The 55,571-nt window shown below is 68.2% G+C and carries 54 protein-coding genes and 2 pseudogenes (1 of these 56 running past the window's edge); 26 read left to right on the forward strand and 30 right to left on the reverse strand.

What is annotated here, in order from left to right; all coding sequences use genetic code 11:
- The coding region (locus GVN21_RS13680) for a ThiF family adenylyltransferase (RefSeq protein ID WP_240902943.1) at positions 1-150 on the reverse strand (150 nt) is incomplete at its 3' end.
- A 37-nt stretch (positions 151-187) separates the two neighbouring features.
- Between GVN21_RS13680 and hslV the strand changes: the two genes are divergently transcribed.
- The 4 genes from hslV to hslU all read left to right on the forward strand — a co-directional run bounded on the left by hslV (position 188) and on the right by hslU (position 3,507).
- On the forward strand, positions 188-727 hold the full coding sequence (gene hslV, locus GVN21_RS13685) for an ATP-dependent protease subunit HslV (RefSeq protein WP_166575317.1): 540 nt from the start codon (positions 188-190) through the stop codon (positions 725-727).
- A complete protein-coding gene (locus GVN21_RS13690; RefSeq protein WP_166575318.1) occupies positions 724-1,206 on the forward strand; it encodes a GNAT family N-acetyltransferase in 483 nt (160 codons plus the stop codon). The genes hslV and GVN21_RS13690 overlap by 4 nt, the downstream gene beginning before the upstream one ends.
- Positions 1,207-1,246: 40 nt before the next feature.
- Positions 1,247-2,134, forward strand: a complete 888-nt coding sequence (locus tag GVN21_RS13695; protein ID WP_166575319.1) for a DUF4440 domain-containing protein — start codon at positions 1,247-1,249, stop codon at positions 2,132-2,134.
- Positions 2,135-2,202: 68 nt separating this feature from the next.
- Complete coding sequence (hslU, locus tag GVN21_RS13700; RefSeq protein WP_166575320.1) at positions 2,203-3,507, forward strand: ATP-dependent protease ATPase subunit HslU; 1,305 nt, start codon at positions 2,203-2,205, stop codon at positions 3,505-3,507.
- Here hslU and GVN21_RS13705 read toward each other — a convergent pair.
- Both GVN21_RS13705 and GVN21_RS13710 read right to left on the reverse strand, forming a co-directional pair.
- A complete protein-coding gene (locus GVN21_RS13705; RefSeq protein WP_166575321.1) occupies positions 3,504-3,962 on the reverse strand; it encodes a BLUF domain-containing protein in 459 nt (152 codons plus the stop codon). The two genes, hslU and GVN21_RS13705, sit on opposite strands and share 4 nt — an antisense overlap.
- Before the next feature lie 74 nt (positions 3,963-4,036).
- A complete protein-coding gene (locus GVN21_RS13710; protein WP_166575322.1) occupies positions 4,037-4,510 on the reverse strand; it encodes a DUF2244 domain-containing protein in 474 nt (157 codons plus the stop codon).
- 81 nt (positions 4,511-4,591) lie between these two features.
- Here GVN21_RS13710 and recQ point away from each other — a divergent pair.
- Together recQ and GVN21_RS13720 are read left to right on the forward strand one after the other, a co-directional pair.
- Positions 4,592-6,475: pseudogene (gene recQ, locus GVN21_RS13715) on the forward strand (DNA helicase RecQ); the annotation flags it as partial.
- Entirely contained in the window at positions 6,461-6,835 is a 375-nt protein-coding gene (locus tag GVN21_RS13720) for an endonuclease domain-containing protein (protein WP_346764264.1), read from the forward strand. The pseudogene recQ and the gene GVN21_RS13720, both read left to right, overlap by 15 nt.
- Before the next feature lie 219 nt (positions 6,836-7,054).
- Here GVN21_RS13720 and gyrB read toward each other — a convergent pair whose 3' ends face one another.
- The 6 genes from gyrB to GVN21_RS13750 form a co-directional block, all read right to left on the reverse strand.
- Positions 7,055-9,526 carry a DNA topoisomerase (ATP-hydrolyzing) subunit B gene (gyrB, locus tag GVN21_RS13725; RefSeq protein ID WP_166575323.1) on the reverse strand — a complete coding sequence of 824 codons (2,472 nt, stop codon included), beginning with the start codon at positions 9,524-9,526 and terminating at the stop codon, positions 7,055-7,057.
- A complete protein-coding gene (gene recF / locus GVN21_RS13730) occupies positions 9,527-10,675 on the reverse strand; it encodes a DNA replication/repair protein RecF (protein WP_166575324.1) in 1,149 nt (382 codons plus the stop codon).
- A gap of 42 nt (positions 10,676-10,717) precedes the next feature.
- Positions 10,718-11,053, reverse strand: a complete 336-nt coding sequence (locus tag GVN21_RS13735) for a glycoside hydrolase family 43 C-terminal domain-containing protein (RefSeq protein WP_166575325.1) — start codon at positions 11,051-11,053, stop codon at positions 10,718-10,720.
- 143 nt (positions 11,054-11,196) lie between these two features.
- Positions 11,197-12,318 (reverse strand): DNA polymerase III subunit beta, encoded by a 1,122-nt coding sequence (gene dnaN, locus GVN21_RS13740; RefSeq protein ID WP_166575326.1) that lies wholly within the window; start codon positions 12,316-12,318, stop codon positions 11,197-11,199.
- Between the two features lie 117 nt (positions 12,319-12,435).
- Positions 12,436-14,178, reverse strand: a complete 1,743-nt coding sequence (locus GVN21_RS13745) for an AAA family ATPase (RefSeq protein ID WP_166575327.1) — start codon at positions 14,176-14,178, stop codon at positions 12,436-12,438.
- Positions 14,175-14,948, reverse strand: a complete 774-nt coding sequence (locus GVN21_RS13750; protein ID WP_166575328.1) for a hypothetical protein — start codon at positions 14,946-14,948, stop codon at positions 14,175-14,177. Before GVN21_RS13750 ends, GVN21_RS13745 begins: the two co-directional genes overlap by 4 nt.
- A 115-nt stretch (positions 14,949-15,063) precedes the next feature.
- Between GVN21_RS13750 and GVN21_RS13755 the strand changes: the two genes are divergently transcribed.
- Positions 15,064-15,795 (forward strand): hypothetical protein, encoded by a 732-nt coding sequence (locus tag GVN21_RS13755; RefSeq protein WP_166575329.1) that lies wholly within the window; start codon positions 15,064-15,066, stop codon positions 15,793-15,795.
- A 3-nt stretch (positions 15,796-15,798) separates the two neighbouring features.
- Here GVN21_RS13755 and grpE read toward each other — a convergent pair whose 3' ends face one another.
- Complete coding sequence (grpE, locus tag GVN21_RS13760) at positions 15,799-16,428, reverse strand: nucleotide exchange factor GrpE (RefSeq protein ID WP_166575330.1); 630 nt, start codon at positions 16,426-16,428, stop codon at positions 15,799-15,801.
- A 7-nt stretch (positions 16,429-16,435) separates the two neighbouring features.
- Positions 16,436-17,521 (reverse strand): heat-inducible transcriptional repressor HrcA, encoded by a 1,086-nt coding sequence (gene hrcA / locus GVN21_RS13765; RefSeq protein WP_166575331.1) that lies wholly within the window; start codon positions 17,519-17,521, stop codon positions 16,436-16,438.
- 67 nt (positions 17,522-17,588) lie between these two features.
- Between hrcA and rph the strand changes: the two genes are divergently transcribed.
- A complete protein-coding gene (gene rph / locus GVN21_RS13770) occupies positions 17,589-18,305 on the forward strand; it encodes a ribonuclease PH (protein ID WP_166575332.1) in 717 nt (238 codons plus the stop codon).
- 184 nt (positions 18,306-18,489) lie between these two features.
- Here rph and GVN21_RS13775 read toward each other — a convergent pair whose 3' ends face one another.
- Together GVN21_RS13775 and GVN21_RS13780 are read right to left on the reverse strand one after the other, a co-directional pair.
- Positions 18,490-18,738, reverse strand: coding sequence for a helix-turn-helix transcriptional regulator (locus tag GVN21_RS13775; protein ID WP_166575333.1), 249 nt, complete (start codon positions 18,736-18,738; stop codon positions 18,490-18,492).
- Between the two features lie 14 nt (positions 18,739-18,752).
- On the reverse strand, positions 18,753-19,286 hold the full coding sequence (locus tag GVN21_RS13780; protein WP_166575334.1) for a DUF2975 domain-containing protein: 534 nt from the start codon (positions 19,284-19,286) through the stop codon (positions 18,753-18,755).
- Between the two features lie 502 nt (positions 19,287-19,788).
- On the opposite strand from GVN21_RS13780, the gene GVN21_RS13785 reads away from it, so the two are divergent.
- From GVN21_RS13785 to modB, 5 genes and pseudogenes are all read left to right on the forward strand, one after another.
- Complete coding sequence (locus tag GVN21_RS13785) at positions 19,789-20,184, forward strand: c-type cytochrome (protein ID WP_166575335.1); 396 nt, start codon at positions 19,789-19,791, stop codon at positions 20,182-20,184.
- Positions 20,181-20,597: an MliC family protein gene (locus tag GVN21_RS21190; protein ID WP_166575336.1), complete on the forward strand. Its 417-nt coding sequence runs from the start codon at positions 20,181-20,183 to the stop codon at positions 20,595-20,597. The genes GVN21_RS13785 and GVN21_RS21190 overlap by 4 nt, the downstream gene beginning before the upstream one ends.
- Before the next feature lies 1 nt (position 20,598).
- Positions 20,599-21,489 carry a siroheme synthase gene (locus GVN21_RS13795; RefSeq protein ID WP_166575337.1) on the forward strand — a complete coding sequence of 297 codons (891 nt, stop codon included), beginning with the start codon at positions 20,599-20,601 and terminating at the stop codon, positions 21,487-21,489.
- A 71-nt stretch (positions 21,490-21,560) separates the two neighbouring features.
- Positions 21,561-21,632: pseudogene (locus GVN21_RS20925) on the forward strand (hypothetical protein); the annotation flags it as partial.
- Between the two features lie 74 nt (positions 21,633-21,706).
- On the forward strand, positions 21,707-22,396 hold the full coding sequence (gene modB / locus GVN21_RS13800; protein ID WP_166575338.1) for a molybdate ABC transporter permease subunit: 690 nt from the start codon (positions 21,707-21,709) through the stop codon (positions 22,394-22,396).
- A 151-nt stretch (positions 22,397-22,547) separates the two neighbouring features.
- Here the strand turns inward: modB and GVN21_RS13805 are convergent, their stop codons facing one another.
- The 3 genes from GVN21_RS13805 to GVN21_RS13815 form a co-directional block, all read right to left on the reverse strand.
- Positions 22,548-24,209 carry an MFS transporter gene (locus GVN21_RS13805; RefSeq protein WP_240902939.1) on the reverse strand — a complete coding sequence of 554 codons (1,662 nt, stop codon included), beginning with the start codon at positions 24,207-24,209 and terminating at the stop codon, positions 22,548-22,550.
- Between the two features lie 106 nt (positions 24,210-24,315).
- Positions 24,316-26,658 (reverse strand): PAS domain-containing protein, encoded by a 2,343-nt coding sequence (locus GVN21_RS13810; RefSeq protein ID WP_166575339.1) that lies wholly within the window; start codon positions 26,656-26,658, stop codon positions 24,316-24,318.
- A gap of 154 nt (positions 26,659-26,812) precedes the next feature.
- Entirely contained in the window at positions 26,813-29,161 is a 2,349-nt protein-coding gene (locus tag GVN21_RS13815) for a TonB-dependent siderophore receptor (RefSeq protein WP_166575340.1), read from the reverse strand.
- 158 nt (positions 29,162-29,319) lie between these two features.
- Between GVN21_RS13815 and GVN21_RS13820 the strand changes: the two genes are divergently transcribed.
- Positions 29,320-30,516, forward strand: coding sequence for an NAD(P)/FAD-dependent oxidoreductase (locus tag GVN21_RS13820; protein WP_166575341.1), 1,197 nt, complete (start codon positions 29,320-29,322; stop codon positions 30,514-30,516).
- Here GVN21_RS13820 and GVN21_RS13825 read toward each other — a convergent pair.
- Positions 30,513-30,968 (reverse strand): hypothetical protein, encoded by a 456-nt coding sequence (locus tag GVN21_RS13825; protein ID WP_166575342.1) that lies wholly within the window; start codon positions 30,966-30,968, stop codon positions 30,513-30,515. The genes GVN21_RS13820 and GVN21_RS13825 overlap by 4 nt on opposite strands.
- A gap of 106 nt (positions 30,969-31,074) precedes the next feature.
- On the opposite strand from GVN21_RS13825, the gene GVN21_RS13830 reads away from it, so the two are divergent.
- The 4 genes from GVN21_RS13830 to GVN21_RS13845 all read left to right on the forward strand — a co-directional run bounded on the left by GVN21_RS13830 (position 31,075) and on the right by GVN21_RS13845 (position 35,948).
- Positions 31,075-31,533 (forward strand): SAM-dependent methyltransferase, encoded by a 459-nt coding sequence (locus GVN21_RS13830; protein ID WP_166575343.1) that lies wholly within the window; start codon positions 31,075-31,077, stop codon positions 31,531-31,533.
- Entirely contained in the window at positions 31,530-32,672 is a 1,143-nt protein-coding gene (locus GVN21_RS13835; protein ID WP_166575344.1) for a CoA transferase, read from the forward strand. Before GVN21_RS13830 ends, GVN21_RS13835 begins: the two co-directional genes overlap by 4 nt.
- 220 nt (positions 32,673-32,892) lie before the next feature.
- Entirely contained in the window at positions 32,893-33,693 is an 801-nt protein-coding gene (gene fdhD, locus GVN21_RS13840; RefSeq protein ID WP_166575345.1) for a formate dehydrogenase accessory sulfurtransferase FdhD, read from the forward strand.
- A complete protein-coding gene (locus tag GVN21_RS13845; RefSeq protein WP_166575346.1) occupies positions 33,690-35,948 on the forward strand; it encodes an FdhF/YdeP family oxidoreductase in 2,259 nt (752 codons plus the stop codon). Before fdhD ends, GVN21_RS13845 begins: the two co-directional genes overlap by 4 nt.
- Before the next feature lie 141 nt (positions 35,949-36,089).
- On the opposite strand, the gene GVN21_RS13850 is transcribed toward GVN21_RS13845, so the two are convergent.
- Positions 36,090-36,563 (reverse strand): hypothetical protein, encoded by a 474-nt coding sequence (locus tag GVN21_RS13850; protein WP_166575347.1) that lies wholly within the window; start codon positions 36,561-36,563, stop codon positions 36,090-36,092.
- Between the two features lie 56 nt (positions 36,564-36,619).
- Here GVN21_RS13850 and GVN21_RS13855 point away from each other — a divergent pair, with 56 nt between their 5' ends.
- The 5 genes from GVN21_RS13855 to vsr all read left to right on the forward strand — a co-directional run bounded on the left by GVN21_RS13855 (position 36,620) and on the right by vsr (position 40,010).
- Positions 36,620-37,735: a DNA cytosine methyltransferase gene (locus GVN21_RS13855; protein WP_166575348.1), complete on the forward strand. Its 1,116-nt coding sequence runs from the start codon at positions 36,620-36,622 to the stop codon at positions 37,733-37,735.
- An 82-nt stretch (positions 37,736-37,817) separates the two neighbouring features.
- Positions 37,818-38,795, forward strand: coding sequence for a cysteine synthase A (gene cysK / locus GVN21_RS13860; protein ID WP_166575349.1), 978 nt, complete (start codon positions 37,818-37,820; stop codon positions 38,793-38,795).
- Positions 38,795-39,199, forward strand: a complete 405-nt coding sequence (locus GVN21_RS13865; RefSeq protein ID WP_166575350.1) for a hypothetical protein — start codon at positions 38,795-38,797, stop codon at positions 39,197-39,199. Before cysK ends, GVN21_RS13865 begins: the two co-directional genes overlap by 1 nt.
- The gene (locus GVN21_RS13870) at positions 39,196-39,609 is read left to right on the forward strand and encodes a hypothetical protein (protein ID WP_166575351.1); all 414 of its coding nucleotides are present in this window, start codon (positions 39,196-39,198) and stop codon (positions 39,607-39,609) included. The genes GVN21_RS13865 and GVN21_RS13870 overlap by 4 nt, the downstream gene beginning before the upstream one ends.
- Positions 39,606-40,010, forward strand: coding sequence for a DNA mismatch endonuclease Vsr (vsr, locus tag GVN21_RS13875; RefSeq protein WP_166575352.1), 405 nt, complete (start codon positions 39,606-39,608; stop codon positions 40,008-40,010). The genes GVN21_RS13870 and vsr overlap by 4 nt, the downstream gene beginning before the upstream one ends.
- A 57-nt stretch (positions 40,011-40,067) precedes the next feature.
- On the opposite strand, the gene GVN21_RS13880 is transcribed toward vsr, so the two are convergent.
- The 11 genes from GVN21_RS13880 to coaBC all read right to left on the reverse strand — a co-directional run bounded on the left by GVN21_RS13880 (position 40,068) and on the right by coaBC (position 51,087).
- Positions 40,068-41,750: an ATP-binding protein gene (locus GVN21_RS13880; protein WP_346764265.1), complete on the reverse strand. Its 1,683-nt coding sequence runs from the start codon at positions 41,748-41,750 to the stop codon at positions 40,068-40,070.
- A gap of 121 nt (positions 41,751-41,871) precedes the next feature.
- The gene (locus GVN21_RS13885) at positions 41,872-42,384 is read right to left on the reverse strand and encodes an OsmC family protein (RefSeq protein WP_166575354.1); all 513 of its coding nucleotides are present in this window, start codon (positions 42,382-42,384) and stop codon (positions 41,872-41,874) included.
- Positions 42,384-42,767: a VOC family protein gene (locus GVN21_RS13890; protein ID WP_166575355.1), complete on the reverse strand. Its 384-nt coding sequence runs from the start codon at positions 42,765-42,767 to the stop codon at positions 42,384-42,386. Before GVN21_RS13890 ends, GVN21_RS13885 begins: the two co-directional genes overlap by 1 nt.
- Positions 42,768-42,860: 93 nt before the next feature.
- Complete coding sequence (locus tag GVN21_RS13895) at positions 42,861-44,027, reverse strand: acyl-CoA dehydrogenase family protein (protein ID WP_166575356.1); 1,167 nt, start codon at positions 44,025-44,027, stop codon at positions 42,861-42,863.
- A 2-nt stretch (positions 44,028-44,029) separates the two neighbouring features.
- Complete coding sequence (locus tag GVN21_RS13900) at positions 44,030-45,820, reverse strand: acyl-CoA dehydrogenase C-terminal domain-containing protein (RefSeq protein ID WP_166575357.1); 1,791 nt, start codon at positions 45,818-45,820, stop codon at positions 44,030-44,032.
- Between the two features lie 89 nt (positions 45,821-45,909).
- The gene (locus GVN21_RS13905; RefSeq protein ID WP_166575358.1) at positions 45,910-46,392 is read right to left on the reverse strand and encodes a MerR family DNA-binding transcriptional regulator; all 483 of its coding nucleotides are present in this window, start codon (positions 46,390-46,392) and stop codon (positions 45,910-45,912) included.
- A gap of 162 nt (positions 46,393-46,554) precedes the next feature.
- Positions 46,555-47,142, reverse strand: coding sequence for an SH3 domain-containing protein (locus tag GVN21_RS13910; protein WP_240902941.1), 588 nt, complete (start codon positions 47,140-47,142; stop codon positions 46,555-46,557).
- Positions 47,143-47,252: 110 nt separating this feature from the next.
- Positions 47,253-47,873: a hypothetical protein gene (locus GVN21_RS13915; protein WP_166575359.1), complete on the reverse strand. Its 621-nt coding sequence runs from the start codon at positions 47,871-47,873 to the stop codon at positions 47,253-47,255.
- A 78-nt stretch (positions 47,874-47,951) separates the two neighbouring features.
- Positions 47,952-49,199, reverse strand: a complete 1,248-nt coding sequence (locus GVN21_RS13920; RefSeq protein ID WP_166575360.1) for an acetyl-CoA hydrolase/transferase C-terminal domain-containing protein — start codon at positions 49,197-49,199, stop codon at positions 47,952-47,954.
- 239 nt (positions 49,200-49,438) lie between these two features.
- Positions 49,439-49,888 (reverse strand): dUTP diphosphatase, encoded by a 450-nt coding sequence (gene dut / locus GVN21_RS13925; RefSeq protein ID WP_166575361.1) that lies wholly within the window; start codon positions 49,886-49,888, stop codon positions 49,439-49,441.
- Positions 49,885-51,087: a bifunctional phosphopantothenoylcysteine decarboxylase/phosphopantothenate--cysteine ligase CoaBC gene (gene coaBC / locus GVN21_RS13930; protein WP_166575362.1), complete on the reverse strand. Its 1,203-nt coding sequence runs from the start codon at positions 51,085-51,087 to the stop codon at positions 49,885-49,887. Before coaBC ends, dut begins: the two co-directional genes overlap by 4 nt.
- A 163-nt stretch (positions 51,088-51,250) precedes the next feature.
- Between coaBC and GVN21_RS13935 the strand changes: the two genes are divergently transcribed.
- Positions 51,251-52,204, forward strand: a complete 954-nt coding sequence (locus GVN21_RS13935; RefSeq protein WP_166575363.1) for an IS1595 family transposase — start codon at positions 51,251-51,253, stop codon at positions 52,202-52,204.
- A gap of 705 nt (positions 52,205-52,909) precedes the next feature.
- Here GVN21_RS13935 and GVN21_RS13940 read toward each other — a convergent pair.
- Positions 52,910-53,662, reverse strand: a complete 753-nt coding sequence (locus GVN21_RS13940) for a hypothetical protein (protein WP_166575364.1) — start codon at positions 53,660-53,662, stop codon at positions 52,910-52,912.
- 144 nt (positions 53,663-53,806) lie between these two features.
- Here GVN21_RS13940 and GVN21_RS13945 point away from each other — a divergent pair, with 144 nt between their 5' ends.
- Entirely contained in the window at positions 53,807-54,376 is a 570-nt protein-coding gene (locus tag GVN21_RS13945) for a hypothetical protein (protein WP_166575365.1), read from the forward strand.
- Between the two features lie 63 nt (positions 54,377-54,439).
- A protein-coding gene (gene miaB, locus GVN21_RS13950) for a tRNA (N6-isopentenyl adenosine(37)-C2)-methylthiotransferase MiaB (protein WP_166575366.1) crosses the window boundary here: on the forward strand, positions 54,440-55,571 show its 5' portion. 218 nt of this gene lie beyond the right edge of the window; the window shows 1,132 of its 1,350 coding nt (coding positions 1-1,132); the start codon lies at positions 54,440-54,442; its stop codon lies beyond the right edge, outside the window.

Raw genomic sequence — 55,571 nt, forward strand, 5'->3', positions numbered from 1 at the left:
GGTGCTGATCGTCGGGGCCGGCGCGCCCAGCCCCCCGGCCCCGACGATCAGCACCTTCGCGGCCGCCAGCTTCTGCTGCCCCGGCCCGCCGATCTCGCGCAGCACCAGGTGGCGGGCATAGCGATCGACTTCTTCCGGGCTGAACGCCAACCTTGACCTCCTGACATGCCATGGCCACATCGCCCGCATGAGCAATTTCCCCGACTGGCACGGCACCACCATCCTCGCGGTGCGCAAGGACGGCAAGACCGTGATCGCCGGCGACGGACAGGTGTCGATGGGCGCCACCGTGGTCAAGGGCTCGGCGCGCAAGGTCCGCACCCTGGCCGGCGGCAAGGTGATCGCCGGGTTCGCCGGGGCCACGGCCGACGCCTTCACCCTGCTGGAGCGGCTGGAGGCCAAGCTGGAACAGTATCCCGACCAGCTGGCCCGCGCCTGTGTGGACCTGGCGAAGGACTGGCGCACCGACCGCTACCTTCGCCGGCTGGAAGCCATGCTGATCGTGGCCGACAAGACCGCCATCTACACCGTCACCGGGGTGGGCGACGTGCTGGAGCCGGACCTGGGCGTGGCCGCCATCGGCTCCGGCGGCTCCTACGCCCTGGCGGCGGCGCGGGCCCTGATCGACACCGACCAGGACGCTGAAGCCATCGCCCGAAAGGCCATGGCCATCGCCGCCGACATCTGTGTCTACACCAACGGCTCGCTGACCGTCGAAGTGCTGTGACCTATCGTTTCACCGCCCTGACGCCCGCCGACCTGCCGCTGCTGGATCGCTGGCTGAAGGCGCCGCATGTGCGCGAGTGGTGGGAAGACGACGAGGGGCTGGCCGAGGCTGAGGAAGCCTACGCCGACCCCGACACCTGGCAATACATCGTCCACCTGGGCGATCGGCCGATCGGCTACATCCAGGCCTATAATCCCCACGCCTGGCCCGGCCACCACTTTGGCGATCAGCCGCCGGGCGCTCGGGGCGTCGACCAGTACATCGGCGAGGCGGACCTGCTGAACCAGGGCCACGGCCCCGCCTTCATCCGCCAGTTCTGCGACCAGCTGATCGCCGCCGGCGCCCCGGTCGTCTGCACCGACCCCCACCCGGGCAACGCCCGCGCCATCCGCGCCTATGAGAAGGCCGGGTTCGCCACCTATGGCGGGCCGGTGGACACGGACTGGGGTCGCAGCCTGCTGATGGCGCGGCGGGGCTGATCGCCTTAGTCTTGCCGCCGTCACCCCGTGGATAGGCGCCATGATCCGTCCTCTGCTCTCGCTCGGCCTCGTCCTGCTCATCGCTCTTCCCGCCGGAGCGGCCCCCAAGAAGCCCAAGGCGCCGGCGCCCGTCACCCCCGCCCCGGTGATCGCCGCCGAGCGGGCCTTCGCCGCAGACGGGCTGAGCATGGGGATCAAGCAGAGCTTCCTGAAGCACATGGCCGATGACGCGATCGTCTTTCAGCCGGAGCCCGTGAACGCCCGCCAGGCCATCTCCGCCCAGCCCGACACCCCGGGGCCGAAGCTGGAGTGGTGGCCGATCTGGGCCGGCATCTCGGCCGGCGGGGACATGGGCTTTACCACCGGCCCCTATGCGGTGAACGGAACCCGGCGCGGCTTCTACTTCACGGTCTGGAAGAAGCAGGCCGACGGGAGCTGGAAGTGGCTCTACGACGGCGGCCCGGCCAGCAGCGCCAAGGAGGCCCCCGGCCCCGACTCCACCCCCGGCCTGCTTCCCGTCTCCAAGCTGTCGGCCGGGGACCCCGCCACCGCCTTCACCGGGGTCCAGGCCGCCGAGACGGCCCTGAACGAGGCCGCCGCCAGCGACGCCACGGCCGCCTACCAATCGGTGCTGGTCTGCGAGGCGCGGGTGCAGGGCTCGCCCAACGCCCCGGCCCAGGGCTGCGCCGCCTTCAAGGCCGAGCTGGCCACGCGTGGCAAGTTCATCGCCTTCAAGGCGCTGGGCGGCGAGGCCTCCCAGTCCGGGGACCTGGCCTGGACCTATGGCGAGGCCGACTGGGCCCATCTGGGCCAGAAGCGGCGGGGCTTCTATGTGAGGGTCTGGCAGTACCGGGCCGAGGGCTGGAAGCTGGTGTTCGACCAGATCGTCCCGGCTCCGCCCCGGACGCCGCAACTTCGCAAGGGGTGACCGGAGGGGTGACGCGGGGGCTCGCGGCGCCTATGTGCGTGCTTCGTGCTGACTACCAGGACCCTTAAGTGACCGAATTCTCTCCCCGCGAGATCGTTTCCGAACTGGACCGCTTCGTCGTCGGCCATGCCGAGGCCAAGCGGGCCGTGGCCATCGCTCTGCGCAACCGCTGGCGCCGCCGTCGGGCGCCGGAAGCCCTGCGCGACGAGATCACGCCCAAGAACATCCTGATGATCGGCCCCACGGGCGTGGGCAAGACCGAGATCGCCCGCCGCCTGGCCAAGCTCGCCCAGGCGCCCTTCCTGAAGGTCGAGGCCACCAAGTTCACCGAGGTCGGCTATGTCGGCCGCGACGTCGACCAGATCGTCCGCGACCTAGTGGAATCCGCCATCGGCATGGTCCGCGACAAGCGCCGCGCCGCCGTCAAGGCCAAGGCCGAGGCCGCCGCCGAGGAACGCATCCTCGACGCCCTGACCGGCCCCGGCAGCACGGCGGCCCGCGAAAGCTTCCGCAAGAAACTCCGCGCCGGTGAGCTCAACGACAAGGAGGTCGAGCTGCAGCTGGCAGATACCGCCAGCCCCTTCCAGGGCCTGGACATCCCCGGCATGCCGGGCGGCTCGGTCGGGATGCTCAATCTTGGCGACATGTTCGGCAAGGCCATGGGCGGCCGCACCCGCACCCACAAGACGACCGTGGCCGGCGCCTATGCCCCCCTCCTGGCCGAGGAAAGCGACAAACTGCTCGACCAGGAGGCTCTCACCCAGGAGGCGCTGGAGCTGGCCGAGAACCACGGGATCGTCTTCCTCGACGAGATCGACAAGGTGGCCAGCCGGTCGGACCGGGCCGGGGCCGACGTCTCCCGCGAGGGGGTGCAGCGCGACCTGCTGCCACTGATCGAGGGGACCACCGTCTCCACCAAGCATGGGCCGGTGAAGACCGACCACATCCTGTTCATCGCCTCCGGCGCCTTCCATGTCGCCAAGCCGTCGGACCTGCTGCCCGAGCTGCAGGGCCGGCTGCCGATCCGGGTGGAGCTGAAGGCCCTGTCCCGCGACGACTTCCGCCGGATCCTGACCGAGCCGGAGGCCAACCTGATCGTCCAGCAGAAGGCCCTGATCGCCACCGAGGGCGTCGACCTGACCTTCACCGACGAGGCCATCGACGCGATCGCCGACGCCGCCGTGGCGGTGAACGGCAGCGTCGAGAACATCGGCGCCCGCCGCTTGCAGACCGTGCTGGAAAAGGTGGTCGAGGAGATCAGCTTCACCGCCGGCGACACCAGCGCCACGGCCTTCACGGTCGACGAGGCCTACGTGAAGCAGAAGATCGGCGCCCTGGCGGCGGACACCGACCTCAGCCGGTTCATTCTTTAGGCGACGTAGCGAAGCTGGGCGTCGTCCCGCACGGCGCGCAGCCGGGTCAGCAGCCGCGTTGCAGTCTCCAAAGACAGGCGTCCCGGATCGAAAGCGCCCCGTCGGGCGATAGCCTCGGCGACCTTGGCGTCGACCATGCTGAGGGTGCGGGCGCACATGTCCCACTCGCGGAACAGCCGCCCGCTGGCCTGGGCGGCGCCCAGAAGCAGGACGGCCTCATGCCGGTGGTCTGCTTCGATGCGGGCCAGGGTGGCGCTGATCGCCTTGTGCGAGCCCTCCAGAGCCTGGAGGAACCATCCGTCGTGGCAGAACAGCATGCCGGAGATTCCGTCCGTCCGGTTATTGGCGATAGACTTGCGAATGATGCTGTCGATCGTCGGTTCGAACGCCCCAGGCGCCACCTGACTGCGGCTGTAGTAGACGAGGCGGAAGAGGCCGGACGGAACGCTGGACATGGAGGATCCCACACTGCGACTACCCGATTTGAGCATTCGATCGTAAGAATTCCCCTAATGCGCGGCAGCGAAGCTCAATATCGCTCCGCCCTGGCCCGGCGGATCGCCTCGCGCAGCGCGTGGCCCAGGGCCTCCCGCTCGGGCGGAGACAGCGCCTTGCCGACGCTGCGGCGCCGCCGCGACAGCCGCAGCCGGACCCGCACCTCATGCTCGCCGAGCGCTTCCATGTCGACGCTGGTGAAGGCGGTAGGAGAGGTCCAGACAGTGCGAACGACTCCGTCATGCTCCTCGATCACCTCCACCTGCTCGGCGCTGACCCGCAGCCGTTCTCGCCGCTCGGCCGCCCGGAAGCTGGCCTTGAGGGCGAAATAGACCAGCACCACGTCCAGCCCGAGAAACAACGGCGCCGGCCAAGCGCCGATGATGAAGAAGACGATGCTGATCATCGCGGCCGACACCGCCAGCGCGCCCAGCACGACCTTGAATCCCAAGGTTCCGAGCGAGCGGTTAGGGGCGATCACGGCGTCCATGTAGAGGGTGGCGGCCATGGCGCTAACCTAAGCCGAAACCCGCCACTTGCGAGTTGAACAAAAAGCGAACATTGTAACCTGAACCCTCGCCCCAACGCCATGTCGTCGCGCCCCGCCCTTTCCGTGCCCGCCGCCGCTTCGCCATGGCATAAGCGGCCGGTGAACGATTCCCTTCCCCCGCTCGACCAGGCCCGCGAGACCCTTCGCCGGGTGTTCGGCCATGCCGAGTTCCGGGGGCTGCAGGCGCGGGTGATCGAGGAGGTCCTGGCCGGCCGCAACGCCGTGGCCGTCCTGCCGACCGGCGGCGGCAAGAGCGTCTGCTACCAGATCCCGGCCCTGATCCTGCCGGGCCTGGGCCTGGTTGTCTCGCCGCTGATCGCCCTGATGAGCGACCAGGTCGCCTCCCTGCGTCAGGCGGGGGTGGCCGCCGCGCGGCTGGACTCCAACATCGCCGCCTTCGAACGGCAGGAGATATGGGAGGCGATCGACCGGGGCGAGCTGGACCTGCTCTACATCTCACCCGAAGGCCTGTCGTCGAACGGCATGCTCGACCGCCTGGCCCGGCTGAAGCTGGCGGTGATCGCCATCGATGAGGCCCACTGCGTCAGCCAATGGGGGCATGACTTCCGGCCCGACTACCGGATGCTGGGCCGGCTGGCCGAACGCTTCCCGGGCGTGCCGCGCATCGCGGTCACCGCCACCGCCGACGCCCGGACGCGGGAAGACATCCGCACCGAACTGCGGCTTGAGGACGCCGCCGAGTTCGTCGACAGCTTCGCCCGCCCCGAACTGGCGCTGAACGCCGAACGCAAGGTCGGCTCCGGCCACAAGCGCGTCCTGGAACTGGTTGCCCAGCGGCCCGGCAAGTCGGGCGTGGTCTATGTCGGCAGCCGCGACAAGGCCGATGAGTTGGCTGAGAAGCTGCGCGAGGCGGGTGCGCCGGCCATCGCCTATCACGCGGGGCTGGAAAAGGAGCTGCGCAATCGGCGGCTCGAACAGTTCCTCGAGGCCGACGCGGCGGTGATGGTGGCCACCATCGCCTTCGGCATGGGTGTGGACAAGCCGGACGTTCGCTATGTGATCCACGCCGACCCGCCCGGCAGCATCGAGGCCTATTGGCAGGAGATCGGCCGGGCCGGGCGTGACGGCCAGCCGGCCGACGGCATCACCCTCTATTCCAGCGCCGACATGGCCTGGGCCTTCCGGCGCCTCGACGGCCGCGACATGGCCGCCGAGGTCAAGCAGGTGCAGGCCCGCAAGATCCGCCAGCTCTACGCCATGCTGGAAGGCACCGCCTGCCGGGCGGCGGCCGTGCGGCGCTATTTCGGCGAGGAGCGGGTCGAGCGCTGCGGCCAATGCGACCTGTGTCTCGCGCCGCCGGACAGCATCGACGTCAGCCAGTCGGCCTCCAAGGCCCTGGCGGCCACCCACCGGCTGGGCGGCCGGTTCGGACGCGGACGGCTGGTCGATCACCTGCTGGGCAAGACCAAGGATGTCTCCGATTTCGAGGCCGGGCTGTCCACCTGGGGCATCGGCACGGAGCTCAGCCAGCACGCCTGGCGCGACCTGATCGACCAGCTGCTGTTCGAGGGGCTGCTCAAGGAAGACCCCAACGATGGGCGTCCGCTGATCGGGCTGGGCGACATCGACGGGGTGCGGGCGGTGTGGAAGTCCGAGCGGTCGGTGCTGATCCGCAAGGATTCCACGCGGGTGGCGGCGGCCGGGAAGACCCGGACGAGCAAGGGGCGCAAGGATGTGCTGGCGACGCTATCGCGCGATCAGTCGGTCGTCTTCGAGCGACTGCGCACCTGGCGCAAGGAGGAGGCGCAGCGACAGCACGTGCCGCCTTACGTGATCTTCCACGACGCGACGCTGGCGGAGATTGCGGTGCGTAGGCCGAGCACGCTCCCGGCGCTCGCGGCAGTCAGCGGCGTCGGCGAAGGCAAGCTGGAGCGCTATGGTCAGCCGGTGCTCGATGTTGTCGCCGGTCGCGCAGACGCACTGCCCGAAGCGGCGGCCCGCGCCCGGGTCCTTCGCAGGTCCATGAGTTCACCGGAAGCGCTGCTCTGGACCGGGCTGCGGTCGCGCCAGCTGGATGGGCTGAAGTTCGGCCGCCAGCACCCGATGGGAATCTACGTGCTCGACTTCTACTGTCCTGAGGTGAAGTTGGCGGTTGAGGTCGACGGCATCGGCCACAGCCACGGCCAGCGCCCTGAGGCAGACCGCCGTCGGGACGCTTGGTTCGAAGAACAGGGCATCCGGACGCTCCGCATCCCCGCACAGGACGTCTTCGACGACATGTCCGAGGTGCTGCACCAAATCTACGTCGCCGCCCGAGGCTGACGCCGGGCTTGGCGCTCTTCGCTCTCCGCCCCCGAGAGGGGGCGGAGGACGGTTCGGAGCATGAGCGACGGACCAGGAGGCGGGGCAGCGCCGGCGGTCAGTGATTAGCGGTCCACCGGCGGTGGGAACCCCCTCGGTTTGGCTCGCTTGCAGCGCTCGCCAAAGCCACTCCCCCATCTTCGATGGGGGAGAGCGAAGGTCTCAGGCCATCAGCGGAGCCTAAACGTCCACCTCGGCATCCAGCGCGTTCGCCTGGATGAACTCCCGGCGTGGCTCGACTAGGTCGCCCATCAGCCGGCTGAACATGTCGTCCGCATCGTCCGCGTGGTTGATCTTCACCTGCAGCAGGGTGCGGGCCTCGGAGTCCAGGGTGGTCTCCCACAGCTGGTCGGGGTTCATCTCGCCCAGGCCCTTGTAGCGCTGGATGGTCAGGCCGCGGCGGCCGGCGTCCATCACCGCGTTCATCAGGTCACGCGGGCCGCGCACCGTGGTGGTGCGGTCCTTGCGCCGGAAGGTGGCGGGGGCGGCGAAGGTTTCGGCCAGGGCCGCCGCGCGTTCGGCCAGTCGGCGGGCGTCCGCGGCGTGCAGGGTCTGGTCGTCGAGGACGATGGTCTCGGAGACGCCGCGCTTGACCCGCTTGAAGGTAAAGCCGCCGCCCACGGCCGGCTCGCCGGCCCAGGGGCCGTCGCCTTCCTCGGCGTAGAGGTCCAGCCGGGCGGCGGCGGAGGCCACGTCTGGGGTCTCGCCGAACAGGCCGGCCAGCGCCGCCTGTTCGATGGCGAAGGCCGGGGCACGGGCCGACAGGCGCTCGACGTTGGCCTTCGCCTGGCGGGCGGTCTGGACCAGGGCCAGAAGGTCGGCGCCGGTCATCCGCTCGCCGTTCGACAGATCGAGCTCGGCCCCGTCGACGCCCTCGTCGATCAGGAAGACCTCCATCTCCGCATCGTCCTTCAGGTAGCGCGAGGAGCGACCCTTGGCGGCTTTGTAGAGCGGCGGCTGGGCGATGTAGAGGTAGCCGCGCTCGATCACCTGCGGCATCTGCCGATAGAAGAAGGTCAGCAGCAGGGTGCGGATGTGCGCCCCGTCCACGTCGGCGTCGGTCATGATCACGATGCGATGGTAGCGCATCTTCTCGATGTCGAAGTCGTCGCGGCCGATGCCGGCGCCCAAGGCCGTGATCAGGGTGCCGACCTGGTCCGAGCTGAGCATCCGGTCGAACCGGGCCCGCTCGACATTGAGGATCTTGCCGCGCAGGGGCAGCACCGCCTGGTTCTCGCGGTTGCGGGCCTGTTTGGCCGAGCCGCCGGCGCTGTCGCCCTCGACCAGGAACAGTTCGGACTTGGCCGGGTCCCGCTCCTGGCAGTCGGCCAGCTTGCCGGGCAGACTGGTGATGTCGAGCGCGCTCTTGCGGCGGGTCAGCTCGCGGGCCTTGCGGGCGGCTTCGCGGGCGGCGGCGGCCTCGACGATCTTGCCGACCAGGATCTTGGCCTCGTTGGGGTGCTCCTCGAACCAGGTCGACAGCCCCTCCTGCACCAGGCCCTCGACGGCCGGCCGCACTTCGGACGAGACCAGCTTGTCCTTGGTCTGGCTGGAGAATTTCGGGTCCGGCACCTTGACCGACAGCACGCAGGTCAGCCCCTCGCGGGCATCCTCGCCGGTGACCGAGACCTTCTCCTTCTTGGCCATGCCGGAGCTCTCGATGTAGGCCCCGACCACCCGGGTCAGCGCCGCCCGGAAGGCGGCCAGGTGGGTGCCCCCATCCCGCTGCGGGATGTTGTTGGTGAAGCACAGCATCTGCTCGTGGTAGCTGTCGTTCCACCACAGGGCGAGGTCCAGCTGGACCTTCTCGCGCTGCCCCCGGATCACCATCGGCGTCTTGACCAGCGGGGCCTTGGCCTTGTCGAGGTGGCGCACGAAGGCCTCGATGCCGCCCTCGTAGTGCATGATCTCTTCGTAGGGCTCGGCGTCGCGCAGGTCGCGGAAATAGATGGTCACGCCGCTGTTGAGGAAGGCCAGCTCACGCAGCCGGTGTTCCAGCGTCTTGCGGTCGAAATTGATGTGGCTGAAGGTCGAGAGCGACGGGAAGAAGGTGACGATCGTGCCGGTCAGCGGCTCGCCGTTCTCCCGCTTGGGGCTGTCGCCCGTAACGGCCAGCGAGGTCACCGCATCGCCGCGCTCGAAGCGCATCTCATGCTGCTTGCCGTTCCGGTGGATCTTCAGCAGCAGGTAGTCGCTCAGCGCGTTGACCACCGAGACGCCGACCCCGTGCAGGCCGCCGGAGACCTTGTAGCTGTTCTGGTCGAATTTCCCGCCGGCGTGCAGCTGGGTCATGATGACCTCGGCCGCGCTGACGCCTTCGCCCTCGTGGATGTCCACGGGGATGCCGCGGCCATCGTCACTGACCGTCGCCGAACCATCGGCGTTGAGGATCACCTCGACGCGGGTCGCCCAGCCGGCCAGGGCCTCGTCGATGGCGTTGTCGACCACCTCATAGACCATGTGGTGCAGGCCCGAGCCGTCGTCGGTGTCCCCGATGTACATGCCCGGCCGCTTGCGCACAGCGTCCAGGCCCTTGAGAACCTTGATGGAATCGGAGCCGTAGGCGGCGGCGCCTTCCTCGGCGGTCTGTTGCGACAGGGGGGTCTTGTCCGGGTTGGCTTCCGGAACGTCGCCAGCAGTTTCGTCGGTCATTCAATCATCCAGAACGGTCAGGCCGGTGGGCTCCACACGGACACCCAGGGCCTGGCCCTTGAAAGGTTCGAAGAGCGAAGCGTCGGTCCCGGTCAGGAAGACCTGGAGCCCCAGCGCCGCGATTTCATCCGCCAGGGCGGCCCGTCGAAACGGGTCCAGGTGGGCGGCGACTTCGTCCAGCAACAATATAGGATTCGGCGCGGAAATTGCAGCGCTTAATCGCGCCGCCTGGGCCAAAACCAGGTTCAGAATCAAGGCTTTCTGCTCCCCGGTGGAGCATTCCGCGGCCGGACGATCCTTTTCGGCGTGGACCACCGCCAGATCGCCCCGATGCGGGCCCGTCAGGCCCCGTCCGGCGGAGGCGTCCCGCGGCCTTGACGCCGCGAGGGCGGGCCCAAGGCGAGCCGCGATCTCGGCCTCCCCCACCCCTTGTCCGGCCAGGGTTTCCCACTCGCCGGTCAGGGCCAGCCGGGCTCGCGGGAAGGGCCGGTCGGTGCGGGAATCGATCTCCGACTGAAGGGCGGCAAGGGTTCGCGCCCGCGCGGCGGCCAGGGCGGCGCCATGCTCGGCCATCCGCGCCTCCAACGCTGTCACCCAGACTGGATCAGGCGCCGCCCCCTCGTCGGTCAGCAGACGCATCCGCTCACGCAGGGCCTTGTCGTAGGCTGTTGCATGGGCGGCGTGCAGGGGCTCGGCAGCGAACACCAGCCGGTCGAAGAAACGGCGCCGGTCGCCCGCCGCCTCCAGGAACAATCTGTCCTGCGCCGGGGTCAGCCAGACGGGCCGGATATGGTCGGTCAGCCGGCCGGGCGGCACGCTGGTTCCCTCGACCCGGGTCAGCCGCCGCGACGAGCCCGGACTGTCGGTGCCGGTGCCCAGCTGCGTTTCGTCCTCGCCGTCGGAGACTTTCGCCGCCACCGCCCAGGCGCGCCCGACCGCCTCCCCCGGCATCCGCCGACCGACCTCGGCCAGCGACACCCCGCGCAGCCCCTTGCCCGGCGACAGCAGGGAGATGGCCTCCAGCAGGTTGGTCTTCCCCGCCCCATTCGGCCCGGCCAGCCACACCGACCGGCCACGCGGCTCCAGACTCCCCAGCTCATAGGAGCGGAAGTTGGTCAGGGTGAGGGAGGCGAGGGCGGAGGTGGGCAAGGCGGTCCGGCAACGTTACCGGCCGTCTTTAGGCCAGTTCGGCTAGCGGCGCACGGCGTTCCAGTTGAACAGGAAGCTGCGGTGCTCCGCCCAGGTCTGGCCGACCGCCTTGTCGCCGACCAGGCAGACGCTGCTGTGATAGGGCCCCGCGCCGTCGGTGGTGCGGAAGCTGGCGCAGGTGCGGCCGCGATCGGTCTTCCACCGGCCGGCCAGGATTTCGCTGTCGTAGAAGCTGCCCGTGACCGTGCCGTCGGCCTTGAGGGTCAGGGTCATGGGCTTGGTGTAGGGCTCGTCCGGCTTGCCGGAGAGGTCGACGGTCCATTCCCCGGCAAGGGCGGGCTCGGCAGTCAGGGCAAGGGCAAGGAAAAGGGCGATCATCGGCGGCTCCCGGGCGTTGACCGGGAACTGGAGCGAAAGGGCCGCCGGACAAGGCCGGGCGGCTCAGCTCACGAAGGGCGGGTGGCTGCCCCATCTTCCGCTCATCCCCGCGAAGGCTGGGGTGAGCGGAATTTTGTGGGCGTTTAGACCCGCAGCGGCATCAGGACGTACTTCACGCCCGCGTCGGTCGGGTCCAGCACCAGCGTCGGGCTGGCCGGATCGGCAAACCGGAACTCCGCCGTCTCGCCGTTGATCTGCCCCGCCACATCCAGCAGGTACCGCGCATTGAAGCCGATTTCGAAGGGCTCGCCGTCGTAATCGATCTCCAGCTCCTCGACGCCCTGGCCGGCCTCCATGTTGCGCACGGTCAGGGTCATGCGGCCGGTTTCAATAGCAAGCTTCACCGAGCGGCTCTTCTCGGCCGAGATGGTCGCCACCCGGTCCACCGCCTTGGCGAACAGCTCGGCGTCGACGGTCATCACCCGCTGGTTGTCGCGCGGGATCACCCGCAGATAGTCGGGGAACGACCCGTCGATCACCTTGCTGGTCAGGGCCGAGGCGCCGGCGAACTCGAACCGCACCTTCTGGGGGCTGACCTGGAAGCCGACCGATTCGCCGGCGTCTTCCAGCAGGCGGCGGGCCTCGTTGATGGTCTTGCGCGGGATGATCACCCCTGGCTGGCCGGCCGAGCCTTCCGGCGCCGGCATCTCGGCCAGGGCCAGGCGGTGGCCGTCGGTCGCCACGGCGCGAAGCTTGGCCTCGCCCCCGTCCATCACGGTGTGGACGTACAGGCCGTTCAGGTAATAGCGGGTCTCTTCGGTCGAGATGGCGAACCGGGTCTTGTCGATCAGCCGGATCAGGTCATTGGCGTCGACCTGGATATGCGCCGACAGGCCGTCGGCGCTCATCACCGGGAAGTCCCCGGCCGGCAGCACCGGCAGGTTGAAGCGCGAACGCCCGGCCGAAATCTGCAGGCGCGGGTCCTCGCCCGAATAGGTCAGGGAGACGTCGGCGCCTTCCGGCAGCTTGCGGACGATCTCGTACAGGGTATGGGCCGGGGCGGTGATCTGGCCCGGCTGATCGACGTGGGCGGCGGCCTCATCGACGATCTCCATGTCCAGGTCGGTGGCCGAGAAGCTGACCTGCTCGCGGTCGGCCGACAGCAGCACATTCGACAGGATCGGGATCGTATTGCGCCGCTCGACGACGCTCTGAACGTGGCCCAGGGCCTTCAGCAGCGCGGCCCGCTCGATGGTCAGCTTCATGTCTTGTCCGGCGTCACGGGCGATTCGGAAACAATCCCCCGAGCCGCCATCATAAGGTGACCGCCAACATTAGAGGAAACGGCGCGCCGGGGAAGAGGGGCGGAGCCTGTGGAGGCGTCAGACTTGCGGTTTCAGGCCGCCGCGGGCGCCCTCGGCACAAGGCGCACATTTCGCCGGCGGCTTTCGGTCGATTGCGGTTTTCGGTGCCTGAGCGGTCGCGAAGGCCAAGAGGGCTGAGACGGCCACCAGCAGCGAAACAATCGCCACAGGCGGCGCCCAGATCGGCCAAAACCATTTCTCGTGCAGATACACCGCCTTTGGCGCAATCCGGATGTGACGCACGACCAGCGACAGGTACCGATTGTACAGCTTCGCCAGGGCGTCCATGGCCAGACCGCTGTAAAGGACCTCCTTGCCGTCCCCGGCGGGGAGATAGATCACGGTCATCCGATCCCGCTCGGCTCCCTCACCCCAACCGTGGGCGACTGTGGTCAAGGCCGTGAGAGCGACGGTCGGCCGAGGCTCTTCACGAATCTCTTGAGTGAACAGGAAAGGGGCATGGGTAACGATAATCGCTTGGGAGTTGGTCGACCGACACCAGACGCGGATCAGGTCAATCATGCGGGCGGCGACACTAACAGAAAAATGCAGCTCGGGCTCATCGATGAGCAGGCACGACCCAGGGGGCGCTACGGAAAACAGCATGGTCAGCAGAAAAAGTGCCTGATTCTCGCCAGAACTTAGGAAGGTTCTGTCCTGTGTCCCAATCTTAACTTCCCAGCCAGTGCTCCCATAGACTAGGTGCAATTTGCGATCTCTGATCTCGTCGTTATGTAAGGCGTCATCCCTGAGCCGCTTCGCGACACTCGGGAAAAGATAGTCCCATTGAGGTTTGATAGCGTTCGGCGCTCCACCCTCTTGCACATAGTTGATAAGCAGCCTTGGACCTGCCTCTGGCAGTCCGACCGGGCCGCGGCGCGCCTGACTGTCGAAATTCAGGGCCTGAAGGCGGGCGATTAGGACTCGGGTCAGGCTGTCGGAGAAGTCCTTGGGGCTTTCACGGATGTCGAGGCCCGTTCCCCAGTCGTACATGTCGGTATTGATGTAGGAGACCACCCCCGGCGCCGTCGGCGTGGAAAATTTGGTCATACGGCAATGGGTCCGGGGGGTCCGACACCACTCGTCAGCCTCGCCGGCTCGATGCTCCCGCAGTCGACCAGCGGCCTCCAATTCCCGGAGGCCCATTAGTTCCGGCCGGTTCCAAGCGAGCAGCGCCGCCACCGCCGCAAGGCCGTTCTCCGCCGGATCCAAAACAACACGCCAGTCCGCTCTCAAGCGCGCGTCGCTGGTCAGCGCCTCTTTGAGGCTTGCGGCCTCCGTGTCTTTGATGAACTGGAGGCGCACCCGGTAGGGTCGGAGCGGGTCCGCCACAGCTTCACCTTCGCCCGAGAACGGTGCCGGCTTCGCATGGTCATCCCCCCGACCCGACCTCACTGCGGCGAGCCAGCCGCGGATAGCCTCGATCTTATCCTCGGCAAAATGCCGATGCGAGATCGGCGCATCCATCAGCGCCGTCCGGGCCGCGCTCAGCATCGTCGAGTTTTCCGCAACAAGTTGCTCCAGCCAGTTCACCTCGCGCTCGGAAACCAGCAGAGTGACGTCCGCGTCTACGGGCTGGCCTAAGGACAGGGTGTCTTGTCGCAGGATCGGCAGGTGCCCGACCAACGATAGGGCTTCGAGAATTTGGGTCTTCCCAACACCGTTATCACCCCGCAGAAGATTGACGCCGTCCCCAAAGGCGATCGGGTCGGGATCGGCGAAGTCCTCGACCTCTGCGCCCCGCAGCGTTTCTAGGATCATTTGCGCGTCACCAATGATTCAGCCGACAGCCCCTTGAGGCTGGTGGCCAAGAGCGTGGCCACGACTACGAGTACCTCCAAGATCAGACAGATGATCGAAATCGTTTCCTTGTGATCTGCGGGCGAGGTCAGCACCGCAGCGGTCTTGACAACAGCGACGGCGATAGAAAACGCCACGAAGACGGAGAGGTGTCGCGAGATTTCCTTGTGCTCTTCGAAATCCTCAGGAATATAATTTCTGACCCTGCCGTAAATCTTACTCGTGTATATCTCCATCCATAGGAGGCACAACAAGGATAAGACAAGACTGAAATTCCCGACACCAAACAGTGCGGACTTCACGATTCCCACTGTTGTGTCCGCATATTCGGAGCTGCCGAGATAAGAGAAGATCTCTATGTGGCCAGCAATAAGCACGGTTATCTGGCCGTATGTGTATATAAGGAAAAACTTTACGAAAGCTGTCGGTACAACAGGACCAATCTTGCTGAGATTCTCTTCCAGAAACAAACCCATCGTCAGTGTCAGAAGGCCAGAGCAGAGGCCAATCTTGATCGGTCCCGCGATGTATCTCCAGCTGAACGGCTTGTCGCAGGCGAGGGCGCGCGGGTCGCAAATGTTCAGCCCGACATGCACGAAGATGTAGATCGCCACGTACAGCCAAAAAATCAGAAAAACCGGTGCTGTCAACGAGCGCTTCACGACCCGAGTCGCGATATCGAAGAGGGCCACGGCGGTAGCCTGCCCGGCAGTCCCTGCCGTCTCAACCATTCCAGTTCCCCCCAGGACCGGCGAATACAATCTAACATAGAGAACGACGTTCATCATCTCGATGCAAGCGGGAATTTGTGCAAGGTTAGCCTCGGGGCCGGCCGCGAGGATGGGTTTGGATTATCTGTTTGCTTGCATTTTGATGGGCGCTGGCATCGCTATCGATGTCGTCTTGGCGACACTGGCGCGCGTCCGAATCCTAGGCCTGAACAGACCGGGCTTGTCCTGGCTGTGGAAGATTACATTCACCCACATTCTGTTCCCCGTGGTCGGTTACTATACAGCGATCTATCTGGTGCATCTGGGGCCCTGGATGACGCCCGTGGTCGGCGTCTTGGCAGCGGGCCTGCTAGGCTGGCACCTGACCTCTTTAGTACGGGACATCCTAGTCGACAGTCGATCGGACGAGCCTTCCAACGAAGCAGGCTCAACCACGAGTTGGGGCCTAGTGCTCGCGGTAAGTTGGGATGCCCTATTCTCCGGTCCCGCCAAATCAGCGCAAGCCATCGGCTGGACCGAAGCTCAAATTCTCTGGTCCTTTCCAATCGCTGGCCTGGTCGTGAGCGTCGGCGGTGGGCTCGCGCTGGCGGCGGCCGAGTTGCTGCGCAGGGGCCTCGATCCCCGCCGCGTCGCGCTTTCCCCGCCCGTGATGCGAGCCCAGGCCCTGGCCCTGTTGCTGGAGGTCGGGATATTCGCCTACTTCATGCTACTGGCGTTGATCAGGCTGACGCTCGGGTTTGAACCAGCCGTCCTAACATCGGCCGTCGGCGCATGTCTTATCGCCGCTGCAACAGGCATCACCCTGTGGAGGCCGATCCAATCGGCGGTGGCCAACCGGTTTTTGTAGCCCTCAGGCCTTGGTGTCCAACGCCTCGCCGGTGTGATCATCGCCGGCCGCGTAGGGATTGCCCCCCGCCGTCGCTTCCGGCGCGCCGACACCCGAGCCCTTGGCCGCCACCACAACCATGGCCGGCCGCACCAGCCGGCCGAACAGGGAATAGCCCGACTGCAGGGTCTTGATCACCGCCCCGGCGGCGACCTCGTCGGACATCTGCTCCATCATCGCCTGATGCAGGTTGGGGTCGAACTTCTCGCCGGCGGCCGGCGCCACCTTCTTCAGCCCGTTGCGCTCGAAGGCTTCCAGCAGCTTCTTCTCGGTCATCTCGACGCCGACCACGAAGTTTTTCACCGCCTGGTCCGTCACGTCCTTGGGGGCATAGGCCGTGGCTTGGCCGAGGTTGTCGGCGGCCTCCAGCAGGTCGCGGGCGAACTTGGTGATGGCGAAGGCGCGGGCGTCGTTCATCTCCCGCTCGGCCCGGCGCCGGGTGTTTTCGGCCTCGGCGGCAAAGCGCAGGGCCTGGTCCTTCAGCGCGGCCACCTCGGCGCGGAGGGCCTCGATCTCACTGTCGGCCTCGGTGAAGTCCAGGGCTTCGTCCTCGGCCTCGTGGTCATAGCCATTCGAAGTCGTGTCGTCACTCATACCGGTCTCATCCGTCCATCATCTGGCCCAGGACCCGGGCGGTATAGTCCACCAACGGGATCACGCGGGCATAGTTCAACCGCGCCGGGCCGATCACCCCGATCGCGCCCAGCACCTTCTGCCGGCCCGACATATAGGGAGCCGCGATCACAGCGGAACCCGAAAGTGAAAAGAGGCGCGTCTCCGCGCCGATGAAGATCCGCACCCCCTCGGCTTCCTTGACCCCGTCGAGCAGGCCGATCAGCTGTTCCTTCTGCTCCAGGTCCTCGAACAGGCGCCGCACCCGCTCCAGGTCTTCGGCCGCCGCTCCCTCGATCAGGTTGGCCTGGCCCCGCACGATCAGGGCCCGGGCGTCCTCCGTCCCGCCGCCCCAGGCGGCCAGCCCGTCCTCGACCAGGCGGGAGGCGACACTGTCCAGTTCGCGGCGGGCCAGGTCCAGCTCGGCCCGCATCTCGCCCCGCGCCTCGCCCAGGGTCCGACCCTGCAGCCGCGCGCCCAGAAAGTTCGAGGCCTCGTTCAGGGCTGAAGGGGTGATGCCGGGGGCCAGCCGCATGATGCGGTTCTCGACCGCCCCGTCCTCCAGCACGATGACCACCAGCGCCCGGTCGGGCCCCAGCGCCACGAACTCCACATGCTTGACCCCGGCCTCGCGGGCCGGGGTGACCACCACCCCCGCCCCCCCGGCCAGGCCGGAGAGGATAGCGCTGGCCTCCTGCAGGGCCTGGTCCATCGACTGGCCCCGGCTTTTCAGCCGACCCTCGATGGCGTTGCGCTCGGCCTCGCCCACATCCCCCACCTCCAGCAGCCCGTCGACGAACAATCGCAACCCCGCATGGGTCGGCATACGCCCGGCGCTAACATGCGGACTGTTCAGCAGCCCCAGCTGCGCCAGGTCCTGCATGGTGTTGCGGATCGAGGCCGGCGACAGATGCACCCCGCCCTTGGAGATGGTGCGAGAACCCACCGGCTCCCCGGTTTCCAGATAGCTTTCCACAACCCGCCGGAAGATATCGCGCGCCCGCCCGTCGAGGTCCGACAGGCTGGGGGTCTGCGAAAGGCCGGAATTCGGGAAAGGCGGGATCAGAGGGCTCATCTCATCCTGTGGACGCGGGGACCGGCATCTAGGATAAGCGCGCGACCCTTCCAGACAAGAGACCGTCATGCGCCCGTCCCAACGCGTACCCGACCAGCTTCGCGCCGTCACCCTCGAGACCGGCGTCAACCGCTATGCGGAGGGCAGCTGCCTGGTCACTTTCGGCCATACCAAGGTGCTGGTCACCGCCAGCGTCGAGACCGGCGTGCCCGGCTGGATGCGCGGCAAGGGCGCCGGCTGGGTCACCGCCGAGTACGGAATGTTGCCTAGAGCCACCCACACCCGCGGCCGCCGCGAGGCCGCGCAGGGCAAGCAGTCGGGCCGCACCCAGGAGATTCAGCGCCTGATCGGCCGCTCCCTGCGCGCCGTGGTCGACATGAAGGCCCTGGGCGAACGCCAGATCGTCCTCGACTGCGACGTGGTCCAGGCCGACGGCGGCACCCGCACGGCCGCCATCACCGGCGCCTGGGTGGCCCTGCGGCTGGCGACCAAATACCTGCTGGACGAAGGGGTGCTCACCACCGACCCGATCCTCGACCAGGTAGCGGCGGTGTCCTGCGGCGTGTTCGACGGCGTGCCCGTCCTCGACCTCGACTACGAGGAAGACTCCAACGCCGAGGCCGACAGCAACTTCGTCCTCACCGGAAACGGCGACATCGTCGAGATCCAGGCCACCGGCGAGAAGCGGGGTTTTACCCGGGGAGAATTCGAGGCGCTGTTCGGCCTGGCCGAGAAGGGCATCGGCGAGCTGTTCGCGATGCAGCGGGCGGCGGTGGGCCTCTGATCCACGCCTTTCGCCACCCACAACCCGTTATCCTAGGCCCTGTGCCTAGGATCCATTTTTCCGCTCACACGGACGGCAGGGTGGAGGCGCGGCCGCGCCTCCAGGGCAGGCATTCGCGGCGGCTGAACCATGGATCCTAGGCACAAGGCCTAGGATGACGGGAAATGAGGAACGAGCAGCGCCCTCACGCCCCTCCGTACGAATCCTCATCATCCGCATAGTCGCTCGGCCCCGGCTCGAACGACAGGATATCCCCCGGCTGGCAGCCCAGTTCGCGGCACAACGCATCCAGGGTCGAAAACCGGATCGCCCGGGCCTTGCCGGTCTTCAGGATCGACAGGTTGGCGATGGTCACGCCGACGCGATCGGCCAGTTCGGTGAGCGACATGCGCTGCTCCAGCAGCACGCGGTCGAGGCGGACGAGGATGGCCATGCTTTAAGGTCTCCTCAGATCGTCAGTTCGGCTTCGCGGCGCAGCCGGGCGCCTTCGCGGAAGACCTCGGCCAGCACGAAGACGACCATCACCGAGAACCAGGTGGTCAGGTTGAGGGCGCCGTTGCCCCGGTCGACGTCCGGAAACAGCATGGCGGTGGCGCCCCAGAACACCCAGCGGCCCAGTTCCAGCCCCGCCAGGGCCAGGCCGATGAACCGCAGCCGACCGACATTGTCGGGATGGAAGGGATCGCCCGCCGTCAGGGTCTGGAAGATGCGGCGCAGGTTGCCGACGATCAGCAGCACCCCGCCCATGTACAGCGCCCCGGCGAACAGGGCGGCGGCCATCATCGGGCCGATCCTGCCCGGATCTTCACCGATGTCGGTGCGGAATTGAATTTGCTCGATGAGCTCGGTGTTGAAACTGAGCAGCAGCGCGGCGAGCCCCGCCAGCGCCAAGATGCCGATCAACACCCAAAGGGCGAACCAGGTGACGTCGAGGATGATCTTCAGGAAGCTCGAAACCGAGCCGGGTCCTAGGGTTCTCATGACGGTCAGCGCCCGAAAGTCGTTATCTGCCCAGCGCCGCTAAAGGCGCCCGCCGGTCCCGGTTCCCACGGAACTTCCCGGCGGGCAAGCCTTGCCAGGCGGCCTCACGAACAGTCCGCCACTTAGACGGACTGGGCGACGAAGGCGTAGGCGGCCAGCGGCATGACAACCACGAAGGCGGTGTAGACCATGGCCACGGCCAGGCGATCGACGACCGAAGTCACTTTTCCGAAGGTCATTTTGGTAGTCCCTCTCTTTCAGATTTCGCCCGTCCCCTTGGGGATCAGGCCCGGACCGCGCTGCGCCGTCCGTGAGGAGAGGGATAGGGCCGCATCGCTTTTCGATCAAATTACATATCGTTTAACGATATTAAACTCGTGTAACTTAGTTACCGGCTCTTAATGCCGGCGCCGGCGCATTCGCCTCGCCCATCAGGCGTTGCGCCCTTCGCGCCGGGCCGTTCCTGTCCTAGGTTATGGGCGACCCGACACGAGGAGCCCCGATGCGCACCGCCCAGCCCGCCGCCGCCGCCCCGGCCCTGATCGCACTGGCCCTGATCGCACTGGCCCTGATCGCACTGGCTCCGGCGACGGGCGCCCAGGCCCAGGACGGCGCCGCCCTGTTCAACGCCCAGTGCAAGAGCTGCCACACCCTGACCGGGACCAACAGCCCGGCCGGCCCCACCCTCAAGGGCGTCTCGGGCCGCAAGGTGGCGGGGGCGCCGGGCTACGCCTATTCCAAGGCCCTGACCGCCAAGGGCGGGACCTGGACCGACGCCAATCTGGACGCCTACCTGACCAACCCCGGCGCCTTCGCGCCCGGCGGCAAGATGTTCAACAAGGTCGCCGACCCCAAGGCGCGGGCGGCGATCATCGCCTACCTGAAGGCCCAGAAGTGAAGCAGACGACGGTCCTCCTGGCGATCGGCCTCGGCGGGCTGACCCTGGCTGCCTGCGCCGGCGCGCCGCGCCAGACCCTGCCGCCGGCGCCTGCCTCGGCGGCCTCGCCGTCGCCCGCCAAGCCGGCCCAGCGCCCTGCCCTGCCCAGCGCCCGGCCGCAGGCCGCGCCCGGCGCGCGATCCGACGCCATCCTCTATCGATGCGCCGGGGGCAAGCGGTTCACCGCCGCCTGGGGCCTGGAGGGCGACAAGGTGCAGGTCAACGCCGGCGGCGTCTCCCGCACCCTGCCCCACCTGCCCAGCGCCTCGGGCGCCCGCTACGGCGACGGGACCTATCAGATCTGGGGCAAGGGCGAGGCGGCCATGCTCGAGGGCTTCCCCGGCGGACCTTACACAAGCTGCGTGGCCGGCTAGGGTGGACGCCTTTCCCGCCTTCTTCCCCCTGGAGGGGCGCCGCGTGGTCATCGCCGGGACCGGCGAGGCCGCCGAGGCCAAGGCCCGGCTGTTCGACGGCTCCCCGGCCCAGCTGGTGCGGCTGGAAGGCCCCCAGGCCTTCCTGGTCGGCTCCTACGGCGGGGCGTTGCTGGCCTTCATCGCCGGCGACGACCTGTTCATCCAGGCCGCCGCCGGCGCCGCGCGCGCGGCCGGGGCCCTGGTCAATGTCGTCGACCGGCCGGACCTCTGTGACTTCAACACCCCCGCCTTGATCGACCGGGGCGCGGTGGTTGCCGCCGTCGGCACGGCCGGGGCGGCGCCGATGCTGGCCAGCCTGCTGCGCAACGATATCGAGGCGCGGGTGCCGCCGGGGGCGGGCCGGGTGGCGGTGCTGCTGCGCAAGCTGCAGGGCGAGGTCCGCGAGGCCTATCCGGACCTGGTCGCCCGCCGATCCTTCCTGCGCGGGGTGCTGGGCGGCGAGGCGGCCCAGGCGGCCCTGGACGGCGACATGGACAGGGCCGAGGCTCTGCTGCGCGCCGCCATCGCCAAGGGCGGCGGCCCCGTCGGCCGCATCGCCTTCGTCGCCGGACGCGGCCCCGCCGACCTGCTCACCCTGCGCGCCTCCCGCGCCCTGGCCGAGGCGGACGTGATCGCCTTCGACGCCGACACCGACCCCGCCGTCCTGGCCCTGGCCCGCCGCGACGCCGGCCGCCTCAGTCCCGCCGACGCCACCCCCGAAGCCCTCTCCGCCCTGGCCCGCGCCGGCCGCCAGGTCGTCCGCATTATCACCCGCGCCCCCACCCTGACCGACCTCAAGGCCCTGGCCGCCGAGGGCGTGGCGGTCGAAGTCATGCTGGCCGCCCCGGGTTGAAGGCTGAGCGACCACAGGCGGCTGAACATCCTGGCGCCCCCCTCCCTGAGGGAGGGGGTAGGGGGAGGGTTTACGGCGCCCGAAGGTCTGACACCGTAAACCCTCTCCCCCCCACCGCTTCGCGGCGGGTCCCTCCCTCTCCCTCGCGGGAGAGGGGCAAGATGGTCCGGTCCGCCGGTGGGACGTCGATGGGCCCTCCACCGGAAGGCCCGCATCCATGACCGGCCTCACCCCCGAAGACCTGGCCGTCGTCCTGCTGTCGCTGAAGGTGGCCACCGTGGCGACCCTTTGCGCCCTGCCCCTGGCCTTCGCCGCCGCCTACGCCCTGGCGCGGGGAAGCTTCCCCGGTCGTTCCCTGCTGGACGCGGCCGTCCACCTGCCCCTGGTCCTGCCGCCCGTGGCCACCGGGTACGCCCTGCTGCTGCTGCTCGGCCGCCAGGGCCTGCTGGGCGAGCCCCTGTCGCGGCTGGGGATCGTGCTGGCCTTCGACTGGACCGGCGCCGCCCTGGCCGCCGCCGTCATGGCCTTCCCGCTGATGGTCCGCCCGATTCGCCTGTCCATCGAGGCCGCCCCGCCCCACGCCGACCAGGCCGCCCGCACGCTGGGCGCCGGCTGGTGGTCCCGGCTGGCCCGCGTGACCCTGCCCCTTTCCCTGCCGGGCATCGCCGCCGGCGGGGTGCTGGGCTTCGCCAAGGCCCTGGGCGAGTTCGGCGCCACTATCACCTTCGCCGCCGCCATCCCCGGCGTCAGCCTGACCCTGCCCTCGGCCATCTACCAGGCCATCCAGACCCCCGGCGCCGAACAACGCGCCGCCGCCCTCTGCCTGCTGGCCGCGGCGATCGCCGTCGCGGCGGTGATGGGCGCCGACGCCCTGACCCGCTGGGCGCTGAAGCGGCTGGGGAAATAAGGGGACTGGTTCGCCGCCGCGCCGAAGCATCTGGCGATACGCAACCCGCACCCGGCGTACCTGTCCCCGACACTCCGTGGCCTATCGGGGACAGGTTGCCCGTCCGCCGCTGCGCGAACTCTTCGATCGCCCGGCGCGGGCAACCAGTCCCCTAGAAATCCAGCGACCGCCCCTTGGTCTCCTTCAGCATCAGCAGGGTCGTCAGCACGCTGATGCCGGTGAAGAAGATCGGATAGGCCAGGCCCGCGTAGATGTTCCCCGTCGCCGCCACGATGGCGAAGGCGCTGAACGGCACGAAGCCGCCGACCCAGCCCGTGCCCACGTGATAGGGCAGCGACAGGGCGGTGTAGCGCACCCGCGTCGGAAACATCTCCACCAGGGCCGAGGCCTGCGGCCCATACAGCGCCGTCGCCGCGATGGTGAACACCATCAGCACGCAGAACAGACCGATGATGTTGATCCGCTCAGGGTCCGCCCCGGCCGGATAGCCGGCCTGCGTCAGCGCCGCCTTCAGCCGCCCCTCGACCCCCGCCTTCACCGTCTTCAGCGAGGCCTTGTCCAGCCCGCCGCCCTCGACGCTGACCACCTCGACCTCGCCGATCCGCACCTTGGCCACCGACCCGGCCGGAGCCGCCTCATTGTCATAGTTGATGCCGGCGTTGGCCAGGTAGCTCTTGGCGATGTCGCAGCTGGTGACGAAGGCGGTCTTGCCCACCGGATCGAACTGCAGCGAGCAGGCGTCCGGATCGGCCACCACCACCACGGGGGTGTTGCGCGCCGCCTCGGCCAGGCCCGGATTGGCGAACTGGGTCATCAGGTGGAAGCCCGGCAAGAAGGCCAGCAGGGCCAGCACCATGCCGAACCACATCACCCACTTGCGGCCGTACCTGTCCGACAGCCAGCCGAAGAAGACATAGAGCGGGGCGCTAGCCAGGGTGACGGTCATCATCAGCCCGTTCACCGTCGCCGGCGGCACCTTCAGGAACTTCTCCATGAAGACCTGGCTGTAGAAGAAGGCGCAGTACCAGACCGCCCCTTGCGCGAACATGATGGCCACCAGGGCGACCAGCACCAGCTTCAGGTTCTTCCACTGGCCGAAGGCCTCGCGGAACGGATGCTGCGACTGCTCGCCCGCTTCCTTCAGCTTCTGGAAACTGGGGCTCTCCGACAGCTTCATCCGCATGAAGATGGAGATGGCCAGCAAACCGGCCGACAGCAGGAAGGGCACGCGCCAGCCCCAGGCCTTGAAGGCTTCTTCGCCAACCAGGGTGCGGGTGGCCAGGATGACGCCGAGCGCGCCCAGCAGGCCCAGCGCCGCCGAGGTCTGGATCCAGCCGGTCATCAGCCCGCGTTTGTTGGCCGGCGCATGCTCGGCCACGTAGATGGCCGCCCCGCCGTACTCGCCGCCCAGGGCCGTGCCCTGCAGGATGCGCAGCACGATCAGCAGGATCGGGGCGATGATCCCGGCTTGGTTGTAGGTGGGCAACAGGCCGATGGCGAAGGTCGCCCCGCCCATCAGGGTGACGGTGATCAGGAAGGCCGCCTTGCGCCCCACCTTGTCGCCCATCCGCCCGAAGATCAGCGCCCCCAGCGGCCGGAACGCAAAGCCGGTGCCGAACAGAGCCAGGGCGGCGATCAGCCCGGCGGTCTCGTTCAGCCCGGTGAAGAAGACCTGGGAAATCACCCCGGCCAGGCTGCCGAAGATGAAGAAGTCATACCACTCGAAGGCCGTGCCCGCCGATGAGGCCGCCACCACCGTGCGCATGGAAACAGGCGCGTCTTCCGGCGCGGCGTCGGTGGTCTGGTCGGTCATCGGCATCCTCCCCCGAGGTGAACAAGGGGCAAGGTCTAGCACCCAACTTTGCCAGGACGCCAGATCGTGGACGCCAGAAGGCGGGCGCCAGATCGCGCGCGACCGATCAGGCCGCGTCGCTCTCGACCTCGGCGTCCTGCGACAGCCTGACGATCTCCGTCATCAGGGCGGCGGGGGAGAGGGGTTTGGCGACCACCCCGTCCATGCCGGCCTCGCGGTAGGCGCGGGCCTGGTGGGCCATGACGTTGGCGGTCAGGGCGATGATCGGGGTCGTCGCGGATGGCCCGGTGAGCGCCCGGATGCGGCGGGTGGCCTCCACCCCGTCGATGCCGGGCATCTGGATGTCCATCAGGATCAGGTCATAGGCGCCGGTCCGGGCCCGCTCGACCCCGTCCAGCCCGTCATGGGCGGTGGTCGCCGCCGCGCCCAGGGTTTCCAGCAGCTTGACGGCAATCATCCGGTTGGTCGGGTTGTCCTCGACGACCAGCACCGACAGCCCGGCCAGGGCGCCGTCCGGGAGCGCCGCCGGCGGGGCCTGGGCCAAGGCGGCCGGGGCGCGCACCGTCAGGGTGAAGGTCGAGCCGTGACCGGGCTCGGAGACGAAGGTGAGCCCCCCACCCATCATCTCAGCCAGCCGATGGGTGATGGCCAGGCCCAGGCCCGAGCCGCCGAACTGGCGCGTGGTCGAGGCGTCGGCCTGGTGGAAGCGTTCGAACAGGCCCGCCTGGGCCTCCAGCGGGATGCCGACGCCGGTGTCCTGGATCTCGAAGACCAGCGCCTCGCCCTGGCGGGCGCAGCGCACCGCCACCCCGCCATGCAAGGTGAACTTGACCGCGTTGCCGACCAGGTTGAACAGGGCCTGGCGCAGGCGCACGCCGTCGGCCAGCGCCCAGCCCAGTTCCGCGGCGCCCTCGACCGACAGCTCGATGCCCTGGCCCTCCGCCTGGGGACCCAGCACGCGGGCCACCCCATCGACCAGGCCGGCGACATCGATCGGCTCGGCGCTGAGCTCCAGCTTGCCGGCCTCGATGCGCGAGAAGTCGATGACGTCGTCCAGCAGGGTGGTCAGCATCCGGCCACAGCCGAGCGCCTCGTCCAGCAGCCGCCGGCCGTCGTCCGACAGCGGCTCGCGCTCCAGAAGGTGCATCACCCCCAGCACCCCGTTCATCGGGGTGCGCAGCTCGTGGCTCATGTTGGCCAGGAACCGGGCCTTGGCCTCGCTGGCCGCCAGCGCCTGCCGCTCGGCCGCCACCAGGGCGAGCTCCTGGCGCTTGCGGGCGTCGATATCCAGCACCAGCCCGACCGCGCGGCGGGTTGCGGTGTCGATGGCGTAGAAGGCCCGCACCCACCGCTCGCGGCCGTCCAGGTGGATGATCCGGAATTCCATCGGCTCGGTGGTGTCGCCGCTGGCCCAGCGCACGTTGGCGGCGATCACCGCCGCCTGGTCCTCCGGATGCACGAAGGGCCAGACCGGGACGTTGATCTCGGCATAGGTCATCCGGCGCCCGACCAGGTCGTAGAAGCGGTCCGAGGCCCAGAAGGTCTGGCCCGCATGGTCGATCTCGAAGGCGCCCGCCTCGGCGGCGTTCAGCGCCAGCTTCAGGCGCACGGCGTTGGCGGTCAGTTCCTCGGCCAGGGCGGTCACCCGTTGCTGGCCGCTCAGGGCGGCGTCGCGGGCGGTGGCCAGCTCGGTGACGTTCTGGGAGATGCCCTTGAGGGCGAACAGCCGGCCCCGCCGCTCGGTGCGGAAGGTGGCCCGCATGATCAGCCAGCGGCCGTCGGCGCCCCGAAGGCGGTGTTCGATGGTCGATCCCTCGCCCAGCTCCACCCCGCGGGTGAAGGCCCTGTTGGTCTCCTCGACCTGGTCGGGATCGAGCATGGCCAGGAACTTGGCCGGGGTGTCGATATCCTCGGCCTGCCAGCCGAACAGGGCCAGCACATCCGGCGACCAGGCGATGCGGTCCTCCTTGGGCTCATAGGTCCAGGTCCCGATGCCGGCGGCCTCCGACAGCATGGCCTGGTCGCGGCGGGCGGCGGCCAGCTCGGCCTCGCGGACCCGCTCCTCCTGCACATCGCGCAGCACCCCGACCACCTCGCCCTCGGCGGTCCGGCGATTGCGGCCCTCGAACCAGCGCCAGGCGCCGTTCTTCAGTTTTATCCGCGCGAAGTTCAGCGCCTCGCCGGTGGCGGCCAGCCGCTTGGCCATCTGAGCGAAATCGGCCCGGTCGTCGGGATGGATGTAGTCGGCCGGCGAGGCGCCGATCAGCTCTTCACTGGTCCAGCCGGTGGCCTGCGTCCAGGCGGGATTGAGTATCTTGAAGCGGCCCTGGCGATCGATCACACAGAAGAGGTCACGGCCGTTCTCGAAGAACCACCGCGCCGCGTCGCCCCCCGGCGCGCATCCTGGCGCGCAGCTTGGCGCGCTCCCCTTTAGTTCTTCCCCAACCATGAACCGTAGCCTGCGCTCGGATCGATGAAGGAAGGTTTACACGCCCACATGGTGTGCGCGGCATCTTGCCACGCGTGATAGGTGCAGAAGACAAGGCCCCGTCCGCCGGGGAGCGAACGGGGCGGGCCAGTGTCCAACCCGGAGGAGGAGGGGGTCAGAACCTGGCGGTAGCGGTCAGCACGGCGGAGCGGGCGTCGCCGGGTACGGCCCAGCCAAAGCCCGAAGACGAGCGGATGTTGGTGTAATAGTCCTCATCGGTGAGGTTCTTCAGGTTCAGCTGCAGGCCGATCCGATCGTTGATGTTCCAGGTGACCGCGGCGTTGAACACCCAGTAGTCATCCGAATACAGCTGCGGCGCGGCGGCATTCGGCCGCTGGAACCCGTACTCGCCGGCATAGTTGGCGCCGACGCCGACCAGCCAGTCCGGGTTGATCTGGTAGCTGGTCCAGACGTTGAACGCGTGCTTGGGCGTGAACGGGATCGGGTCGCCCTTCAGGAAGTCGACATCGTTCGGCGGCAGGGCCGTGCTGGCGACGTTCCGCAGGATCTCGCTGTCCAGATAGGTGTAGTTGGCGATCACCGTCCAGTTGGGCAGGATCTGGCCGCTGGCGCCCAGGGTCAGGCCCCGCACCCGGCTTTCGCCGTCCTGCTGCTGCACCGGGATGGCCGGGTCGTTGGAGGCCAGGCGGATCTTGCTGCGGGTGTTCTGGAACAGCGCACCGGTCAGGGAGAGGCGGCCGTCGAACAGATCCCACTTGGTCCCCAACTCGATGGTCTCGCCCTCTTCCGGCTCGAGGTCGCAGTTCTGGGCCGTGCCGGTGGTCGAGCAGCCGCTGTTGACGGTGGCCTGGCTGGGCGTGCTGACGTCACCATAGGCCAGGTAGATCGAGCCGTTCTCGGCCGGCTTGAACACCGCCCCGACGCGGTAGGAGAACAGCTGCTCCTCGTTGCGCGCCGTCGGGGCGGTGGTGATCACCGGGCTGGCCGGCGGGGCCGGATAGGGGGTCGCGATGGTGGCCGAGGTGAACTCGCCCTCGTTGTTCTCGTAGCGGACGCCGAAGTTCACGGCGAACATCGGGCCGAACTCGACGTTGTCGAACAGATAGATCGCCTGGTTATTCAGCTCGCCGTCGCTGACACCCGTGCGGACGAAGTTGATCGGCCCGGTGTAGACGTTGTTCGGGTTGGCGATGTTCATCGGCGGCAGGGCCGGGTTGGGCGTGGCGCCCAGCGGACTACGCTGCACGTTGCCGCTGACCAGGTCATAGGTCTCGTTCGAGAAGGCGACGCCGACCACCATGTTGTGGCTGACCGAACCTGTGTTGAACGTCCAGTTCAGGTCCCACTGGCTGACGATCTGGGTGTTCTCGGAGTCGCGGCGCGTGCCGCGAGGGCCGGAGGGGGTGTAGATCCCCGGCGTGGCGCAGACCGCGCCGGTCTGGGCGTTGAAGCCGCTGGACAGACACCAGGTCCCCTGCGGCGGGTTGACCGTCAGGTCCTGGTTCACCTTCAGGTACCGACTCGTGCTGGTCAGGATCAGGTCGTCGGTGAACTCGTGGCGGAAGCGCAGGGTGGCGCTGTCGACCGAGGTCTCCTGGCTGTCGATGTTGCGATAGCCGTAGTAGTTCGACGGATCGACGCCCGGAAGCGGGCCGTTCAGGAAGGCGTTCGACGCATAGGGCACGCCGTAGCGCGGGGTGTTCTTGTCCTCCTGGTGCATCAGCGACAGGGTGAAGCTGGTCGGGCCGCCGACGCCGAAGGTGATCGAGGGCGCGAAGCCCCAGCGCTCATAGACCTCCACGTCCCGGCCGGGGACGTCGTTCTGGTGGACCATGCCGTTCAGGCGGATGGCGATGCTGTCGGTCAGCAGCAGGTTGGAGTCGACCGTCAGCCGGCTGTAGTTGTCGGTGCCCAGGCCCCCGGTGACCGTGGTGCGGTCGGCCGCGAACGGCGTCTTGCTGACCAGGTTGATCGTGCCGCCGACCCCGCCGGAGCCCGAATAGGCGCCGTTCGGGCCGTTGACGACCTCGATCTGCTGCAGGTTGAAGGTGTCGGTGCGGCTGTACTGCGCCGAGTCGCGCAGGCCGTCGGTGGTGATGTCGTTGTTGGCGCTGTAGCCACGCAGGTTGATGCTGTCGCCATAGCCGCCGCCGCCCTCGCCGGCCCCGAAGGTGATGCCGGGCACCGTCTGCAGCACATCGCGCAGGGTCAGCAGGTTCTGGTCGCGCAGAGTCCGTTCGGAGACCACGGTGATGGTCTGGGGGGTGTCCACTGGCTTGGCGGTGTACTTGGTCGAGGCTGGCTTGGCCCCGGTCTCGCCGGTGATGTCCACGCCGCTGACGTCGGTCGGCTGGTCGGCGTCCGCCCCGGCGGCCGACATCGGCGCCTCGTCGGCGGCCATGGTGGCCGTGGCCAGGCCGAACCCGGCGATCCCGGCGACGGCGGCCACGGACAGGGCGCGCTTGGCGCGGGCGCTGACGCCCAGCGGCTTGATGGTGCTCATACGAAATCTATCCCCAACTAACCCCTGCGGCGACCGGCCGCATGCGATTGCGAAGCGTTCTTAATCGCAGCATTTCAGCCTTGCAATGAGAATCGTTCGCAGAAAGCGGAAATCCCCTATCCCGTTGACTTCCCCGCCCCCCTGGGGTCGAAGCGGCCATGGCCAGGACCGCTGAAACCTTCGATGTTGTGATAGTCGGCGCCGGCGCGGCCGGGATGATGTGCGCCATCGAGGCCGGCAAGCGCGGCCGCCGGGTGCTCGTCCTCGACCACGCCGCCGCGCCCGGAGAGAAGATCCGCATCTCCGGCGGCGGCCGCTGCAACTTCACCAACCTGGAGGGTGACCGGCCGGACCGCTACCTGTCGGCCAACCCCCACTTCGCCCGCTCGGCGCTCAGCCGCTATCGCCCGCGCGACTTCATCGCCCTGGTCGAGAAGCACGGCATCGCCTGGCATGAGAAGACGCTCGGCCAGCTGTTCTGCGACGGCTCGGCCAAACAGATCGTCGCCATGCTGCTGGACGAGATGCGGGAAAACGGAGCCATCCTCCGCTTAAACGTCGAAATCGACCGCATCGAACAGACCGACAGCGGATTCGAGATCGCCGTCGGCGGCGGGCGCATCGCCTGCGAGAGCCTGGTGGCAGCATGTGGCGGCAAGTCGATTCCGAAAATGGGCGCGACGGGCTTTGCTTATGAGATCGCCCGGCAGTTCGAGGTCCCCGTGCTCGACACCCGCCCGGCCCTCGTCCCCCTGACCTTCGCGGTGCATGTGCTGGACCAGCTGAAGCCCCTGGCCGGGGTGGCGGTGAACCAGGCCGTGGTCGGTTGCGGCAAGACCCGCTTCACCGAGGACCTGCTGTTCACCCACCGAGGCCTCAGCGGACCGGCCATCCTGCAGATCTCGTCCTACTGGCGCGAGGGCGACGAACTGGCCGCCGACCTGGCGCCGGGCCTCGACGTGCTCAATTTCCTCAAGGAATCCAAGCGCACCCACCCCAAGACCGCGCCCCACACCGCCCTGGCGTGGAAGCTGCCCAAGGCCCTGGCGGTGCTGATCGCCGACACCCACGCCGCGCCCGGCAACCTGGCGGACCAGCCCGACCGCGCCCTCAAGGCCATGGCCGATGCCGTCAACGCCTGGCGCTTCAAGCCCGTCGGCTCCGAAGGCTACCGCACCGCCGAGGTCACCCTGGGCGGCATCGACACCGCCGCGCTGGATCAGAAGACCATGGCCGCTCGCGGCGTTCCCGGCCTCTACTTCATCGGCGAATGCGTGGACGTCACCGGCTGGCTCGGCGGCTACAACTTCCAGTGGGCCTGGGCGTCCGGCTGGGTTGCGGGCCAATCAGCTTAACCAGCCATTTCCCGCGCATCGTAGGCGTCCTCGGGCTTGGCGCCTTTGCCGGCCAGCACTTCCAGGGTCATCCGGTAGGCCGGGCCGCCGGAGAGGTCGAAGGTGGTCCCCACCCCCATCCCGACGCCCGAGCGATAGCCGCCCGTCCCGCCGCCGATCCCGATGCTGGTCCCGCCGCGCGAGCCGGACCGATCGCCGATCCGGTCCACCACCCGGAACCAGTCGTAGCCGTCCCGCACCGCGATCTCGGCCGCCCGGCGCAGGGCGAAGTCGCTGACCTGTTCCGGCGGAGCGCCGGGGCCGCCCTGGAAGGTGACCCGATAGCGGCCGGTGGCGATGCGATAGTCGGAAAAGCCCACAGCTCGCCCGTCCGGGGCGGGGCCGTAGGCAGTGGGGGTGGCGCAGGCGGCCAGGGACAGGGTGGCGGCAGCGGCGCAGATCAACAGGCGCATGGGGGTTTCTCCTCACCTCCGTTAATCCCGCCCGCCGGGGCCAAGTTCCGTTTACGCCCCCGCCCGGTGGGCGTATGCGATCCCCGCCAAGCCGTGGGAGCGCGCCATGACATTCACCCTCACCCCTGTCGCCCATGTGCGGGGCGGCCGCAGCGAGGCCACGGATGACGACTGGGGCCAGAGCCGCGCCCGGATCGAACTGGCCGAGCACATCCCGGAAGAGGCGCTGGCCAGCCTGGGCGATTTTTCCCATGCCGAAGTCATCTTCGTCTTCGATCAGGTGACGGACGACCAGATCGTCACCGGCGCCCGCCACCCGCGCGGCCGCAAGGACTGGCCGCTGGTCGGCATCTTCGCCCAGCGGGGCAAGAACCGGCCCAACCGCCTGGGGGTCACCGTCTGCTCCATCGTCGCGGTCGAGGGCCGAACCCTGATCGTCGAGGGGTTGGACGCCATCGACGGCACGCCGGTCCTCGACATCAAGCCGGTGCTGACCGGCTTTCTGCCGCGCGGCGAGGTCCGCGAGCCGGCCTGGGCCCGCGAAATCATGGAGGCCTATTGGTGAGGCGGCCTCTCGAGGGGGTGCGCGTCCTCGCCCTGGAGCATTTCGGAGCGGGCCCCTACGCCACCCTGCTGATGGCCGAATTGGGCGCCGAGGTGATCAAGGTGGAATCGCCCAGCCTCGGCGGCGACGCCTCCCGCCCGACCGGGCCGTATCGCCTCGGCGAGCATGACAGCCAGTATTTCCAGACCTTCTCGCGCCACAAGAAGTCCGTCGCCCTGGAGCTCAAAGACCCGAAGGGCCGGGCCGATTTCGAGCGCCTGGTGGCCGGCGCCGAACTGGTGGTCAACAACTATCGCGGCGACCAGCCGGCCAAGCTCGGCCTCACCTATGAGGCGCTGAAGGCCATCAACCCCGCCATCGTCTGCGGCCACCTGTCGGCCTATGGCCGGGGCAACAGCCGGGAGGCCTGGCCCGGCTATGACTATCCGATGCAGGCCGAGTGCGGCCTGATGAGCCTGACCGGCGAGCCCGACGGCCCGCCGGCCCGGATGGGCGTCTCGATCATCGACTTCATGAGCGGGACCACCTTCGCCTTCGCCCTGGTCAGCGCCCTGCTGTCAGCGCGGACCACGGGGGTGGGCTGCGACGTCGACGTCTGCCTGTTCGACGTGGCCCTGCACCAGCTGAGCTACCCCGCCATCTGGGCGATGAACGCCGGCCACCCGGCCGAGCGGCTGCCCAATGGGGCTCACCCGTCGCTGGCCCCAGTGCAGCGGGTGAAGACGGCGGACGGCTATGGCCAGCTGATGTGCATGACCGAGAAGTTCTGGCGGGAACTGTGCGTCGTGGCCGGGCGGGAAGATTTGCTCGCCGATCCGAGGTTCGAGGACCTGTCCGCCCGCCACAAGAACCTCGCGGCCTTGAGCGAGGCCCTCGACGGCCTGTTCGCAACCCGCACCAGCGCGGAATGGGCGACGCTGCTGGCGGGCCGCGTCCCATTCGGGCCGGTCAACGACGTGGCGGCGGCCCTGGCCAACCCCTTCGTGGCCGAGGTCGGCATGCGCGACGTCGTCGAGCACCCGGATATGCCACAAGGCCTGCAGATGCTGGCTGCGCCGATCCGGATCGACGGTGAGCGGATGCCGGGGAAGCGCGCGCCGAAGCTTGGCGAGGATACGGCAGACCTGCTGAAGCCGTAGTTCTTCGCTCTCCCCCATCGCAGATGGGGGAGAGGCTCTGGCGAGCGCTGCAAGCGAGCCAGACCGAGGGGGTCCCCACCGCCAGTTCAGAAGAAACCTCCAAACGCCGGCGCTGCCCCGCCTCCTGGTCCGTCGCTCACGCTCCGAACCGTCCTCCGCCCCCTCTCGGGAGCGGAGAGCGAAGGCTTGCCTCTGCCGGGTACAGGCGTAGCCTTGGCGAATGTCCCCGCTTCTCCCGACCGTCGAGACCCGCCCCGGACGCCAGTGGCGCACCGGCGGGGCCTCGGAGGCTATCGAACGCCCCCTCGCCGACGAGGCCCCGGTGGGTATCCTCTACGATGGCCGGCCGCACGCGGTGCTGATGGCCACGCCCGCCGACGTCGAGGATCTCGCCGTCGGCTTCACCCTGTCCGAGCGCATCGCCACCGCCGAGCAGATCGCCGGCGTCAGGGTCGAGACCCTGCCCGAGGGTATCCAGGTCGATGTCCGCCTGACCGCCTCCGCCCGCGCGTCCAGGGCCAAAGCCCGCGCCCGCACCCTGGAGGGACGGTCGTCCTGTGGCCTATGCGGGGTGCAGCGGCTGGCCGCCGCGGTGCGGCCGCTGGAGCCGGTGCGCAACATCGCCCCGGTCTCCCGCGCCGCCATCGCTGCCGCCCTCGACGCCCTGGAGGCGCAGCAGGACCTCGGCCGGCTGACCCGCGCCTGCCACGCCGCCGCCCTGGCCGATGCCACGGGGAGGGTGCTGCTGGTCCGCGAGGATGTCGGGCGGCACAATGCGCTGGACAAGGTGATCGGGGCCGCCGCCCGGGCCGGGGTCACCGCGCCGGTCTGCCTGGTGACCAGCCGGTGCAGCTACGAGATGGTCGAGAAGGCGGCCATCGCCGGGTTTCCGGTGTTGGTGGCCATCTCGGCGCCGACCGCCCTGGCCATCCGTAAGGCCGAGGAATCCAACCTGACCCTGATCGCCCTGGCGCGGGCCGATGGGTTCACGGTCTTCACCGGCGGGGAGCGGATCCAATGACCAAGGGTGTCAAACCCTACAAACCGCCGGCCGGCGGCTGGGGCGCGCTGAAGGCGGTCGCTGGGGCGCTGGCCGACCAGGAGACGGTGGCGGAGGGCGGCAAGGCGTTGCTGGCCGCCAACCAGCCGGACGGGTTCGACTGTCCGGGCTGCGCCTGGCCGGACCCCAAACACACTTCCAGCTTCGAATTCTGTGAAAACGGGGCCAAGGCGGTGGCCTGGGAGACCACCAGCAAACGGGCCACGCCCGAGGCGGTCGGCGCCCATACGGTCTCCGAGCTCTGGCAATGGACGGACCATGCGTTGGAGGATCTGGGCCGGCTGACCGAGCCGCTGCGCTACGATCCGGCATCCGACCGGTTTGTGCGGGCAAGCTGGGACGAGGCGACCACCGCCATCGGCCGCGTGATCGCCGCCTTCGATCCCAACCAGGTGGAGTTCTACGCCTCCGGCCGGGCGTCCAACGAGGCGGCCTTCCTGTTCCAGCTGTGGGGCCGGCGGTTCGGGACCAACAACTTCCCCGACTGCTCCAACATGTGCCACGAGCCGACCAGCGTCGGCCTGGCCGAACAGTTGGGGCTGGGCAAGGGCTCGGTCACCCTGGAGGATTTCGACCACGCCGACTGCATCCTCAGCTTCGGCCACAACCCCGGCACCAACCATCCCCGGATGATGGCCACCCTGCGCGACGCCGCCCGGCGGGGCGCGGCCATCCTGGTGTTCAACCCGATGAAGGAGCGGGCGCTGGAGACGTTCGCCAGCCCTCAGGACCCGGTCGAGATGGCCACCCTGAGCGGGACCGACATCGCCAGCCGCTATTACCAGCTGAAGGTCGGCGGCGACGTCGCGGTGCTGACCGGGCTGATGAAGCTGTTGATCGAACGGGATGCTCTCGACCACGCGTTCATCACCCAGCACACCGCCGGCCTGGAGGCGTTGAAGGCCGCCGTCACGGCGGCCGACTGGGACTGGATCGAGGCGCGCGGGGGCCTGACCCGCGCCGAGATCGAGGAGGCCGCCGACATCTATCAGCGGTCGAAGGCGGTGATCCTCTGCTACGGCATGGGGCTGACCCAGCATCGCTCGGCCTCCAGCCTGGTGCAGCAGCTGGTCAATCTGTTGCTGCTCGGCGGCCATATCGGGCGGCCGGGGGCGGGCATCTGTCCCCTGCGCGGCCATTCCAACGTCCAGGGCGCCCGGACGGTCGGGGTCTCGGAGAAGCCCTCGCCGGCCCTGCTCGCCAGTCTAACCAAGGTGTTCGGTTTTTCCCCGCCGACCGCCCACGGCCACACGGTGCCCGAGGCCATCGAGGCCATGCTGGCCGGGGAGGCCAAGGCGCTGGTCTGTCTGGGCGGCAACTTCGCCGTCGCCGCGCCGGACCCGGCCCAGACCTATCCGGCGGTCAAGGGCCTGGACCTGACGGTCAACATCGCCACCAAGCTCAACCGCACCCATCTGTTGGCCGGCAAGGCGGCCTGGATCCTGCCCTGCCTGGGCCGCACCGAGATCGACGTCCAGGCCACGGGCCGCCAGTCGGTGACCGTCGAGGACAGCATGTCGATGGTCCACGCCAGCCGGGGCATGAAGCCGCCGGCGTCCGAGCACCTGCGGTCCGAGCCCTGGATCGTCGCCGAACTGGCCCTGGCCAGCCTGGGCGAGGGCAGCGGCATCGACTGGCGAGGGCTGGCCGGGGACTATGACCGGGTACGCGAGATGATCGAGCAGGTCTTCCCCGACCAGTTCGAGGACTACAACGCCCGCATCCGCACCCCCGGCGGCTTCCGTCTGCCCGTGCCGACGGGCGAGCGGGTGTGGACCACCACCTCCGGCCGCGCCGCCTTCATCCCCTATGCCCCCGACGAGGCGGGCAAGGACGACCCGACGCGCGGGAAAGCGGACGTCCTGCTGCTGACCACCCTCCGCAGTCACGATCAGTATAACACCACCATCTACGGGCTGAACGATCGCTATCGAGGCGTGAAGGGCCGCCGGGACGTGGTGTTCGCCAACTCGGCCGACCTGGCGGCGCGGGGGATCGCTGACGGGGATGTCATAGACCTGGAAGGGGTGAGCGACGACAGCATCGAGCGGGTGCTGCGCGGCTTCACGGCGGTGGCCCGCGACCTGCCGAGGGGGTGCCTGGCGGCCTACTATCCGGAGGCCAATCCTTTGGTGGATCTGTCGGACCGCGACAAGCGCAGCGGGACGCCGGCCTATAAGTCGATCCCGGTGCGAATGCACAGATCAGCCCGTTAAACGGCCGTGATCCCGGCCGCAGGGCGAAGGCCGGAGAGCCGGGACCCAGGGCCACAGGCGCAGGCGGCTGGAACAGCGAGATCACGCCCTCCTGGGTCCCGGCTCTCCAGCCCTTCGGGCCTCCGGCCGGGATGACGCAGATTATTGCGGCTTAAATTTCGCCCAGTCCTCGGCCGAGATGCCGCAGCCCTTCAGCTCCAGGTCGCCGACCTTGACCACCGCCTCGTAGGGATAGACCCGGTCGCTCATCCCGTCGGAACAGGTCTTGGCGGTGACCGTGGCGGTCAGGGCGGGGGTGGTCCAGGTCGCCTTGCCGCTGCTGGCCGCCAGGGATGCGTTGGCGCCGGTGACCGCCGGTTCCGGATCAGGCCGGGTCAGCACCAGGGTCGTTCCCTTCACGTCCACCCGCCAGAAGGGCTCGGTCCCCGACAGCACGAAGTCCTGGCGGAAGGGGGCGGCCGGGTCAGTGGGCGCGACCACCTGTGGTTGGCCGGGGGCCTGGGCGGGCGGCGGAGCGTCGGCGGGCGGCACGGCTTCGCCGCCGCCGGGCGCTTCGGGCGCGCAGGCGGCCAAGGCCAAGGCGGCGATCAGGGCGGGCGGGACGAAGCGGCGCATGGCGGTTTCCTGTTCGGGCTTTGCGCCCGCGCGACGCAGGTTAGACTCAAAGTCCGATGAGTCGAAACGGCCTCACCTTCTACGAGTTCTTCGCCGGCGGCGGCATGGCGCGCCTGGGCCTGGGCGCGGGCTGGGCCTGCGCCTTCGCCAACGACTTCGACCGGGTCAAAGCCGCAGCCTATCGCGCCAACTTCGCCGACGCCGTACATCACCTGCGCCAGGGCGATGTCTGGGGCCTGACGCCTGAGACGCTGCCGGGCCGGGCCGACCTCGCCTGGGCCTCCAGCCCCTGCCAGGACTTCAGCCTGGCGGGCGCGCGGGCCGGCCTGGGTGGCGGACGGTCGAGCGCCTTTTTCGGCTTCTGGTCGCTGATGCGGGCGCTGAACGCCGAGGGCCGGGCGCCCCGCACCGTGGTGGTGGAGAATGTGGTCGGCCTGCTGACCTCGCACGGCGGTGCGGACTTCACCGCCCTGGCCCAGGCGCTGGCGGACGAAGGCTACCGGTTCGGAGCGCTGGAGATCGACGCCGCGGCCTTCACCCCCCAGTCGCGGCCCCGGGTGTTCATTGTCGCCACCCGCGAGCCGCCGCCGGCCGTCCTGATCGGGACGGGACCGTTCCAGACCCCCGCCGTGCTGGCCGCTCGCGACCGCCTGCCGGCCGGGTTGCGCAGCCATTGGATCGACTGGCGACTGCCGCCGCCACCGGCCCGAAACACCGCCCTCGCCGACCTGCTGGAGCCTGATGACGCGGTGGCCTGGCGCAGCGAGGCCCAGACCGGCGCCCTGCTGGCCCAGATGGCGCCGCTGCACCGCCGCCGGCTGGACGCCGCCGGGCCGGGGCGGTGCGTGGCCGCCGTGTTTCGCCGCACCCGCGCCGGCGTCCCCCGCGCCGAGATACGGCTGGACGGGGCGGCGGGCTGTCTGCGGACCCCGCGTGGGGGCTCCTCGCGCCAGATGCTGATCGTCGCCGAGGGCGGGCAGATCCGCTCCCGCCTGCTGACCGGACGGGAGGGGGCCCGGCTGATGGGCCTGGCCGACGACTACATTCTGCCGCCCAGCCAGACCGGCGCGCTGCAGGTGGTCGGCGATGGGGTGGCCGTGCCGGTGGTGCGTTGGCTGGCCGAGCATCTGCTGGAGCCGCTGCTGGCCGGCAGCGCCCGCGCGGCGGCCTGATAAAATACGATCAAACCAGTCGGGATTGAGATTGCCGTCCGGGCGCCCTAGCTTTGTCCCATCCCCACCCCGCGAGACCGCGATGACCCAGTCCTTCGACGCCGCCCGCTACGCCCGCGCCGGGCGCGGCAAGATCTTTCCGTCCGTTCTCGACCTGATCGGCGACACCCCGATCGTCGCCCTGCCCCGCCTGTCGGCCGAGCTGAAGCCGCGCGGCGAGGTGGTCGCCAAGCTGGAGTTCTTCAACCCGATGGCCTCGGTCAAGGACCGCATCGGGGTATCGATGATCGAGCAGCTGGAGGCCGAGGGCGCCCTGACGCCGGGCGCGACCATCGTTGAGCCGACCAGCGGCAACACGGGCATCGCCCTGGCCTTCGTGGCGGCGGCCAAGGGCTACAAGCTCATCCTGGTGATGCCCGAGAGCATGTCGATCGAGCGGCGCAAGATGCTGGTGCTGCTGGGCGCCAAGCTGGAGCTGACGCCGGCCGAGAAGGGCATGCGCGGCGCCGTGGCCCGGGCCACCGAACTGCTGAACGAGATCCCCGGTTCGGTGATGCCCCAGCAGTTCGAGAACGCCGCCAACCCGCTGATCCACCGGGTCTCCACCGCCGAGGAGATCTGGAACGACACCGAGGGCCGGGTCGATGCGGTGGTCTCCGGCGTCGGCACCGGCGGCACCATCACCGGCGTCGGCCAGGTGCTGAAGGCCCGCAAGCCGTCGCTGCGGATGGTGGCGGTGGAGCCGGAGAACAGCGCCGTGCTGTCCGGCGGCCAGCCCGGGCCGCACAAGATCCAGGGCATCGGCGCCGGCTTCGTGCCCGGCATCCTCGACCGGGGGGTGATCGACGACATTGTCCAGGTCAGCAACGACGATAGCTTCGCCATGGCCCGCAAGGCCGCCGCCGTCGAGGGCCTGCCGGTCGGCATCTCCTCCGGCGCCGCGCTGACCGCCGCCTTCGAACTGGCCAGCCGGCCGGAGTACGAAGGCAAGCTGATCGTGACCATCATCCCCAGCTTCGCCGAGCGCTATCTGTCGACGGCGCTGTTCGACGGGCTGTGATGCGCAGGGGCTGGATCGTCCTGGCGACCTCGCTGGCGCTGTGGGCGACAGGCGCCGGCGGAGCCCTGGCCTGCCGTTTCGCGCCGCCCAAGAACCCTGCGGAGCATCTGGCGCGGGCGGATGTCGCCTTCGTGGGGCGGGTGATCGGCACTCGGCCGCTGCCGGGGCGCGAGGGTTGGATCGAAACCCGCTTCAACGTCGTGCGAACCCTGAAGGGCCGCCCCGCCAAGGTTCGGGTGGTCCAGCAGTACACCCCCACCACCTGCGACTATGTGAGGTACAGACCCGGTCAAACCACGCTGGTCCTGGCAATGGTCAACGAGGGTCGCCTGGGAACCTCCACCATGCTGGCGCCGCATTTCCCCCTGATCGAGTACGAGAAGGCGGCCCGAAGGTCCCGATGAAACGCGCACCGACCCTGCTGATCGGGGCCCTCGCCATGGTGGCCGTTTCCGCCTCCGCCGCCTGGGCCTGCAGCTGCGTGCGCTACAAGAGCGCCGCCGAGCAGTACGCCAAGGGGCAGCTGATCTTCATCGGTCGGGCGGACGGGCGTGAAGTCCTGAGCCGCGACGGCGGGCCGCCCCCGGCCGCTACGCGCTTTGTCGTCCAGCGGACCTTGAAGGGCGAGCCGCAGAAGATGCGCCGCATCGTCCATGGCGAGGCGACCGGCGGCATGTGCGGCATCCGCTTCCAGCGCGGCCGGACCTATCTGGTCATCGCCTATCGCAACGAAGGGCGGTGGCGCACCAACAGCTGCTCGGCGCCGCAGTTTCCGCGCGCCGAGTTCGAGCGGCTGGCTCAGCGGGGCCGGTGACCGACGTCTACAGCCCGGAGAAGCGCTCGGCCGTCATGCGCCGCGTAAAGGGCCGCGACACCACGCCCGAGCTGAAGGTCCGGCGTCAGTTGACGGCGCTGGGCGCCCGCTACCGGCTGCACCGCAAGGACCTGCCGGGCAAGCCGGACATCGTCATGGCCGGCCGGCGGCTGGCGATCTTCGTCCACGGCTGTTTCTGGCACGGCCACGACTGCGCGCGGGGGGCGCGGGTGCCCAAGGCGAACCGCGACTACTGGCTGGGGAAGGTGGGGCGCAACCGGGAGCGGGACGTCGTCAACCGGGCTGCGCTGGAGGCGGCCGACTGGCGGGTCGAGACGGTGTGGGAATGCGAGATGAAGGACGAGGCGGCGCTCACCGAGCGCCTGCGGGCGTTGCTCTAGATTCGTGCTGGTCGCGCGTTTGATCCGACTACCGGGTCCCGCTAATCGGAACGCGCTCTAAGCCGCCGCCCGTTCCGCGCCCTCGCCCAGGGCCGTCTCCAGCGCCGCGTAGAGCTGGCTCGGTTCAATCGGCTTGGCGACGTGGCCGTTCATGCCGGCGGCGAGGCAGGCTTCCCAGTCGCGGGCGGTGGCCGAGGCGGTTATCGCGATGACCGGGGTATGCTGGTTGGGGCCCTTCATGGCGCGCAGCTGGCGGGTGGCTTCGCGACCGTCCATGTCGGGCATGTAGACGTCCATCAGCACGACATCGAAGGGCTCCAGCGCCAGCCGCTCCAGAGCCTCTTCGGCGGAGGCGGCGGTGGCAGGGGCGATGCCCAGCGGGGCCAGGACCAGGGCGATGGCCTGGCGGTTGACCGCATGGTCGTCGACCACCATCACCCTCGCCTGGACGGCCTGGGGCGCCTGGGCCGTGGCGGGGGCTTCGGCGGCGGGCAGGACGAGGTTGAGGGTGAACACCGCGCCTTCGCCCGGCGCGCTGGCGACGCTGAGGTCGCCGCCCATCAGACGGGCCAGCTCGCGGCTGATCATCAGGCCCAGGCCGGTGCCGCCATGGGTGCGGGCGGTGTGGGCGCCCAGCTGCTCGAAGGGGGTAAACAGCCGCTCCAGCTGGTCGGGGCGCATGCCGGGGCCGGTGTCGGACACGGCGATGGTCACCGCGTGGTCGCCGGCCTCGGTCGTCCCACCGCCTAGGCGCAGGGTGACCGAACCTTCCTTGGTGAACTTCAGGGCGTTGGACAGCAGGTTGTTGATCACCTGGCGTATGCGGGTGGGGTCGCCGCTGACCCAGGCGGGCAGGTGGCGGGCGCCCTGGATCCGCATGTGCAGGCCCTTCGCCCGCGCCTGCGGCCGCCAGGCATGGACCGCGTCCAGCACCGCCTGGCGCAGGTTGAAGTCGACCGCCTCGACGCTCATCCGGCCGGCTTCCAGCTTGGACAGGTCGAGCATGTCGTCGAGCAGGACGGTCATCATCCGCCCGGCCTCGCCGATCAGCCGGCCCTGGGCGTGGCCGGCCCGTTCGGTCTCGGCGGCGCCGGCCAGGATGGCGCTGATCGGGGTGCGCAGCTCGTGGCTGATCATGGCCACATAGGCGCTCTTGGCCTCGGTGGCGGCGACCGCTTCAGCCCGGCGGTCCTCGGCCTCGGCGTGCGCTTCGTCCTGGGCGCGGCGGGCTTCCTCGGTGGTCAGCCAGGCGCCGATGATGTTCAGCATCACCAGCCCTACGGCGATCATCATCGTGGACAGCACCGGCCCCGGCGCGGTGGCCAGGTCCATCAGGGGCAGGGTCAGGAGGTAGAGGCCATAGGGGACGCAGGCGGCGGCGAAGGCGATGCGGCTGCCCCGGCAGATGGCGATCAGGTTGGTCATCGCGGTGGCCACGACGATCATCGCCAGGGCCGGGCCGTAGCGGTCCACCCCCTGCCAAAGGGCCGGGGCCAGGGCGCCGAAAGCGATGGACGAGGGCAGGAAGGAGATCAGGGCGACCTTGGCCGCCTGGAACGGTCCGTCGATCGGCCGGCGGGTCAGGGCCATGCCGGTCCAGTGGTCGATCAACTGGGTCGCCAGATAGGCGCCGGCCCACAGCCAGGCCCAGGTCCAGCCGAAGGTCAGCTGCAAGGCCAGCGCCACCCCGAAGGCGGTGAGGAGCCGCACGGGCATATGCTTGCGGCGAGTGGCGACCACGGTCGCCAACCCAAACCGGTCCGCGGCCCTGCTGGCCGACGTGGCTGTTTCCCCTGACATGGGGGGAGAGTGCGGCGCCGCGTCCTAACACTCAGTGAAAGAACGCGGGTCGCCGATATGGTTAATGACCCGAATCGGGGATTCGGGCCGAGCTTTCGGCCTGGGCAGGCAAGCTCGGAGGTTCAACGACGATCTCTGTCTTCACCGAGTTGGCGATGTAACAGACCTCGTGCGCCTCATGATGGAGGTGATCGAGCTCTTTCGGCGTGGGCTGGCGGCCCTCGAAGGCGATGGCCGGGCGCAGGGCGACGCGGGTCACCGCGATCTTCCCCTCGGCCGTCTTGCGCATCACGCCCTCGGCCTCGTCGCGATAGCTGAGCACCGAAAAGCCGGCCTTGGAGGCGATGTAGAGGAAGCTCAGCATGTGGCAGTTGGAGATGGCCGCCACAAACATCTCCTCCGGATCGACGGCGTCGGCCGCCGACCAGGGGGCCGGCACCACCTGTGGCGAGGCGGAGGCGGGGATGGTGATCCCGGCGTCGAAGGCGACAGTGTGCTTGCGGCTGTAGCGCCCGGCGATGAAGTCCTCGCCGGGCTGCAGGGCCCAGTCGACGGTGGCGGTGTAGCTGCCCATCAGGTGGTCTCCGGTGGGAAGGTTGCGGCTTCGATCTTGTTTCCGTCGAGGTCGCGGACGAAAGCGGCGTAGTAGCCGGTCATCGCTGCCTGGCGTGGGCCGGGTGGGCCATCGTCGCAGCCGCCATGGTCGAGGGCGGCTTGGTGGAAGGCCTGAACGCTGACCTGGTCGCGGGCGCGGAGGCAGATGTGGAGGCCGGTGTCGCCGGGCTCGGGCGTGCGGTTAGGGCGATGGTTCAGCCAGACCTCTGGATAACGCTTGCCGAAGCCGATGGTGGCTTCGCGCTCGACGAGACGGCGGTAGCCGAGTGGGGCGAGAACCGCCTCATAGAAGGCGGCGCTGGCGGCGAGGTCGCGGACCGAGAGGGAGAGGTGGTCGATCATGCTGACCAGCCCCGCGCGGTCGTGCGAGCGGACAAATGGGTCCTCGGGACAAGCCCGAGGATGACGCAAGGGGGTGGAGTGCGGGGCACGGCCCTACAGCGTCCTCGCGATCAGCACCTTCATGATCTCGTTCGTACCGCCGTAAATCCGCTGGACGCGGCTGTCGCGGTACATGCGGGCGATCGGGTATTCGGCCATGTAGCCGAAGCCGCCGAACAGCTGCAGGCAGCGGTCGATGATCTTGTTCTCCAGGTCGGTGACCCAGTACTTCGCCATCGAGGCGGTGGCGGCGTCGAGTTTGCCCTTCAGGTGCTTTTCGATGCAGTCGTTGACGAAGACGCGGGCGACGGTCGCCTCGGTCTTGCACTCGGCCAGCACGAACTGGGTGTTCTGGAAGTCGAGGATCGCCTTGCCGAAGGCCTTGCGGGTCTTGACGTAGTCGATGGTCAGTTCCAGCGCCCGCTCGATGGTCGCCATCCCCTGGACCGCGATGTTCAGCCGCTCCTGCGGCAGCTGACCCATCAGCTGGAAGAAGCCATGACCTTCGCCTTCACCTAGCAGATTGGCCGTGGGAACGCGGACGTCGTTGAAGAACAGCTCGGAGGTGTCGGCAGCCTCCTGGCCCAGCTTGTCCAGGTTGCGGCCGCGCTCGAAGCCCTCGGCCGTGTCCGTCTCGACCATGATCAGCGAGGTGCCGCGCGCGCCCTGAGTGGGGTCGGTCTTGGCCACCACACAGATCAGGTTGGCGGTCTGGCCGTTGGTGATGAAGGTCTTGGATCCGTTGATGACGTACTCGTTGCCGTCCAGCCGCGCGGTGGTCTTGATCCCCTGCAGGTCGGACCCGGCGCCGGGCTCGGTCATGGCGATGGCCGTCACCAGTTCGCCGTTGGCCATCCGCGGCAGCCAGCGCTGCTTCTGCTCCTCGGTGCCGTAGTGATAGATGTAGGGGGCGACGATGGAGTTGTGGAGCGAGAGCCCGAACCCGTCGACGCCCTTGAGGCCCAGCTGCTCCATCAGGATGACCTCATGGCGATAGTCGCCGCCCATGCCGCCGTATTCCTCTGGAATCGACAGGCAGGAGAGGCCCGCCTCGGCCGCCTCGTTCCACATCACGCGCTCGACCATGCCGTCCTCGCGCCATTTTGCGACGCGGGACTCCGGGGCGTGGTCCTCAAAGAACTTGGCCACGGCGTTCTCGAAGATGACGATGTCCTCGTCGGCCAGCGAGGGAGTGCGTTCGACTTGCAGGGCGGCGGGCATGATCAGAAGGCCTCGGCGGGGAGTTGCATCAGGGTGGCTGAGCCGGTCTTCAGCTTGGCCAGGTGGGAGGTCCCTTCCGGGATGATCCGCTCGACGAAATAGCGGCCGACCACCAGCTTGTTGGCGTAGAAGGGATCGGCGTCGCCGGCCTTGGCGCGGGCGATGCAGGCTTCCGCGATCTGGGCCCACATGAAGGCCAGCCCGGTGATGCCGAACAGGTGCATGTAGTCGGTCGAGGCGGCGCCGGCGTTGTCCGGATTGGCCAGGCCATTCTGCATCAGCCACATGGTGGCCTCCTGCAGCTGGGCCTTCACGCCCGCCAGGCCGTCGGTGAACGGCTTCATCTGCGCATCGGAGCCGTGGGCTTCGACATAGGCGTCGATCTCGGCGAAGAAGCTCATCACCGCTCGGCCGCCGTTGGCGGCCAGCTTGCGGCCGACCAGGTCCAACGCCTGCACCCCGTTGGTGCCCTCGTAGATCAGGGCGATGCGGCAGTCGCGCAGGTACTGGCTGGCCGGGAAGTGTTCGGTGAAGCCCGAGCCGCCGTGCACCTGCATGGCGTCGACGCAGACCTTGAAGCCCTTGTCGGTGAGGTAGCCTTTGAGGACCGGCGTCAGCAGGCCCATGTAGTCGTTGCCCTTCTGGCGCACCGCCTCGTCCGGGTGGCCGTGGGCGAGATCGCCCTGCAGGGCGGTCCAGAACAGGAAGGCGCGGCCGGCCTCGATGATGGCTTTCGAATCCAGCAGCATGCGGCGCACGTCGGGGTGGACGATGATCGGATCGGCGGGCCCATCGGCATTCTTCGGGCCCGTCAGCGAGCGGCCTTGCAGGCGGTCCTTGGCGAATTCGGCGGCGGCCTGGTAGGCGGCCTCGGCCTGGGCGACGCCCTGCAGGCCCACCCCGATGCGGGCCTCGTTCATCATCACGAACATGATGCGCAGGCCGGCGTTCTCTTCGCCGATCAGGTAGCCGACGGCGTCATCGTAGGCCATTACGCAGGTGGCGTTACCGTGGATGCCCATCTTCTCTTCGAGGCCGGCGCACTTGGCCCCCTCGTTGCGGGCGCCGACGCCGCCGTCGGCGGTGGGGAAGTATTTGGGCACGATGAACAGGCTGATGCCCTTCACCCCGGCCGGGGCGCCCTCGATACGGGCCAGCACCAGGTGGATGATGTTGTCGGCCATGTCGTGCTCGCCGGCCGAGATCCAGATCTTCTGGCCGGTGATCCGGTAGGTCCCGTCCGCCTGCGGGACCGCCTTGGTGCGCAGCAGGCCCAGATCCGTGCCGCAGTGGGGCTCGGTCAGGTTCATGGTGCCGGTCCATTCCCCGGTGACCATCTTGGGCAGGTAGGTCTGCTTCTGCTCGTCGGTGCCGCCGGTGTGGATGGCCGAATAGGCGCCATGGGCCAGGCCCGGATACATCGAGAACGCCATGTTGGCGCTGGACGACATCTCGCTGAAGCTGAGGTTGACCACGTGGGGCAGGCCCTGGCCGCCGTAGGTGGGGTCGGAGCCCAGGCCCGTCCAGCCGCCTTCGCACAGCTGCCTGTAGGCCTCCTTGAAGCCCGCCGGCGTGGTGACCGTGTTGTCCGGATGCCAGGTGCAGCCCTGCTTGTCGCCGACGCTGTTCAGCGGCGCCAGCACCTCGCCGGTGAACTTGCCGGCCTCCTCGATGATGGCCTTGACCACATCCAGCGAGGCGTCGGCGAAGGACGGCAGCTCTGCATACTGGTCGATCTTCAACACATCCTCGAGCAGGAAGACGTGGTCGCGCACCGGCGGTTGGTAGGCCATTTTCTGGTCCTTGTTTGGGATCTGGGAGCAGGACGCAAACGAGGGCCGCCCCTGTCGAGGCGGCCCTGTCTACGGGTATCGGAAGCTGGTTATTTGGCCAGGGCCAGGTCGGCGTGTCCGTCGAGCCTGGCCCGGAGCATCTGGTCGTAGTCGGCCGCCTTGGGCAGGAGGTCGGGACGCTTTTCGGAGAGGTGCTTCTCCAGGCGCTCGCAGGCCTGGTTCAGCTCCTGGATGGCCCCGTCGATGTCCTCGCGCTGGCGCTCCAGCACGACGATCTTCTCGCGGAATTTCTTCAGGCTGTGGGCGTTCTGGTGCGCCGCCTCGTCGCCCTCGTCATAGAGCTCGAGGATCTCGCGGATCTCCTGGAGCGAAAGGCCGACGCGCTTGCCGCGCAGGATCAGGATCAGGCGGGCCCGGTCCTTGTAGCTATAGACCCGGTTCATCCCGTCGCGCGCGGGGGTGAGCAGGCCCTTGTCCTCATAGAAGCGCAGGGCGCGCGGGGTGGCTTTGAACTCAGTGCAGAGCTGACGGATGGTGAAGGTCCGCTCGGGACGACGCAATTCCAGTGCCATGCGATGTTCTCCCTGTGAGGGTCTTTTTTAGCCCCTTCGAGGAGGACGTTACGTCCCGCTTACGTCAACGTCAAGGCATAAGCTGGCGGTGTTTCCGGAGCGAAAAACGCGAAAGGGCCGGCCCCTTTCGAGGTCGGCCCAATCACAGTTCAGGTCCGCGGCTTACCAGCTGGCGTTGCTGTAGCCGGTGGGCCGGACGTAGGCGGACGAGACGTAGCCGACGCCGACGCCGTTCTGGCCGACCAGGACCCATTCGCCGCGCTTGGCATAGGCCATGGCGGTGAAGGTCTCACCCCGGCGCAGCTGGCCCGCCTTGGAGGCCGAGGTGGTCGGCCCGGCGCGCAGGTTCACCGTGCTGGTGGCGATGAACCGGCCGCCGCCCCGCTGGAAGTTGGCGGGCTGGACATAGTTCGCCAGGCGATAGCCGTTCGAAACATAGGTCCCGCGATTGGCCGCGTCGTTCTTCTGGACCTTGCAGCCGATGGCACCGCCGGCGGCGGCGCCCGCGCCGGCCCCGATCACGGCGCCGACGGCCGGCTCGTTATCGGTCAGCTTGGAGCCGAGCAGGCCGCCCAGAATCGCGCCGATAATGGCCCCGCCTTCCTGCTTGTTGCCGGAAGCCGAGCAGCCGAACGGGCCGTTGCTGGACTGGGCGGCGGCGGTCATCGGGGCCGCGGCGACGCCCAGGGCGGCCACGAGGGTCAGGGCCAGGCCGGTCTTCGCGATCTTGCTGTGCGCTTGCATGGTCATGTCTCCTCTTCAAAAGCGCGGGCCAGGGGCACATCCCCTGGCCGTCGAGGAGGGTTATGGCGCAGCGCGCCTGAACGACCCCGGACGGGCTCGTTATTTTCGGTTCAGGGTTATTGATCGTCCTCGTCATCCTCGGGCGGGACATAGACAAGACCGGCCTCATCGACCGCTTCGTCGAAGTCAGCGGCACAGGCCACCGCATCGTCCATCAGGGCCTCCTCGTCGGCCATGCCTTCCGTGCTCTCTTGCATGATGGCGGTGAAGCGGAGCATGGCCGGCTCCCTGGCGGCCGCCTCCAGCCGCTTGATTTGCGCCGGATCAAGCTCTGGCCTCTCGTCCGTCAGCAGCGTTGGGCCGACCGATGAGAACATCGCCTTGACCCCTGGGTCCTCGTAGAAGGTGACAACCGTCAGGAGTTCAGCTTCAGTCATCCCCGCCTTGTCGGCGCCGGCCACCGCCACACCCACATAATCGCGCTCCGCGAACATCTTTGCCACGCAGGCGCCGAAACCGTCCGCCACGGGTCCTACGACGGCTTCCTTCCCCGGGTTCTGCCGAAGAAGCTCCTGGCGCATCTCGGCCGACATCGTTTCGGCGAAAGGGACGATCTCGCTGATCTTCGGCAACGCCGCACGCAGCCGCTCGAGCAGCGCGGCGCGCTCGGCCGGGGCGGCCATTGCCAGGCTGGCCGTCATCAGGACGCCGCAGACGGCAAAGACAAAGATACGCATCGGACAACTCGAAAAGATCTGACCGACGTGCACGGCCCCCTGCCGTCCTTGTGGCGCGCATCCAGGCGGACGGCAAGCTCAGAGGGTGCGGCGCATCTCGTCCCAGGCGTTTGACAACGCGTTACGATGCGCCGGGCTGGCCACACCGATCAGGGCCTGGGCCCGTTCGTCCAGGGTCCGGCCGCGCAGATCAGCGACGCCGTGCTCGGTGACCACCACCCCGACGTCGGCGCGAGGCACGCTGACCGCGCCGGGCGACAGGCGGGGGACGATGCGGCTGATGCTGTCGCCCTTGGCCGAGGCCGGCAGCGCGATGATCGGCACGCCGCCGTCGGAAAGGCGGGCCCCCCGAAGGAAGTCGGTCAGTCCGCCGGCACCGGAGATCTGGCGGCCGTTCTGGAACTCGGCGTTGGCCTGGCCGAGCAGGTCGATCTCCAGCGCCGAGTTGACCGCCACCAGGCGCGGGATCTGGGCCAGGACCGCGATGTGGTGGGTATGGCCGCTATCGGCGAAGGTGATGCGCGGGTCGCTGAGGCGTTCGCGGAGCCGCGCTGTGCCGGCGGCAAGGCCGGTGACCACCTGGTCGACCACCTCCTCGTCGAGCAGCTCGACCAAGGGGTCGGTGACCATGCCCGAATGGATCTTCAGGCCCCGACGACCCCGCAGGCCCTTCAGCGCCGCCACCCCGGCCTTGCCGACCCCGAACTGCAGGCTGGCGCCTTCGGGGGTTAGATCAGCGATGTGGCCGCTGATGGTCTCGAAGGCCGGGTCGAGGTCGCCGGCGTCGTAGTCGAGGACGGGATGGTCGGTTTCGGTGACGAGATCGAAGGCGTCGAGAGGCCAGCTGGGGCCGTTCACCGTCGGCAGGCGCGGATTGATGATGGCCAGCTTGAAGACGTCGGCGCGGCCCAGAACGGCGGGAGCCAGGTCGCTGGCGACGCTGAGGGTCACCCGGCCATCGATGGGCGGGCTGACCTGGAAGACCGCGCCATCCAGCGGCGTCGCTCCAAGCCAGCGATAGGTCTGGAACCAGGTCAGAGGCCGCAGGGCATAGCGGCCGGCGTCTAGGCCGGGCCGCCAGTCGGCCGAGGCGAACGTCCCTTCCGCCGTGGCGGTCGGCGACAGGGCCGACCAGTCCGCACGGTTGATGCCGGGGATGGCGGCGCCGACGAAGCACATCCGTTCGGCCAGTCCGGGCGTAGCTGACAGCATCTCCCGCAGGACCAGGGGCTCTCCCGGTCCGAAGGGGATGAACAGTCGCCCGCCGGCGGATTTCACCCGAAGGGCGAGCTGTTCGACGGCTTGGTCAATCGGGAGGCGAATCATGTCACTATCCATTCATGCGGCGTCCGCAACCGTACGGTCGTCCGTGAGTTCTGCGTACGAACCCCGGCCTTCGTAGGACCCGCGCCGCCATGCAGACCGCAGATCATCCTTCCAGCCTGCTGAAGCCCATGCTGTGGGTCGCCGGCCTGTTCTTCTCCACGGGATTTCTCGGCTACCTGGCCTTCGGCCTCAACAGCCTGCCGGGCTAGAGACCTGTCGCGGGGTCAGCCAAGGGCTGATCAGCCCGCGCCCGTCGACCCGAAGCCGCCGGTTCCGCGCGCCGTTTCCTCCAGCGATTCCACCGGCCGCCAGGTCGCCTGCACGACGGGCGCAATCACCATCTGGGCGATGCGGTCGCCCCGGCGGATGACGAAGGCGTCTTCGCCCAGGTTGATCAGGATCACCTTCACCTCGCCGCGATAGTCGGCGTCGATGGTCCCCGGCGTGTTGAGGCAGGTGACGCCCGCCTTGGCCGCAAGCCCCGAGCGCGGCCGCACCTGGGCCTCGAAGCCCGGCGGCAGGGCGAAGGTCAGGCCCGTCGGCACCATGGCGCGGGCCATGGGGGCCAGGGTCAGGTCCTCATCCACCGCCGCCCGCAGGTCCATGCCGGCGGCCAGCGCCGTCTCATAGGTCGGCAGGGGCAGGCCCGCCGCGTGGGGCAGCTGTACGACGTCGATTTCAGGTGTCACGCCAGATCCTTCGCCACACGGTCTGCGATCTTCATCGCCACCTCGTCCTTGCCCGCCCGGTCCCAGCGCTCGACGCCGGCCCTGGAGACGATCATCACCGCATTTTCTGTTCCGCCCATGACGCCGGGCTGAGTGACATCATTGGCCACGATCCAGTCGCAGCCCTTGCGGGTCAGCTTGGCCAGGGCGTGTTTTTCGACATCGTTGGTCTCGGCCGCGAAGCCGACCACCAGTGTCGGTCGCTGCGGCGTGTGGGCGGCCAGGGTCGCGAGAATGTCGGGGTTCTCGACCAGGGTGATGGCGGGCGGGCCGTCCTTGCCCTTCTTCAGCTTGATGCCGAAGGCCTCGTCGGGGCGCCAGTCGGCCACCGCCGCGACGCAGATCGCCGCATCGGCCGGCAGGGCCGACTGACAGGCGGCCAGCATGTCGCGGGCGCTCTCGACATCGACGCGGGTGACGCCGGCCGGGGTCGGCTGGCTGACCGGCCCGGCCACCAGGGTGACCCGCGCGCCCAGCCGGGCCAGGGCGCCGGCGATCTCGAAGCCCTGCTTGCCGCTGGAGCGGTTGGTCAGCACCCGCACCGGGTCCAGAGCCTCGGCCGTCGGGCCGGCGGTGACCAGGACGTGCTTGCCGGTCAGGGGACGACTGATTTGGGGCCCGTCCGACAGCAGGGTCATGATGGCCTGGAAGATGACGTGCGGCTCCGCCATCCGGCCAAAGCCGAATTCGCCGCAGGCCATGGCCCCCTCGTCCGGCCCGACGAAGGACACCCCATCCGCCTTCAGGGTCGCCAGGTTCCGACGGGTGGCGGCATGCTCCCACATCCGGACGTTCATCGCCGGGGCCATCAGCACCGGCTTGTCGGTGGCCAGCAGGGTGGTGGAGGCCAGGTCTCCCGCCAGGCCATTGGCCGCCTTGGCCATCAGGTCGGCGGTGGCCGGGGCGACGACCACCAGGTCGGCGGAGCGGGAAAGCTCGATATGGCCCATCTCCGCCTCGTCGGTGAGGGAGAAGAGTTCCTGATAGACCTTGTCCTCGGCCAGGGCTGACAGGGACAACGGGGTGACGAACTGGGCGCCCGACGCGGTGAGGATCGGCCGCACGCCGACCCCCGCCTTGCGCAGCAGCCGGGTCAGCTCCAGCGCCTTGTAGGCGGCGATCCCGCCGCCCACGATCAGCAAAACCCGCCGTTCGGTCAAAGCCAGCTCCAACAATCCTCGGGCCTTCCTAACCAGTTTGCACGCGGCGCCAAACAGGACTCGACAATGTTCACGTTTTGATCTTATCGTTCATGGAGGCGATTATGCACTTTACATACCATCATTGATTTGATAGGGTTTTCTCACTGGAGAGAGCCTACCCATGTCCGCCCCCCTCACTGACCCCATCTTCCACGATGAAGACGCCGCCCGCGCCCACTTTGAGGCGCTTCGCTGGCCGAATGGGCGGGTTTGTCCGCATTGCGGCGTAGAGGGCAATTCCACTCTCATGCAGGGCAAGACTACTCGCCCCGGCCTCTACAAGTGCAAGGAGAAGGAGTGCCGCAAGCCCTTCTCCGCCACCATGGGGACCCTGTACGAGAAGTCCCATATCCCGCTGCACAAGTGGCTGCTGGCCACGCACCTGATGTGCTCCAGCAAGAAGGGTATCAGCGCTCACCAGCTGTTCCGGATGCTCGGGTTTGGCTCCTATCGGACGGCCTGGTTCATGGCTCACCGCATCCGCGAAGCTATGCGGGAAGGCGATCTTGGCCCGTTCGGAATGGGCGGCGCGACCGTGGAAGTTGACGAGACATTTCTTGGAACCGACCCGGACTATGTTCAGGAAGCCAAGCGCGGTTCAGTGCACGGGAAAATGAAAGTTCTGACCCTGGTGGAGCGCGAAACTGGCCGCGCCCGCTCCTTCGTCGTGGACAAGCTGACCATCAACGACATTGTGCCGGTGGTGGAAGCCAACCTCTCCCGTGAGGCCCGCCTGATGACCGACGAGAGCAAACTCTACGTCGAAATGGGCAAGGCCGTCCGCGACCACCAGAGCGTCAAGCACAACGAAGGCGAATACGTCCGCCGCAATCAACCGACCGTCCACACGAACACGATTGAAGGCTTCTTCTCGATTTTCAAACGCGGCATGCGCGGCGTCTATCAGCACAGCAGCAAGAAGCACTTGCACCGCTATCTGGCGGAGTTTGATTTCCGCTACAGCTACCGTGTCGCCCTTGGCGTGAATGACACCCAGCGCGCGGCTATCGCGGTGTCCAACGTCGTTGGCAAGCGCCTCACTTATCAAAGACCTCAAGTGCAAACGGCAAGCTAAACGGCCGGGATACCGGCTTAGCGCGCGGTGGCGAACCAAGGCTTAGGGTCAAGGCCTGGGCAAAGCTTTAGGCTTGACGGACTCGTCAACGCACCGGCAAATACGGCCAAGGAAAAGGGGCCGAGCCTTTCGACCCGACCCCTTCCCCACACCGAATGCCGCCACCGGACTTTTAGCGACTGCGAGCCGTACCGAGTTTGCCCCTCAGTACGGCCCTCCAAACCGACAACGAATCACCGGCGCCGTGGGTCAACCCTACGGCGCCGTTTTCGCGACCGTCTAGGGTTAACAACCTGCTACTAGCTGACTAACGCACAGTAGAAACTTAACTCTGTGGAGAAGTCCTCAAGGCTTTTTCCTGAGAAGCCTTTTCGCGCTTCCGCTTGGCTGTCTCGGCGAGAGTTTCGCGAGGCTTCGAAAGCATGATCCGGGTGACTTGGTCCCGCCGTCTAGCGGCCTCTTCTTCCGAGAAGATTTCGGGGTCATCGGGCGGTGTGGATTCCATTTTCATGGCCCCCATGCTAAGAGGCTTACGCCCCCGCCGCTAGGCGGGAGCGCAGAGGCCCGTTGTCATATTCTCATGTGCCACCTGCCTCCGGCGCCGCGCCAACGGAGCCGCCCTCTGGGGAATTAGAGCTGAAGGGACCCCCGGCCTCATGGTCGGGGGTTTCCGCTTTCGCGGAACCTGTATCGGCAAAGGCCGAATTACTTTGAGCCATTCGACGCCCCCGGAAAGAGCGTGATGTTCTCGGATGGAAGGTCGCTGGCCATGTCGGGCAACTTGTAGCGACCGTTTTCGGCGACCAGCAACGCACGCTGCTTCATCTTGGACAGGTGCGTGCGGACCAGGGCCGGGTTGCGGTTGGCCACCTCCCGAGTGTCCGGATGACGCTGTAGCGCAGAGATGACACCTGCCGGCGAGAGCGAACCGCCGTGCGCCCCAATAACCTCCAAGATGTACTTCGGCATGCTGATCCGCCCCTCTTCTTCGGGAGGGGCGGCTTCGTCGATCTCGCCGGATTGGATCTTGGCGTAAGTCTCAGGCGCGTAAAAGCGCTTCCCGACCTTCACAAGCTCCCCGCCAACTTCCATCGCCTTGATGGTGTTATAGTAGCCGTTAGGGGAGATTTCGAAGCGCTCTCCGAACTCCGTCCCCTGTGCCAACTCCACAAACTCCGCTTTGGTCAGGTAGCCTTGCTTGGTGCGAAGGGCGGTGCTGATGAACTCCCGCCACGTTCGGGGCTCTCGCTTGACCTTGCCTGCGTAAGCTGGAGCCAAGGGCTCATTGGCAGGAACCGCCTCTACAGCGGTGGTGCCAAGCAGCCGGGCAATTGCGCTCCGGTCGGCGCGGACCTCGGCCAACTCGGCGACTAGGCGCGCTTCGCGGATCGCTAATTCAGCGTCCTTGTCTAACATGACGCGCCCCTCGGGCGAGTCGGGTAAGATGATCGCGGCCATGGGGGACTCATGCCATATGCCCCGCCCCTGGGGAAGTGGGGGTCATACATATTTCTGTTCACTTGGCGTTCTTTCTGCAACTTGGTATCTAAAGTGCATAATCGCCTTCATGGAACGCCGATCCAGCTGGGGGAGAAACCCGCCATGTCCCGCATTCTTATGGCCGCCTCTGCGGTCGCCGCCCTGTTCGCCCTGGCCGCCTGTGACGGTGGACCGGCCAGCAAGCCCTCTCGTGATCAGGCGGAGGCCGGCGGTTCGCCCGCCTCGCCCAGCGACGCGGGAGTCGAGACCGCCTCAAGCGCCATCGACGGCGAGGCGCCGAAGACCGATCCGCGCACCCAGCCGGCCAGGATGCTGGACGGGGCGCCCATCTGGGCCGCCAACCGCCGGCTGACCGCCGAGGAGGCCGCCCAACGCCAGTTCACCCGCAACGGCGCCGACTTCGGCGCCAAGTCGGTCGAGGACTACGCCCGCCAGGCCCGCGCCTTCGTCAACAAGCCGCCGTCCGGGGCGGAGACCATCACCCGCCGCAACGGCGACAAGCTGATCTATGACGAGAAGAGCAATGTCTTCGCCGTGGCCACCAAGGACGGGGTGCCGCGCACCATGTTCAAGCCCGAGGAAGGCCCCAGCTATTGGCAGGAGGCCAAGGTCAGGGCTGAGCAGGGCCCGCGTCGCAATCGCGAAGGCCGGGACCGGGAGGATCGGGGCTGACCCCTCCGTCCCGCAAAGGCCGGAAACCTTGCGAGTCCCGGCCCGCGCCCCCATAACGCCCGCATGACGAGTTCCGCGCCGGTAAAGCGCCTCTATATCAAGACCTACGGCTGTCAGATGAATGTCTACGACAGCGAGCGCATGGCCGATGTCCTGCGCCCGCTGGGCTATGGCATGACCGACGATCCGGAAGGCGCGGACCTGGTGGTGCTCAACACGTGCCATATTCGCGAGAAGGCCACCGAGAAGGTCTATTCGGAACTGGGCCAGATCAAGCGGATGAAGGCCCGCAAGGCCGAGGCCGGCGGCCAGATGACCATCGCCGTGGCCGGCTGCGTCGCCCAGGCCGAGGGCGCCGAAATCATCAAGCGCCAGCCGGCCGTCGATCTGGTGGTCGGACCCCAGGCCTATCATCAGATGCCCGAGCTGATCGCCCGCGCCCACCGGGCCAAGGGCGAGGGGCTGGCCGCCGAGTTTTCACCGGAAGAAAAGTTCGACGCCCTGCCGGAGGCGCGGCACGTGACCGGCGTCACCGCCTTCCTCACCGTGCAGGAGGGCTGCGACAAGTTCTGCACCTTCTGCGTGGTGCCCTACACCCGCGGCGCCGAATGGTCGCGGCCGGCCGAGGCCATCCTGGCCGAGGCCCGGGGTTTGGCCGAGAAAGGCGTGCGCGAAGTCACCCTGCTGGGCCAGAACGTCAACGCCTACGACGGGGCTGAAGGCGGGCTCGCCGCCCTGGTTCGCGCCCTTGCCAAGATCGATGGCATCGATCGCATCCGCTACACCACCAGCCATCCGCGCGACATGGACGAGGCCTTGATCGCCGCCCATGGCGAGGTCGAGGAACTCATGCCCTATCTGCACCTGCCGGTGCAGGCCGGGTCGGACAAGATCCTCAAGGCCATGAACCGCGACCACACCGCCGAAAGCTACCTGCGGCTGGTCGAGCGGATCCGCGCGGCCCGGCCGGACATGGCGATGAGCTGCGATTTCATCGTCGGCTTCCCTGGCGAGCGGGAGAAGGACTTCCAGGCCACCCTCGATCTGGTCGCCGAGGTGAACTACGCCTCCGCCTTCTCCTTCAAGTACAGCCGCCGTCCGGGCACCCCGGCCTCGGCCATGCCCGGCCAAGTGGACGAGGCGGTCAAGGAAGAGCGCCTGGCCCGCCTCAACGCCCTGCTCTCCCAGCAGCAGC

This window comes from Caulobacter sp. SLTY (genome assembly GCF_009905535.1).
Taxonomy (GTDB): Bacteria; Pseudomonadota; Alphaproteobacteria; order Caulobacterales; family Caulobacteraceae; genus Caulobacter.

Bases quoted from the DNA above. Each gene is read 5' to 3' on its own strand.
- hslV (WP_166575317.1), top strand. From the start codon at position 188: ATGAGCAATTTCCCCGACTGGCACGGCACCACCATCCTCGCGGTGCGC.
- GVN21_RS13695 (WP_166575319.1), top strand. From the start codon at position 1,247: ATGATCCGTCCTCTGCTCTCGCTCGGCCTCGTCCTGCTCATCGCTCTT.
- GVN21_RS13705 (WP_166575321.1), bottom strand. From the start codon at position 3,962: ATGTCCAGCGTTCCGTCCGGCCTCTTCCGCCTCGTCTACTACAGCCGC.
- GVN21_RS13710 (WP_166575322.1), bottom strand. From the start codon at position 4,510: ATGGCCGCCACCCTCTACATGGACGCCGTGATCGCCCCTAACCGCTCG.
- gyrB (WP_166575323.1), bottom strand. From the start codon at position 9,526: ATGACCGACGAAACTGCTGGCGACGTTCCGGAAGCCAACCCGGACAAG.
- GVN21_RS13735 (WP_166575325.1), bottom strand. From the start codon at position 11,053: ATGATCGCCCTTTTCCTTGCCCTTGCCCTGACTGCCGAGCCCGCCCTT.
- dnaN (WP_166575326.1), bottom strand. From the start codon at position 12,318: ATGAAGCTGACCATCGAGCGGGCCGCGCTGCTGAAGGCCCTGGGCCAC.
- GVN21_RS13745 (WP_166575327.1), bottom strand. From the start codon at position 14,178: ATGATCCTAGAAACGCTGCGGGGCGCAGAGGTCGAGGACTTCGCCGAT.
- GVN21_RS13750 (WP_166575328.1), bottom strand. From the start codon at position 14,948: ATGGTTGAGACGGCAGGGACTGCCGGGCAGGCTACCGCCGTGGCCCTC.
- grpE (WP_166575330.1), bottom strand. From the start codon at position 16,428: ATGAGTGACGACACGACTTCGAATGGCTATGACCACGAGGCCGAGGAC.
- hrcA (WP_166575331.1), bottom strand. From the start codon at position 17,521: ATGAGCCCTCTGATCCCGCCTTTCCCGAATTCCGGCCTTTCGCAGACC.
- rph (WP_166575332.1), top strand. From the start codon at position 17,589: ATGCGCCCGTCCCAACGCGTACCCGACCAGCTTCGCGCCGTCACCCTC.
- GVN21_RS13775 (WP_166575333.1), bottom strand. From the start codon at position 18,738: ATGGCCATCCTCGTCCGCCTCGACCGCGTGCTGCTGGAGCAGCGCATG.
- GVN21_RS13780 (WP_166575334.1), bottom strand. From the start codon at position 19,286: ATGAGAACCCTAGGACCCGGCTCGGTTTCGAGCTTCCTGAAGATCATC.
- GVN21_RS13785 (WP_166575335.1), top strand. From the start codon at position 19,789: ATGCGCACCGCCCAGCCCGCCGCCGCCGCCCCGGCCCTGATCGCACTG.
- modB (WP_166575338.1), top strand. From the start codon at position 21,707: ATGACCGGCCTCACCCCCGAAGACCTGGCCGTCGTCCTGCTGTCGCTG.
- GVN21_RS13805 (WP_240902939.1), bottom strand. From the start codon at position 24,209: ATGACCGACCAGACCACCGACGCCGCGCCGGAAGACGCGCCTGTTTCC.
- GVN21_RS13810 (WP_166575339.1), bottom strand. From the start codon at position 26,658: ATGGTTGGGGAAGAACTAAAGGGGAGCGCGCCAAGCTGCGCGCCAGGA.
- GVN21_RS13815 (WP_166575340.1), bottom strand. From the start codon at position 29,161: ATGAGCACCATCAAGCCGCTGGGCGTCAGCGCCCGCGCCAAGCGCGCC.
- GVN21_RS13820 (WP_166575341.1), top strand. From the start codon at position 29,320: ATGGCCAGGACCGCTGAAACCTTCGATGTTGTGATAGTCGGCGCCGGC.
- GVN21_RS13825 (WP_166575342.1), bottom strand. From the start codon at position 30,968: ATGCGCCTGTTGATCTGCGCCGCTGCCGCCACCCTGTCCCTGGCCGCC.
- GVN21_RS13830 (WP_166575343.1), top strand. From the start codon at position 31,075: ATGACATTCACCCTCACCCCTGTCGCCCATGTGCGGGGCGGCCGCAGC.
- fdhD (WP_166575345.1), top strand. From the start codon at position 32,893: ATGTCCCCGCTTCTCCCGACCGTCGAGACCCGCCCCGGACGCCAGTGG.
- GVN21_RS13845 (WP_166575346.1), top strand. From the start codon at position 33,690: ATGACCAAGGGTGTCAAACCCTACAAACCGCCGGCCGGCGGCTGGGGC.
- GVN21_RS13850 (WP_166575347.1), bottom strand. From the start codon at position 36,563: ATGCGCCGCTTCGTCCCGCCCGCCCTGATCGCCGCCTTGGCCTTGGCC.
- GVN21_RS13855 (WP_166575348.1), top strand. From the start codon at position 36,620: ATGAGTCGAAACGGCCTCACCTTCTACGAGTTCTTCGCCGGCGGCGGC.
- cysK (WP_166575349.1), top strand. From the start codon at position 37,818: ATGACCCAGTCCTTCGACGCCGCCCGCTACGCCCGCGCCGGGCGCGGC.
- GVN21_RS13865 (WP_166575350.1), top strand. From the start codon at position 38,795: ATGCGCAGGGGCTGGATCGTCCTGGCGACCTCGCTGGCGCTGTGGGCG.
- GVN21_RS13870 (WP_166575351.1), top strand. From the start codon at position 39,196: ATGAAACGCGCACCGACCCTGCTGATCGGGGCCCTCGCCATGGTGGCC.
- GVN21_RS13885 (WP_166575354.1), bottom strand. From the start codon at position 42,384: ATGGGCAGCTACACCGCCACCGTCGACTGGGCCCTGCAGCCCGGCGAG.
- GVN21_RS13890 (WP_166575355.1), bottom strand. From the start codon at position 42,767: ATGATCGACCACCTCTCCCTCTCGGTCCGCGACCTCGCCGCCAGCGCC.
- GVN21_RS13895 (WP_166575356.1), bottom strand. From the start codon at position 44,027: ATGCCCGCCGCCCTGCAAGTCGAACGCACTCCCTCGCTGGCCGACGAG.
- GVN21_RS13900 (WP_166575357.1), bottom strand. From the start codon at position 45,820: ATGGCCTACCAACCGCCGGTGCGCGACCACGTCTTCCTGCTCGAGGAT.
- GVN21_RS13905 (WP_166575358.1), bottom strand. From the start codon at position 46,392: ATGGCACTGGAATTGCGTCGTCCCGAGCGGACCTTCACCATCCGTCAG.
- GVN21_RS13910 (WP_240902941.1), bottom strand. From the start codon at position 47,142: ATGACCATGCAAGCGCACAGCAAGATCGCGAAGACCGGCCTGGCCCTG.
- GVN21_RS13915 (WP_166575359.1), bottom strand. From the start codon at position 47,873: ATGCGTATCTTTGTCTTTGCCGTCTGCGGCGTCCTGATGACGGCCAGC.
- GVN21_RS13920 (WP_166575360.1), bottom strand. From the start codon at position 49,199: ATGATTCGCCTCCCGATTGACCAAGCCGTCGAACAGCTCGCCCTTCGG.
- GVN21_RS13935 (WP_166575363.1), top strand. From the start codon at position 51,251: ATGTCCGCCCCCCTCACTGACCCCATCTTCCACGATGAAGACGCCGCC.
- GVN21_RS13940 (WP_166575364.1), bottom strand. From the start codon at position 53,662: ATGGCCGCGATCATCTTACCCGACTCGCCCGAGGGGCGCGTCATGTTA.
- GVN21_RS13945 (WP_166575365.1), top strand. From the start codon at position 53,807: ATGTCCCGCATTCTTATGGCCGCCTCTGCGGTCGCCGCCCTGTTCGCC.